The sequence below is a fragment of the Streptomyces sp. NPDC046122 genome (genome assembly GCF_056429965.1).
Genome location: NZ_JBWKLQ010000004.1, coordinates 493,161 through 549,981 on the forward strand (window position 1 = coordinate 493,161; position 56,821 = coordinate 549,981).

53 protein-coding genes, 1 tRNA gene and 1 pseudogene (2 of these 55 only partly in view) are annotated in these 56,821 nt (G+C 71.5%); 30 read left to right on the forward strand and 25 right to left on the reverse strand.

Translation table 11 applies throughout. From position 1 onward, the window contains the following. Positions 1-86: the 3' end of an ATP-binding protein gene (locus AC07FK_RS15405; RefSeq protein WP_479105364.1), read on the forward strand. It extends 910 nt beyond the left edge of the window; 86 of the gene's 996 nt are visible here — the last part of the coding sequence; its start codon lies beyond the left edge, outside the window; the stop codon is at positions 84-86. On the opposite strand, the gene AC07FK_RS15410 is transcribed toward AC07FK_RS15405, so the two are convergent. Further along, a complete protein-coding gene (locus AC07FK_RS15410; protein ID WP_479105365.1) occupies positions 64-1,356 on the reverse strand; it encodes a polysaccharide deacetylase family protein in 1,293 nt (430 codons plus the stop codon). The two genes, AC07FK_RS15405 and AC07FK_RS15410, sit on opposite strands and share 23 nt — an antisense overlap. A gap of 290 nt (positions 1,357-1,646) precedes the next feature. Here AC07FK_RS15410 and AC07FK_RS15415 point away from each other — a divergent pair, with 290 nt between their 5' ends. From AC07FK_RS15415 to AC07FK_RS15440, 6 genes are all read left to right on the forward strand, one after another. Continuing rightward, complete coding sequence (locus AC07FK_RS15415; RefSeq protein ID WP_479105366.1) at positions 1,647-4,166, forward strand: bifunctional SulP family inorganic anion transporter/carbonic anhydrase; 2,520 nt, start codon at positions 1,647-1,649, stop codon at positions 4,164-4,166. Positions 4,167-4,443: 277 nt separating this feature from the next. Next, positions 4,444-6,399, forward strand: a complete 1,956-nt coding sequence (acs, locus tag AC07FK_RS15420; protein WP_479105367.1) for an acetate--CoA ligase — start codon at positions 4,444-4,446, stop codon at positions 6,397-6,399. 231 nt (positions 6,400-6,630) lie between these two features. After that, positions 6,631-8,073, forward strand: a complete 1,443-nt coding sequence (gene nhaA / locus AC07FK_RS15425; protein ID WP_479105368.1) for a Na+/H+ antiporter NhaA — start codon at positions 6,631-6,633, stop codon at positions 8,071-8,073. Positions 8,074-8,178: 105 nt separating this feature from the next. Further along, positions 8,179-8,643 (forward strand): phage holin family protein, encoded by a 465-nt coding sequence (locus AC07FK_RS15430; protein ID WP_479105369.1) that lies wholly within the window; start codon positions 8,179-8,181, stop codon positions 8,641-8,643. After that, a complete protein-coding gene (locus tag AC07FK_RS15435; RefSeq protein WP_479105370.1) occupies positions 8,640-9,632 on the forward strand; it encodes an alpha/beta fold hydrolase in 993 nt (330 codons plus the stop codon). The genes AC07FK_RS15430 and AC07FK_RS15435 overlap by 4 nt, the downstream gene beginning before the upstream one ends. Positions 9,633-9,771: 139 nt before the next feature. Further along, positions 9,772-9,960, forward strand: coding sequence for a hypothetical protein (locus tag AC07FK_RS15440; protein WP_078606705.1), 189 nt, complete (start codon positions 9,772-9,774; stop codon positions 9,958-9,960). 17 nt (positions 9,961-9,977) lie between these two features. Here AC07FK_RS15440 and AC07FK_RS15445 read toward each other — a convergent pair whose 3' ends face one another. The 4 genes from AC07FK_RS15445 to nth all read right to left on the reverse strand — a co-directional run bounded on the left by AC07FK_RS15445 (position 9,978) and on the right by nth (position 14,452). Beyond that, positions 9,978-11,354: a 6-phospho-beta-glucosidase gene (locus AC07FK_RS15445; RefSeq protein ID WP_479105371.1), complete on the reverse strand. Its 1,377-nt coding sequence runs from the start codon at positions 11,352-11,354 to the stop codon at positions 9,978-9,980. A 28-nt stretch (positions 11,355-11,382) separates the two neighbouring features. Next, positions 11,383-12,582 (reverse strand): MarP family serine protease, encoded by a 1,200-nt coding sequence (locus tag AC07FK_RS15450; RefSeq protein WP_479105372.1) that lies wholly within the window; start codon positions 12,580-12,582, stop codon positions 11,383-11,385. 12 nt (positions 12,583-12,594) lie between these two features. Beyond that, complete coding sequence (locus tag AC07FK_RS15455) at positions 12,595-13,326, reverse strand: NUDIX hydrolase (RefSeq protein ID WP_479105373.1); 732 nt, start codon at positions 13,324-13,326, stop codon at positions 12,595-12,597. Between the two features lie 160 nt (positions 13,327-13,486). Then, positions 13,487-14,452 carry an endonuclease III gene (gene nth / locus AC07FK_RS15460; protein WP_479105374.1) on the reverse strand — a complete coding sequence of 322 codons (966 nt, stop codon included), beginning with the start codon at positions 14,450-14,452 and terminating at the stop codon, positions 13,487-13,489. 254 nt (positions 14,453-14,706) lie between these two features. Here nth and AC07FK_RS15465 point away from each other — a divergent pair, with 254 nt between their 5' ends. Continuing rightward, the gene (locus AC07FK_RS15465) at positions 14,707-15,381 is read left to right on the forward strand and encodes a Crp/Fnr family transcriptional regulator (RefSeq protein WP_014046869.1); all 675 of its coding nucleotides are present in this window, start codon (positions 14,707-14,709) and stop codon (positions 15,379-15,381) included. A gap of 155 nt (positions 15,382-15,536) precedes the next feature. Here AC07FK_RS15465 and AC07FK_RS15470 read toward each other — a convergent pair whose 3' ends face one another. The 4 genes from AC07FK_RS15470 to AC07FK_RS15485 all read right to left on the reverse strand — a co-directional run bounded on the left by AC07FK_RS15470 (position 15,537) and on the right by AC07FK_RS15485 (position 17,961). Then, positions 15,537-16,367 carry an MBL fold metallo-hydrolase gene (locus tag AC07FK_RS15470; protein ID WP_479105375.1) on the reverse strand — a complete coding sequence of 277 codons (831 nt, stop codon included), beginning with the start codon at positions 16,365-16,367 and terminating at the stop codon, positions 15,537-15,539. Continuing rightward, entirely contained in the window at positions 16,364-17,230 is an 867-nt protein-coding gene (locus AC07FK_RS15475) for an NUDIX hydrolase (protein WP_479105376.1), read from the reverse strand. Before AC07FK_RS15475 ends, AC07FK_RS15470 begins: the two co-directional genes overlap by 4 nt. Positions 17,231-17,332: 102 nt before the next feature. Continuing rightward, a complete protein-coding gene (locus AC07FK_RS15480) occupies positions 17,333-17,803 on the reverse strand; it encodes a RidA family protein (RefSeq protein WP_479105377.1) in 471 nt (156 codons plus the stop codon). Continuing rightward, a complete protein-coding gene (locus AC07FK_RS15485; protein ID WP_019355547.1) occupies positions 17,800-17,961 on the reverse strand; it encodes a Sp36 family protein in 162 nt (53 codons plus the stop codon). Before AC07FK_RS15485 ends, AC07FK_RS15480 begins: the two co-directional genes overlap by 4 nt. 70 nt (positions 17,962-18,031) lie before the next feature. On the opposite strand from AC07FK_RS15485, the gene bagA reads away from it, so the two are divergent. Together bagA and bagB are read left to right on the forward strand one after the other, a co-directional pair. Continuing rightward, positions 18,032-19,021: an ATPase BagA gene (gene bagA / locus AC07FK_RS15490; protein WP_479105378.1), complete on the forward strand. Its 990-nt coding sequence runs from the start codon at positions 18,032-18,034 to the stop codon at positions 19,019-19,021. Then, a complete protein-coding gene (gene bagB, locus AC07FK_RS15495; RefSeq protein ID WP_479105379.1) occupies positions 19,018-20,376 on the forward strand; it encodes an ATPase BagB in 1,359 nt (452 codons plus the stop codon). The genes bagA and bagB overlap by 4 nt, the downstream gene beginning before the upstream one ends. Here the strand turns inward: bagB and AC07FK_RS15500 are convergent. Further along, positions 20,373-20,714: a WhiB family transcriptional regulator gene (locus tag AC07FK_RS15500; RefSeq protein WP_479105380.1), complete on the reverse strand. Its 342-nt coding sequence runs from the start codon at positions 20,712-20,714 to the stop codon at positions 20,373-20,375. The two genes, bagB and AC07FK_RS15500, sit on opposite strands and share 4 nt — an antisense overlap. A gap of 617 nt (positions 20,715-21,331) precedes the next feature. Here AC07FK_RS15500 and AC07FK_RS15505 point away from each other — a divergent pair. Then, positions 21,332-23,593 carry a transglycosylase domain-containing protein gene (locus AC07FK_RS15505; RefSeq protein ID WP_479105381.1) on the forward strand — a complete coding sequence of 754 codons (2,262 nt, stop codon included), beginning with the start codon at positions 21,332-21,334 and terminating at the stop codon, positions 23,591-23,593. Between the two features lie 95 nt (positions 23,594-23,688). Here AC07FK_RS15505 and AC07FK_RS15510 read toward each other — a convergent pair whose 3' ends face one another. Further along, complete coding sequence (locus AC07FK_RS15510; protein ID WP_479105382.1) at positions 23,689-24,153, reverse strand: GatB/YqeY domain-containing protein; 465 nt, start codon at positions 24,151-24,153, stop codon at positions 23,689-23,691. Positions 24,154-24,229: 76 nt separating this feature from the next. Between AC07FK_RS15510 and AC07FK_RS15515 the strand changes: the two genes are divergently transcribed. The 3 genes from AC07FK_RS15515 (at position 24,230) to AC07FK_RS15525 (ending at position 25,867) form a co-directional block, all read left to right on the forward strand. Next, positions 24,230-25,177, forward strand: a complete 948-nt coding sequence (locus tag AC07FK_RS15515) for a metallophosphoesterase (RefSeq protein WP_479105383.1) — start codon at positions 24,230-24,232, stop codon at positions 25,175-25,177. A gap of 228 nt (positions 25,178-25,405) precedes the next feature. Next, complete coding sequence (locus AC07FK_RS15520) at positions 25,406-25,765, forward strand: Pr6Pr family membrane protein (RefSeq protein WP_479105384.1); 360 nt, start codon at positions 25,406-25,408, stop codon at positions 25,763-25,765. Between the two features lie 28 nt (positions 25,766-25,793). Then, positions 25,794-25,867: transfer RNA gene (locus tag AC07FK_RS15525), tRNA-Pro, on the forward strand. Positions 25,868-25,944: 77 nt separating this feature from the next. On the opposite strand, the pseudogene AC07FK_RS15530 reads toward AC07FK_RS15525, so the two are convergent. Next, positions 25,945-26,246: pseudogene (locus AC07FK_RS15530) on the reverse strand (tyrosine-type recombinase/integrase); the annotation flags it as partial. Positions 26,247-26,341: 95 nt separating this feature from the next. Between AC07FK_RS15530 and AC07FK_RS15535 the strand changes: the two are divergent. Continuing rightward, positions 26,342-27,043 carry an HAD family hydrolase gene (locus AC07FK_RS15535; RefSeq protein WP_479105385.1) on the forward strand — a complete coding sequence of 234 codons (702 nt, stop codon included), beginning with the start codon at positions 26,342-26,344 and terminating at the stop codon, positions 27,041-27,043. A gap of 323 nt (positions 27,044-27,366) precedes the next feature. Here the strand turns inward: AC07FK_RS15535 and AC07FK_RS15540 are convergent, their stop codons facing one another. Continuing rightward, a complete protein-coding gene (locus tag AC07FK_RS15540; RefSeq protein ID WP_479105386.1) occupies positions 27,367-27,909 on the reverse strand; it encodes a DUF4262 domain-containing protein in 543 nt (180 codons plus the stop codon). 506 nt (positions 27,910-28,415) lie between these two features. On the opposite strand from AC07FK_RS15540, the gene AC07FK_RS15545 reads away from it, so the two are divergent. From AC07FK_RS15545 to AC07FK_RS15575, 7 genes are all read left to right on the forward strand, one after another. Continuing rightward, the gene (locus AC07FK_RS15545) at positions 28,416-29,015 is read left to right on the forward strand and encodes an RNA polymerase sigma factor (RefSeq protein ID WP_479105387.1); all 600 of its coding nucleotides are present in this window, start codon (positions 28,416-28,418) and stop codon (positions 29,013-29,015) included. Then, positions 29,012-29,989 carry a CU044_5270 family protein gene (locus tag AC07FK_RS15550; protein WP_479105388.1) on the forward strand — a complete coding sequence of 326 codons (978 nt, stop codon included), beginning with the start codon at positions 29,012-29,014 and terminating at the stop codon, positions 29,987-29,989. The genes AC07FK_RS15545 and AC07FK_RS15550 overlap by 4 nt, the downstream gene beginning before the upstream one ends. 605 nt (positions 29,990-30,594) lie before the next feature. After that, positions 30,595-30,879, forward strand: coding sequence for a hypothetical protein (locus AC07FK_RS15555; RefSeq protein WP_479105389.1), 285 nt, complete (start codon positions 30,595-30,597; stop codon positions 30,877-30,879). 215 nt (positions 30,880-31,094) lie between these two features. Beyond that, positions 31,095-31,742, forward strand: a complete 648-nt coding sequence (locus AC07FK_RS15560) for an RNA polymerase sigma factor (protein WP_479105390.1) — start codon at positions 31,095-31,097, stop codon at positions 31,740-31,742. Then, a complete protein-coding gene (locus AC07FK_RS15565) occupies positions 31,739-32,785 on the forward strand; it encodes a CU044_5270 family protein (protein ID WP_479105391.1) in 1,047 nt (348 codons plus the stop codon). Before AC07FK_RS15560 ends, AC07FK_RS15565 begins: the two co-directional genes overlap by 4 nt. A gap of 105 nt (positions 32,786-32,890) precedes the next feature. Then, positions 32,891-34,696, forward strand: a complete 1,806-nt coding sequence (locus AC07FK_RS15570; protein ID WP_479105392.1) for a S9 family peptidase — start codon at positions 32,891-32,893, stop codon at positions 34,694-34,696. Positions 34,697-34,753: 57 nt separating this feature from the next. Then, positions 34,754-35,617, forward strand: a complete 864-nt coding sequence (locus AC07FK_RS15575; RefSeq protein ID WP_479105393.1) for an SURF1 family protein — start codon at positions 34,754-34,756, stop codon at positions 35,615-35,617. A 67-nt stretch (positions 35,618-35,684) separates the two neighbouring features. Here the strand turns inward: AC07FK_RS15575 and AC07FK_RS15580 are convergent, their stop codons facing one another. From AC07FK_RS15580 to AC07FK_RS15595, 4 genes are all read right to left on the reverse strand, one after another. After that, positions 35,685-37,079: a hypothetical protein gene (locus AC07FK_RS15580; RefSeq protein ID WP_479105394.1), complete on the reverse strand. Its 1,395-nt coding sequence runs from the start codon at positions 37,077-37,079 to the stop codon at positions 35,685-35,687. Beyond that, on the reverse strand, positions 37,076-37,738 hold the full coding sequence (locus tag AC07FK_RS15585; protein WP_479105395.1) for a SigE family RNA polymerase sigma factor: 663 nt from the start codon (positions 37,736-37,738) through the stop codon (positions 37,076-37,078). Before AC07FK_RS15585 ends, AC07FK_RS15580 begins: the two co-directional genes overlap by 4 nt. Positions 37,739-38,006: 268 nt before the next feature. Then, entirely contained in the window at positions 38,007-39,065 is a 1,059-nt protein-coding gene (locus AC07FK_RS15590) for an aspartate-semialdehyde dehydrogenase (protein ID WP_479105396.1), read from the reverse strand. A gap of 7 nt (positions 39,066-39,072) precedes the next feature. Continuing rightward, a complete protein-coding gene (locus AC07FK_RS15595; RefSeq protein ID WP_138896386.1) occupies positions 39,073-40,344 on the reverse strand; it encodes an aspartate kinase in 1,272 nt (423 codons plus the stop codon). 271 nt (positions 40,345-40,615) lie between these two features. On the opposite strand from AC07FK_RS15595, the gene AC07FK_RS15600 reads away from it, so the two are divergent. Beyond that, complete coding sequence (locus AC07FK_RS15600; RefSeq protein WP_479105397.1) at positions 40,616-42,085, forward strand: oxidoreductase; 1,470 nt, start codon at positions 40,616-40,618, stop codon at positions 42,083-42,085. Here AC07FK_RS15600 and AC07FK_RS15605 read toward each other — a convergent pair. The 3 genes from AC07FK_RS15605 to AC07FK_RS15615 form a co-directional block, all read right to left on the reverse strand. Then, positions 42,082-42,747 carry a DUF5063 domain-containing protein gene (locus AC07FK_RS15605; RefSeq protein ID WP_479105398.1) on the reverse strand — a complete coding sequence of 222 codons (666 nt, stop codon included), beginning with the start codon at positions 42,745-42,747 and terminating at the stop codon, positions 42,082-42,084. The two genes, AC07FK_RS15600 and AC07FK_RS15605, sit on opposite strands and share 4 nt — an antisense overlap. Further along, on the reverse strand, positions 42,740-43,339 hold the full coding sequence (gene recR, locus AC07FK_RS15610; protein ID WP_069927754.1) for a recombination mediator RecR: 600 nt from the start codon (positions 43,337-43,339) through the stop codon (positions 42,740-42,742). Before recR ends, AC07FK_RS15605 begins: the two co-directional genes overlap by 8 nt. Before the next feature lie 63 nt (positions 43,340-43,402). Then, positions 43,403-43,738, reverse strand: a complete 336-nt coding sequence (locus tag AC07FK_RS15615) for a YbaB/EbfC family nucleoid-associated protein (protein WP_138896391.1) — start codon at positions 43,736-43,738, stop codon at positions 43,403-43,405. Between the two features lie 284 nt (positions 43,739-44,022). On the opposite strand from AC07FK_RS15615, the gene AC07FK_RS15620 reads away from it, so the two are divergent. After that, positions 44,023-44,778, forward strand: a complete 756-nt coding sequence (locus AC07FK_RS15620; RefSeq protein ID WP_479105399.1) for an SLATT domain-containing protein — start codon at positions 44,023-44,025, stop codon at positions 44,776-44,778. A gap of 45 nt (positions 44,779-44,823) precedes the next feature. On the opposite strand, the gene AC07FK_RS15625 is transcribed toward AC07FK_RS15620, so the two are convergent. From AC07FK_RS15625 to AC07FK_RS15640, 4 genes are all read right to left on the reverse strand, one after another. Continuing rightward, positions 44,824-45,474: a hypothetical protein gene (locus AC07FK_RS15625; RefSeq protein WP_479105400.1), complete on the reverse strand. Its 651-nt coding sequence runs from the start codon at positions 45,472-45,474 to the stop codon at positions 44,824-44,826. Positions 45,475-45,568: 94 nt separating this feature from the next. Then, on the reverse strand, positions 45,569-48,004 hold the full coding sequence (locus tag AC07FK_RS15630) for a glycosyltransferase (protein WP_479105401.1): 2,436 nt from the start codon (positions 48,002-48,004) through the stop codon (positions 45,569-45,571). Then, a complete protein-coding gene (locus tag AC07FK_RS15635; RefSeq protein ID WP_479105402.1) occupies positions 48,001-48,699 on the reverse strand; it encodes a GntR family transcriptional regulator in 699 nt (232 codons plus the stop codon). The genes AC07FK_RS15630 and AC07FK_RS15635 overlap by 4 nt, the downstream gene beginning before the upstream one ends. Before the next feature lie 110 nt (positions 48,700-48,809). After that, a complete protein-coding gene (locus AC07FK_RS15640) occupies positions 48,810-50,168 on the reverse strand; it encodes an aminotransferase class III-fold pyridoxal phosphate-dependent enzyme (RefSeq protein WP_479105403.1) in 1,359 nt (452 codons plus the stop codon). Positions 50,169-50,316: 148 nt separating this feature from the next. Here AC07FK_RS15640 and AC07FK_RS15645 point away from each other — a divergent pair, with 148 nt between their 5' ends. The 3 genes from AC07FK_RS15645 (at position 50,317) to AC07FK_RS15655 (ending at position 53,207) form a co-directional block, all read left to right on the forward strand. After that, positions 50,317-50,916 (forward strand): DJ-1/PfpI family protein, encoded by a 600-nt coding sequence (locus tag AC07FK_RS15645; protein WP_479105404.1) that lies wholly within the window; start codon positions 50,317-50,319, stop codon positions 50,914-50,916. Beyond that, complete coding sequence (locus AC07FK_RS15650) at positions 50,913-51,362, forward strand: MarR family winged helix-turn-helix transcriptional regulator (protein WP_479105405.1); 450 nt, start codon at positions 50,913-50,915, stop codon at positions 51,360-51,362. The genes AC07FK_RS15645 and AC07FK_RS15650 overlap by 4 nt, the downstream gene beginning before the upstream one ends. Positions 51,363-51,437: 75 nt before the next feature. Further along, complete coding sequence (locus tag AC07FK_RS15655) at positions 51,438-53,207, forward strand: serine/threonine-protein kinase (RefSeq protein ID WP_479105406.1); 1,770 nt, start codon at positions 51,438-51,440, stop codon at positions 53,205-53,207. A 65-nt stretch (positions 53,208-53,272) separates the two neighbouring features. Here the strand turns inward: AC07FK_RS15655 and AC07FK_RS15660 are convergent, their stop codons facing one another. Beyond that, a complete protein-coding gene (locus tag AC07FK_RS15660; RefSeq protein WP_479105407.1) occupies positions 53,273-54,556 on the reverse strand; it encodes an adenylosuccinate synthase in 1,284 nt (427 codons plus the stop codon). A gap of 165 nt (positions 54,557-54,721) precedes the next feature. On the opposite strand from AC07FK_RS15660, the gene AC07FK_RS15665 reads away from it, so the two are divergent. From AC07FK_RS15665 to AC07FK_RS15675, 3 genes are all read left to right on the forward strand, one after another. After that, positions 54,722-55,540, forward strand: a complete 819-nt coding sequence (locus AC07FK_RS15665) for a diacylglycerol kinase catalytic domain-containing protein (protein ID WP_479105408.1) — start codon at positions 54,722-54,724, stop codon at positions 55,538-55,540. A gap of 179 nt (positions 55,541-55,719) precedes the next feature. Continuing rightward, positions 55,720-56,127 carry a hypothetical protein gene (locus AC07FK_RS15670; RefSeq protein ID WP_479105409.1) on the forward strand — a complete coding sequence of 136 codons (408 nt, stop codon included), beginning with the start codon at positions 55,720-55,722 and terminating at the stop codon, positions 56,125-56,127. A gap of 91 nt (positions 56,128-56,218) precedes the next feature. Further along, positions 56,219-56,821, forward strand: the 5' portion of a protein-coding gene (locus tag AC07FK_RS15675; RefSeq protein WP_479105410.1) for a hypothetical protein. The gene runs 525 nt beyond the window's last position; only the first 603 of its 1,128 coding nucleotides appear in the window; its start codon is at positions 56,219-56,221; its stop codon lies off the right edge, out of view.

A 56,821-nucleotide genomic window follows, 5' to 3' on the forward strand; every position in this document is an offset into this window, starting at 1 on the left:
CGGGCGCCGACCTGGCTGCCCAGGTCGACCCCGCCTTCGTCCTCGGGGAGCACTTCGCGGAGGTCAGTGCCGTTCAGCCCGCTTGACCTGGGAGGCCGTCCCGACGCTCGGGGCGGCCGACGGCCGCTCGGCGAGGAACGACGCCCAGCCGTCCTTCGGCGCCTCGCCGACCTCCAGGGTGCGCATCCTGTCCAGCACCTCCGGGTCCTGGGCGTCCAGCCAGTCGGCCACCTGCCTGAAGGAGACGCAGCGCACGTCCCGCTTCACACAGACCGTCTTGATCGTCTCCTCGATGGCGCGCATGTACGTGCCGCCGTTCCAGGACTCGAAGTGGTTGCCGATGATCAGCGGGGCGCGGTTGCCGTTGTACGAGCGGTCGAAGGCCTGGAGCAGGCCGTCGCGCATCTGGTTGCCCCAGTACCGGTGCCGGGACGGGTCGCCCTTGACCGTTCCCGACTGATTGACCATGAAGTTGTAGTCCATGGAGAGCGTCTCGAAGGCCCGTCCGGGCACCGGTACCAGCTGGAGCGGCATGTCCCACAGGCCCGCGGTCTTCTTGGGCCACACCTGCTTGCCCACGCCGCTGGAGTCGTAGCGGAAGCCGAGTTCCTTGGCCGCCGCCATCATGTTCTTCTGCCCTTCGAGGCAGGGGGTGCGGGCGCCGACGAGTTCCTTGTCGTAGTCGAAGGGCAGCGGCTTGGCGTTCTTCAGGCCCGAGTTGGTCTTCCAGCGCTTCACGAACGCCTTGGCCTGCGCGATCTCGCTCTTCCACTCCTCCGGGGACCAGGTGCCGACGCCACCGTCCTTGCCGCAGAAGTGGCCGTTGAAGTGCGTCCCGATCTCGTTGCCGTCCAGCCACGCCGCGCGTAGCTGGTCGACGGTGTCGCTGATTCCCGCGACATCGTTGAAGCCGATGTCGGAGCGTCCGGTGGAGTGCTGCGGCGGGTCGTAGAGGTGCCGCTTGTCCTCCGGGAGCAGGTACACGCCGCTCAGGAAGTACGTCATCGTCGCGTTGTACTTCTTGCCGACCTCGCGGAAGTGCGAGAAGAGGCGCTGGCTGTCCTCGCCGGCCCCGTCCCACGAGAACACGACGAACTGCGGGGGCTCCTGACCGGGCTTCAGCCGCTGAGGCCGCGACACGTGCGGCTGCTTCCCGGTGTACGCCGTCGAGCCGTCGCCGATCAGGCGCACCGCACTCTTGGGCGCCGCCGCCTTGGGCGCGCCCTTCTTCGCTCCGTGCGCGCCTTCCTGGGCGCCGGGGGCATCCGAGCCGCCCGGCCCCGAGCAGGCGGCGAGTGCGCCGGCCAGGGCCACGGCGGCGAAGCCGAAGGCAATCCTTTTTGTGGCGGCCATCATTCCGCCCACCCTCTTCCGTCAGACTTATCTGCTTATCCGCTGAAATGACTGCACAGCGGGGCAAACTTCGCATGACCCGACCGAGGGATTGATATGACAAGCCGCTCAAAATCCTGGTTCACCGAAACGAATGAAAGGTTGCGCCATTTAGCCCTATTCGCCTCATTAGTTCTTTACTCTGCATTACCATTCATTTACTGAGAGTTGAGAAATCCCGCCGCTGCACGCCGTGACCCACGGCCGCGTCCCCACGTTCCGCGACCGCGCTGCCCCGGAGGAGACGGGAAACCATGACTGCTTGCATCCCGACCAGCACCGACCACTCTGCGCCCCCCGCGGGGGCGTCCCGCTTTCAGCGCCCGCACAGCCCGCCCGGCGGCCCCCGCCGCCGCTTCCCCGTGGCGCGGGTGGACGTGTCCGCCTCGATCTGCGTCTTTCTGATCGCGCTGCCGCTTTCCCTGGGCATCGCCCTGGCGACCGGCGCGCCCCTGCAGGCGGGTCTGGTCGCCGCCGCCGTCGGCGGCCTGGTCGCAGGCCGCTTCGGCGGGGCGCCCCTGCAGGTCAGCGGGCCCGCCGCGGGGCTTACGGTCGTGACGGCCGAGCTGATTCAGCAATACGGCTGGCGCACCACCTGCGCCATCACCGTCCTCGCCGGCCTGACCCAAATCGCCTTGTCCCTGGTGCGCGTGGCCCGTTCGGCGCTCGCGGTCAGCCCGGCGATCGTGCACGGCATGCTCGCCGGCATCGGCGTCACCATCGCCCTGGCCCAGCTGCACATCGTGCTCGGCGGCAACCCAGAGAGTTCCGCCGTAGACAACGTCCGCGACCTGCCGCACCAGCTGGCCAACCTGCACGGGCCGGCCATCCTCGTCAGCGCCCTCACGCTCGCCGTACTGCTCGCCTGGCCGCACATTCCGGGTCGTACGGGCCGGATCGCCCGGACGGTCCCGGCCGCGCTCGTCGCCGTGGCCGCCGCTGCCGTGCTCTCCTGGCTGGCCGGGATGAAGGTGCCGCACGTCGACCTGCCCTCCTGGAGCAGTCACGCGCTGCCGGGGCTGCCCGAGGGCCCGGTTCTCGGCATCGCCGCGGCCGTGCTCACCATCACCCTGGTCACCAGCGTCCAGTCACTGCTGTCGGCCGTGGCCGTGGACAAACTGGTGGCCGCCCGCAAGAACCCGACCGCAGAGGTGAAGCGCTCGAACCTCGACCGCGAACTGGCCGGTCAGGGTGCCGCCAACATCGTGTCCGGCGCGCTCGGCGGACTGCCGGTCGCCGGGGTCGCCGTACGCAGCGTCGCCAATGTGTCGGCGGGCGCGGTCAGCCGGCACTCCACGATGCTGCACGGTCTGTGGATCGTGCTGGCCGCGCTGTTCCTCGTACCGGTCCTCGACCTGATTCCCCTGCCCGCGCTCGCCGCCCTGGTCATGCTCGTCGGCTTCCAGATGGTGAGCATCACGCGCATCCGCAGTGCCTCCCGCCACCGGGAGATGCTGGTCTACATGGTGACGGTCGCCGGGGTCGTCCTCCTCGGCGTGCTGGAAGGCGTGGCGATGGGGGTCGCGGTGGCGGTCGCGGTGGCACTCCACCGGCTGGCGAAGACGCACATCACGGCCGAGACCACTGCGGACGGCGTCCACCGCATCGCCGTGCGAGGCCAGTTGACCTTCCTGGCGGTGCCGCGGCTGAGCCGGGCGCTGAACCAGGTGCCCCGGGGGTCACAGGCGCACGTGGAGCTGGACGGGTCGTTCATGGACCACGCCGCGTACGAGACTCTCCAGGACTGGAAGGACGCGCACGTCGCGCACGGCGGCCGGGTGGAGATCACCGGACGTTCGGGCAACCGCTTCGCCGGTCCCGGAGCTGACGCCGACGGCGCCTGCGACGGCGGTTCCCGCGGCGGGCACTCCGCGCACAGCTGCTGCAGGCCGTGGACCCCGTGGCGCAACCACCACTGCGACGACCACGCGGGCTCCCGCTCGTCGGCCTCGCCGGGCCGGAAGGGCGGCAGCGGGGGGCAACTCGCCACCGGGCTGAGCGCGTTCCAGCGCAATACGGCACCACTGGTGCGCGAGGAGCTCGCCCGGCTCGCACGTGAGGGGCAGACGCCGTCGCAGCTGTTCATCACCTGCGCCGACTCCCGCCTCGTGACCAGCATGATCACGTCCAGTGGCCCCGGCGACCTGTTCACCGTGCGCAATGTGGGCAACCTGGTGCCGCCGCCCGGAGCGGAGAGCGCGGACGACTCGGTCGGCGCGGCCATCGAGTACGCCGTGGACGTACTGAAGGTGCAGTCCATCACCGTCTGCGGGCACTCGGGCTGCGGTGCGATGCAGGCCCTGCTCAACACGCCGCCCGGCGCCCCGCCGGGCGCGGACCGGACGCCGTTGCGCCGCTGGCTGCGCCACGCCGCGCCCAGCCTGGAGCGGATGCGGAGCAGGAAACACTCCTGGGCGAGGATCTCGGGGAGGCTGCCGGCGGACGCGGTCGAGCAGCTCTGCCTGACCAACGTGGTCCAGCAGTTGGAACACCTCCATACGCACGAGGCGGTGCGGCGGCGGCTCGCCGAGGGCACGCTCGAACTGCACGGCATGTACTTCCACGTCGGCGAGGCCCAGGCGTACCTGCTCCAGGACGGTGTACGGATCGGCGAGACGGACGCGGTCTTCGACCGGGTCGGTCCGGTCGAGGACCCGGAGAGCTCGGCACGCGCGAAGAGCTCCGCGTCGGATGCGCGGGTGGATGGGACGCGGGCGGATGCGACGCGGGCGGGTGCGCAGGCGGAAGGCCCCCTCGAAAGGGCGCGCGCCTGAACGGACAGGAGGACCGGGGGCCGTACCGCGGCCCCCGGTCCGACGCGCCTGTCCCGCATGCCTGAACCGACCGGGCTCCGCGTACGTGAGACCGTATGGCCCCTCCTCGCACCGCCCTGCGGGGAGGGGCCGTACGCCGCCGCCGAAGAACGGACCGGATGCCGCGCGCCGCAGCTCACAGGTCTAAACCAATGTCCGGAAGACTCTTGTCACCCGGGCACGGGACTGATGAGCTAGGGCACGGGACACATCGGACGCCCTGGGAATGGGAGATGTCGTGAGCAACGAAAGCCTGGCCAACCTCATGAAGGAGGAGCGCCGCTTCTCGCCGCCTGCCGAGCTGGCCGCGAACGCCAACGTCACGGCGGAGGCGTACGAACAGGCCGAGGCGGACCGGCTGGGCTTCTGGGCCGAGCAGGCCCGGCGGCTCACCTGGGCCACCGAGCCGACCGAGACGCTCGACTGGTCGAACCCGCCGTTCGCGAAGTGGTTCGCCGACGGCAGGCTCAACGTGGCGTACAACTGCGTCGACCGCCACGTCGAGGCCGGCAACGGCGACCGCGTCGCCATCCACTTCGAGGGCGAGCCCGGCGACACCCGCGCGATCACCTACGCCGAGCTCAAGGACGAGGTCTCGCGCGCGGCCAACGCCCTTGTGGAGCTCGGCGTGCGCAAGGGCGACCGGGTCGCCGTGTACCTGCCGATGATTCCCGAGGCCGCCGTCGCGATGCTGGCCTGCGCCCGGATCGGAGCCGCGCACTCGGTGGTCTTCGGCGGCTTCTCGGCCGACGCGGTCGCCTCCCGCATCCAGGACGCAGACGCCAAGATCGTCATCACCTCGGACGGCGGCTACCGGCGCGGCAAGCCCTCCGCGCTCAAGCCCGCCATCGACGAGGCCGTCGCCAAGTGCCCGCAGGTGGAGCACGTTCTGGTGGTACGCCGCACCGGCCAGGACACCGCGTGGAACGACGCCAAGGACGTGTGGTGGCACGAAATCGTCGCCCGTCAGTCCTCCGAGCACACCCCCGAGGCCTTCGACGCCGAGCACCCGCTGTTCATCCTCTACACGTCCGGTACGACGGGTAAGCCGAAGGGCATCCTCCACACCTCCGGCGGATACCTCACCCAGGCCGCGTACACGCACCACGCCGTCTTCGACCTCAAGCCGGAGACCGACGTCTACTGGTGTACGGCCGACATCGGCTGGGTGACCGGCCATTCGTACATCGTGTACGGACCGCTGGCCAACGGCGCGACGCAGGTCATGTACGAGGGCACGCCCGACACCCCGCACCAGGGGCGCTTCTGGGAGATCGTGCAGAAGTACGGCGTCACGATCCTCTACACCGCGCCGACCGCGATCCGCACGTTCATGAAGTGGGGCGACGACATCCCCGCCAAGTTCGACCTGAGCAGCCTTCGCGTCCTCGGCTCGGTCGGCGAGCCGATCAACCCGGAGGCGTGGATCTGGTACCGGGAGAACATCGGCGCGGGCAAGACCCCGGTCGTCGACACCTGGTGGCAGACCGAGACCGGAGCGATGATGATCTCGCCGCTGCCCGGCGTCACCGCCGCCAAGCCCGGATCCGCCCAGCGCGCGCTGCCCGGCATCAGCGCGACCGTCGTGGACGACGAGGCGAACGAGGTGCCCGACGGGGGCGGCGGCTACCTCGTCCTCACCGAGCCGTGGCCGTCGATGCTCCGTACGATCTGGGGCGACGACCAGCGCTTCATCGACACCTACTGGTCCCGCTTTCCCGGCAAGTACTTCGCGGGCGACGGCGCCAAGAAGGACGACGACGGCGACATCTGGCTGCTCGGCCGGGTCGACGACGTGATGCTGGTGTCCGGCCACAACATCTCGACCACCGAGGTCGAGTCGGCGCTCGTGTCGCACCCGTCCGTCGCCGAGGCGGCGGTCGTCGGCGCGGCAGACGAGACGACCGGTCAGGCCATCGTCGCGTTCGTGATCCTGCGCGGTACGGCGTCCGAGACGGACACGCTCGTCGCAGAGCTCCGCGACCACGTCGGTGCGACCCTCGGCCCCATCGCCAAGCCCAAGCGGATCCTCCCGGTGGCCGAGCTTCCCAAGACCCGCTCCGGCAAGATCATGCGGCGGCTGCTGCGTGACGTGGCCGAGAACCGGCAGCTGGGCGACGTGACCACCCTCACCGACTCCTCGGTGATGGACCTCATCCAGACGAAGCTGCCGAGCGCGTCCAGCGAGGACTGACGGCTTCCGCCCCTTGAATGAGCGTCCCGAACGGGCACCCGGCACCCCGCCAGGTGCCCGTTCGGCGTTTTCCGTGCGTTCTGCTCGTAAGGTGCAGACCACCGGATTACGTCCTTGCGCACACCGGTAGAGTGGTCGACCGCGTCAGGAACGCGTCAAAACTCCAGAGGTGCGCCGGGAAGTCTGGTCGGCAATGTGCTCCATGCTGCCCACCGACCGGAGGTCCTCCCCGTGGCCGCGCCCCGCCCGACCGACCCGCAGAACCCGCAGAACCCGCCGCCACCGTCTCCGCCGGGCGTCCGCAAGTTCCTCGGACGCCTCTCGCTCCCCGAGCGCACCTTCGTCGCGGACGCGCTGCGCACCGAGACGGTCGGCGGCGTACTGCTCCTCGTGGCTGCCGTCGCCGCGCTGCTGTGGGCCAACACCGGCCTGAGCGGCAGCTACCAGACCGTACGCGACTTCCACCTCGGGCCCGGATCGCTCGGCCTCGACCTCTCCGTCCAGCACTGGGCCGCCGACGGTCTCCTCGCCGTCTTCTTCTTCGTCGCGGGCATCGAGCTCAAGCGCGAACTGGTCGCCGGCGAACTGCGCGACCCCAAGGCCGCCGCGCTCCCCGTCGTCGCCGCCCTCAGCGGCATGGTGGCGCCGGCCCTCGTGTACGTCGTGGTCAACGCGGCCGGGGGCGGCAGCATGGACGGCTGGGCCGTCCCCACCGCCACCGACATCGCCTTCGCGCTGGCCGTACTCGCCGTACTCGGCACCTCGCTGCCGTCGGCCCTTCGCGCGTTCCTGCTCACCCTCGCCGTCGTGGACGACCTGTTCGCGATCCTGATCATCGCCGTCTTCTTCACCGGCGACCTCGACTTCGCCGCGCTCGGCGGAGCGGTCGCGGGTCTGGCCGTCTTCTGGCTGCTGCTGCGCAAGCGGGTGCGCGGCTGGTACCTGTACGTGCCGCTCGCCCTGGTGATCTGGGGCCTGATGTACAACAGCGGCGTTCACGCCACGATCGCCGGCGTCGCGATGGGCCTGATGCTGCGCTGCACGCGTGAGGACGGCGAGGCGCACTCCCCCGGCGAGCACATCGAGCACCTCGTACGGCCGGTGTCCGCGGGCATCGCCGTACCGCTGTTCGCACTCTTCTCCGCCGGGGTCTCCGTCTCGGGCGAGGCGGTCGGCGACGTGTTCACCCGGCCCGAGACGCTCGGCGTCGTGCTCGGCCTGGTGGTCGGCAAGGCCGTCGGCATCTTCGGCGGCACCTGGCTGGCGGCCCGCTTCACCAGGGCCGAGCTCAACGAGGACCTCGCCTGGCCGGACGTCTTCGCGGTCGCCTCGCTGGCCGGCATCGGCTTCACCGTCTCCCTGCTCATCGGGGAACTCGCCTTCACCGGGGACGCCGAGCTCACGGGCCGGATCAAAGCCGCCGTACTCATCGGGTCGCTGATCGCCGCCGTGCTTTCCGGGATTCTGCTGAAGCTCCGGGTACGCACGTACCGCGCGCTGGTCGAGGAGGAGGAACGCGACGAGGACCAGGACGGCATTCCGGACATCTACGAGCACGGCCAGCGCGAGTACCACCTGCGGATGGCCGCGATCCACGACGCGAAGGCCGCCGAGCACCGCAGGCTCGCGGAACTCGCGGGGGCGTCCAGCGGTCAGGACGACAGTCCGGCATGATTCGACATCAGATACAGACGCAGATGACACGGAGCACGCCGACCGCGCGGACCACGCAGACGGCGTAGGACGCGAAGCGTAGACACGTAGGAGAGGGAGAGAGCGATGAGCGACCCCGCCCGCACCGCGACGGCCGACAGCGTCGACCGCAGCCTCGGCCAGTTGGTGGCCTCGGCGACGGCCGAGATGTCCGCACTCATGCACGACGAGATCGCCCTGGCCAAGGCCGAGCTGCGGCAGGACGCCAAGCGCGTCGGCATGGGCGGCACGGCGATCGGCGTCGCGGGGGTGTTCGCGCTCTTCTCCCTGCCGGTGCTGAGCTTCGCCGCGGCGTACGGCATCCACAACCTGGGGCTCGGGCTCGCCTGGTCCTTCCTGATCGTCGGCGGAGCGTTCCTGCTGCTGGCGGGTCTGCTGGCGCTGCTGGCCGTGACGAAGTTCAAGAAGGTCAAGCCTCCGGAGAAGAGCATCGCCTCGGCCAAGCAGACCGCGGCCGTGCTCCAGGGCGTCAAGCCCCACCCGCGCCAGGTCGGTGACAAGGCGGTGGCTGTGGCACGCTCGTCCACATGACCGCCCCAGATTCCGGCCCCGTCGCACCGGCCCCCGCTTCCGCGCCCGCACCAGCCGCCCCTTCCGTCCCCGCGGCTGCTCCCGCCTCCGTCGTACGCCCCGACGGCCCGTGGACGCACCGCGACGTCGCGGCGAACGGTGCGCGCTTCCACATCGCGGAGGTCGGGGACGGGCCCCTGGTCCTGCTGCTGCACGGGTTCCCGCAGTTCTGGTGGACGTGGCGGCATCAGATGACCGCGCTCGCGGACGCCGGGTTTCGGGCCGTCGCGATGGACCTGCGGGGCGTCGGCGGCAGCGACCGTACGCCGCGGGGGTACGACCCGGCGAACCTCGCGCTCGACATCACCGGCGTGGTGCGTTCGCTCGGCGAGCCGGACGCGGCGCTCGTCGGGCACGGCCTGGGCGGATACCTGGCGTGGACGGCGGCCGTGATGCGGCCCAAGCTGGTGCGCCGCCTCGCGGTCTCCTCCATGCCGCATCCGCGCCGCTGGCGCTCGGCCATGCTCTCCGACCTGTCGCAGACGCGGGCCGGCTCGTACGTCTGGGGATTCCAGCGGCCGTGGCTGCCGGAGCGTCAGCTCACCGCCGACGACGCGGCGTTGGTCGGCCGGCTGATCCGGGACTGGTCGGGTCCGCGGCTGCCGGACGACGAGGACGTCGACGTGTACCGGCGGGCGATGTCCATCCCGTCGACGGCGCACTGCTCGATCGAGCCGTACCGGTGGATGGTGCGGTCGATGGCGCGGCCGGACGGCATCCAGTTCAACCGGCGCATGAAGCGGCCCGTACGGGTGCCGACGCTGCACCTGCACGGTTCGCTGGACCCGGTGATGCGCACGCGCAGCGCGGCGGGCTCCGGCGAATACGTCGAAGCTCCGTACCGCTGGCGGCTGTTCGACGGCCTGGGGCACTTCCCTCACGAGGAGGACCCGGCGGCCTTCTCGACCGAGCTGGTCAACTGGCTGAAGGACCCCGAGCCCGACCGCTGACCGGGCGGCCGCCGATCACCGGCGGCCCACAGGCCCCACCGGAACGCTTGTCCTACGAACAGCCAATTGCCTCGCGCATAGGCCAATTGGCTGCCCCCAAGGCGATTACGGACCATGGGGCCCGGGCAAACGTCGGGGTATGGGCTGGACGCACGACTACGGTGACGCAGCACGCAACCGCCGCTCCGCCACGGCGCTGAGCACCCACGAAGGGGGCGGTCCTCGGGATCAGGGCCACGGTCCGCCTTCCCGCGCGATCGGGATTCCGCGCATCCTCCGCCGCAGGGCCCGCTGGGTCTCGGCGCGGCTGCGTCACCCTCGCGACTGACATCCGATCGATTCGTACTATTCCGCTTGGAACCTGAGGTACCCGAGTCCGGGGTGCGCGCTGCGGTAGCCGTCGAGGAGCCTGCGCGCCACCCCGACCGAGTCGACGAGCGGGTGCAGGGCGAACGCCTTGACCGCCGCCCGCGCCGACCCGCTCTCCCCCGCTTCCAGTACGCACCGCTCCACCGCCTTGACCGCGGCCACCAGGCCCGCCTCGTGGCCGGTGAGCGGTGACACGGCGACGGGGCGGGCGCCGTCGGCGTCGACCAGGCACGGGACTTCGACGACGGCTGCCTCGTCGAGCAGCGGCAACGTGCCGCCACCGAGGCCGTTGCGGACGTTCAGGATGAGCGTGGCGTGTTCGTCGCGGGCGATCGCCCGCATCAGGGCGAGCGCGACGTACTCGTAGCCACCGGACTCCAGGTCGTCGGCGGCGCGCTCGCCGGCGCCCGCCGCTTCCCGGTTCTCCGCCATGTACGTGGCCTCACGCTCGGCGCGGGTACGTTCCCACACGGCCAGTGCGCCCGACGTACGGTCCGTCATGCCGTCGTAGAAACGCGCCTGCTGGTCGCGGAGGAAGGCGCCGCGGGTCTGCTTCGCCTCGCGGTAGGCGGTGACCGTCTCACGGTTGAAGTAGTAGTAGTGCAGGTACTCGTTGGGGACGGAGCCGAGCGAGCGCAGCCAGGACGCGCCGAAGAGCCGGCCCTCCTCGAAGGAGGTCAGCGCGCGCTCGTCGTCGAACAGCGCCGGGAGCAGGTTCGCGCGGCCGGGCGCGTCGTCGGCGTACACGCCGCGCAGCCAGCCGAGGTGGTTGAGGCCGACGTAGTCGAGCCGTGCCCGGGCCGGGTCGGGGACGCCGAGCACGCGGGCGACGCGGCGGCCGAGGCCGACCGGCGAGTCGCAGATGCCGATGACGCGGTCGCCGAGGTGGCGGGCCATGGCCTCGGTGACCAGTCCCGCGGGGTTGGTGAAGTTGATGACCCACGCGTCTGGGGCGAGGCGCGCCACGCGCCGGGCGATGCCGGCGGCGACCGGCACCGTGCGCAAGCCGTACGCGACACCGCCCGCGCCGACGGTCTCCTGGCCCAGGACACCCTCGCCGAGGGCGACGCGCTCGTCGGCGGCCCTGCCCTCCAGGCCGCCGACCCGGATCGCGGAGAAGACGAAGTCGGCTCCGCGCAGCGCGTCGTCGAGGTCGGTGGTCACGGTCACGGACGGCGCGTCCGGGACCCCGCTCGCCTGGTCGGCCAGCACCCGGGCGATCGCCGTGAGCCGCGTGGGGTCGAGGTCGTGGAGCGTGACGTGCGTGACGCGGCCCTCGGCGCGGTCGCGCAGGAGCGCGCCGTACACGAGGGGGACGCGGAAGCCGCCGCCGCCGAGGATCGTCAGACGCATGGGTGGGGAACCGGCCTCTCGGCGCGCCTCAGAGGGCGCACCCCTCGCTGTCGACCTGCTGGTTGGCGGCGCGGCCGAGGCGGATGTCCTCGCTCACCTCGTCCGCCGTCAGGGCGTATCCGGTGTCGGCGTCGTCGAGGGACTTCGCGAAGACGACGCCGTAGACCTTCCCTTCGGGCGTCAGCAGCGGGCCGCCCGAGTTGCCCTGGCGGACGGTCGCGTAGAGCGAGTAGACGTCGCGCTGGACCGTGCCGCGGTGGTAGATGTCCGGGCCGTTGGCGTTGATCCGGCCGCGCACGCGGGCGGAGCGCACGTCGTACGCGCCGTTCTCCGGGAAGCCCGCGACGATCGCGCTGTCGCCGGTGCGCGCGTCGGCGTCCGTGAACTCCAGCGCGGGGGCGTCGAGGTCGGGGACGTCCAGTACGGCGATGTCGCGCTCCCAGTCGTAGAGCACGACCGTGGCGTCGTACCGGCGGCCCTCACCGCCTATCTGCACGGTCGGCTCGTCCACACCGCCGACGACGTGGGCGTTGGTCATGACGCGGCGGTCGTCGAAGACGAAGCCGGTGCCTTCCAGGACCTTGCCGCAGCTCTGCGCCGTGCCGACGACCTTGACGATGGACTTCTTGGCGCGGGCGGCCACGGGGCTGCCGGCGAGCGCCGGGTCGGGGGCCTTGACCTCGGTGATCGGCTCGTTGGAGAAGGGACTGAAGACCTGCGGGAAGCCGTTCTGGGTGAGGACGGAGCTGAAGTCCGTGAACCACATGCTCGCCTGGTCGGGCATCACACGCGAGACGCCCAGCAGCACCTTGGAATTGCGGACCTCCTTGCCCAGCGTGGGCAGCGAGGTGCCCGCGAGCGCGGAGCCGATCAGCCAGGCGACCAGCAGCATCGCGACGACGTTGACCAGCGCGCCGCCCGAGGCGTCCAGAACGCGGGCGGGCGACCACGTGATGTATCTGCGGAGTTTGTTCCCGAGGTGGGTCGTGAAGGCCTGGCCCACCGAGGCGCACACGATCACGACGATGACCGCGACGACGGCGGCCGTCGAGCTGACTTCGGACCCGTCGGTCAGCTGGTCCCACAGGAACGGCAGCAGATAGACCGCGACGAGGCCGCCGCCCAGGAAGCCGATCACCGACAGAATGCCGACGACGAATCCCTGTCGATACCCGACGATCGCGAACCACACCGCCGCGACCAGCAACAAGATGTCCAGGACGTTCACATGGCCACCCTGTCACGCGCGCCAGTCGAGCGGGACCTGCCGGGAGCGGTCCCAGGGACGCTCCCATCCCGCGAAGTGAAGGATCTTGTCGATCACGCCTGCCGTGAAACCCCAGACCAGAGCGGGTCCGACCAGGAACGCGGGGCCCCTGTGGCCGCGCGGGTGCACGCTCGTCACCCGATGGGCGGGATCCGTGAGATCCGCCACGGGAACGGTGAAGACGCTCGCCGTCTCGGCGGCGTCGACCACGCCGACGGGGCTCGGCTCGCGCCACCAGCCGAGGACCGGCGTCACGACGAAGTTGCTGACGGGGATGTAGAGACGGGGCAGTACGCCGAAGATCTGGACACCGGAGGGGTCGAGTCCGGTCTCTTCCTCGGCCTCGCGGAGCGCCGCCCGCAGCGGGCCGGTGGCCTCCGGATCGCCGTCGGCGGGATCCAGCGCGCCGCCGGGGAAGCTCAGCTGGCCGGCGTGCGAGCGCAGGCTTCCGGCCCGCTCCATGAGCAGCAGCTCGGGGCCCTTCTCGCCCTCGCCGAAGAGGATCAGGACGGCCGACTGGCGGCCGGCGCCGTTCTCCGGCGGCAGGAAGCGGCTGAGCTGCTCGGGGCGTACGGTCCGGGCGGCGTCGGCCACCGGGCCGAGCCACTCGGGCAGGCCCCTGCTCGTCACGGCCACCTCGGCCGGACCGGCCGCCTCGGCGGTCCGGGCCGCCCCGGCGTCGTATGTCTCGCTCCCACGCGTCATAGGCACCCCCGTCGTCACAACGCCCGAACCGGGCCCGTTCGTTCCGCGCGACCGCGTGCACCCGTCACCCGGCCTGCCGCCCGGTCCGTCGTCCTGCCCGACGATCGGCCCGTCAATCCGTCCGTTGCCTCGTCCGTCAATCCGCTCGTCGATCCGTCCGTCACTCGGCGGCTCCCAACGGCGGCGCGGGCTTGCCTGGATATCCGGGCGGAGGCTTCAGCCGCTGGCCCGGGTAGCCGCCCATCTCGTACTTGAGCAGCTTCCGCGCCTTCTCCGGGTCTGTCTCGCCCTCGCCGTAGGACGGGCACAAATGGGCGATCGGGCAGGCGCCACAAGCCGGCTTGCGGGAGTGGCAGACGCGGCGGCCGTGGAAGATGATCCGGTGCGAGAGCATCGTCCACTCGGTCTTGGGGAAGATCGCGGCGATGTCCGCCTCGACCTTCTCCGGGTCCTCGTGCGCCGTCCACTTCCAGCGCCGCACGAGCCGGCCGAAGTGGGTGTCCACCGTCAGGCCGGCGACGCCGAAAGCGTTGCCGAGGACCACGTTGGCGGTCTTGCGGCCGACGCCGGGCAGCGTGACGAGATCCTTCAGACGGCCGGGTACCTCGCCGCCGAAGTCGTCTCGCAGAGCGGCGGACAGACCGAGCAGCGACCGGGCCTTGGCACGGAAGAACCCCGTCGGCCGGATCAGCTGCTCCAGCTCCTCCGGGTCCGCCGCCGCCATGTCCTCGGGCGTCGGGAACTTCGCGAAGAGGGCGGGGGTGGTCTGGTTGACCCGCAGGTCGGTGGTCTGGGCGGAGAGGACCGTGGCGACCAGCAGCTGGAAGGGGTTCTCGAAGTCGAGTTCCGGATGGGCGTACGGGTAGACCTCGGCCAGCTCGCGGTTCGTCCGGCGGGCACGGCGGACCATGGCCAGGCGCGACTCCGGCTTGGCGGGCTTGGCGGCCGACGCGGCACGCCCGCTCGTCGCCGCCGTCTTCGCCGTCCCGACCCGCCTGCCGGCCTTCGACGGCTTCCCGGACCTCGCCGGCTTCTCCGCCTGCACAGCCTCCGCCCCCTTCCCGGACTCGGGCGCTTTTACTTCTTTTGCGGCATTCTCGGCCAGCGGCGGGACCTGTTCGCCCACAGCGGAATTACGGCCTTCCGTCACCTGTCCGGCCCCCTCGGGCTCCACTCTCACCGGCTACTTGGACACCCGGCCAGCCTAAAGCCCTCCGCTGACATCCGCCCCGGTCACAGGCAATCGCCAACCCAATCGGCCCCCTGCCGCACGGTCGGGCACGCCGGTACGTCAAACTTGTGATTGATCGCACTGTTTTACCGTCCGGCATCATGGTGACCACGGTTACCGTGATGAGCAGGTCGACAAGGAGAGAACTCGTGGACGACGTTCTGCGGCGCGCCCCGCTCTTCGCGGCGCTCGATGACGAGCAGGCCGCGGAGCTCCGCGCCTCGATGAGTGAGGTGACGCTCGCTCGCGGCGACGCCCTTTTCCACGAGGGCGACCCAGGCGACCGCCTCTACGTGGTGACCGAGGGCAAGGTGAAGCTGCACCGCACCTCCCCCGACGGCCGCGAGAACATGCTGGCCGTCCTCGGTCCCGGCGAGCTGATCGGTGAGCTGTCGCTCTTCGACCCGGGCCCGCGCACCGCCACCGCGACCGCCCTGACCGAGGTGAAGCTGCTCGGCCTCGGCCACGGCGACCTCCAGCCGTGGCTGAACGCCCGCCCGGAGGTGGCCACCGCCCTGCTGCGCGCCGTCGCCCGCCGGCTGCGCAAGACCAACGACCAGATGTCCGACCTGGTCTTCTCCGACGTGCCGGGCCGTGTCGCCCGCGCGCTCCTCGACCTGTCGCGCCGCTTCGGCGTGCAGTCGGAGGAGGGCATCCACGTCGTGCACGACCTGACGCAGGAAGAGCTGGCCCAGCTCGTCGGCGCGTCCCGCGAGACGGTCAACAAGGCCCTCGCGGACTTCGCGGGCCGCGGCTGGCTGCGCCTGGAGGCGCGGGCCGTGATCCTGCTGGACGTGGAGCGCCTCGCGAAGCGCTCGCGCTAGTACGAGCCCGCGAGCCCGTACGACGCCGAAAGGGCCGCCCCTGGTGGGGGTGGGCCCTTTCGTCGTCCACTGGCCTTTCGGGCGTCCGCTGGCCTTTCGGCGTCCACTGGCCGCCGGCTCTCCGGGCGTCCACGGTCTTTCGGCGTCCACGGCCGCTAGATCAGCCCGTGCTCCCGCAGGTACTCCAGCTGCGCCCGCACCGAGAGCTCGGCCGCGGGCCACAGGGAGCGGTCCACGTCCGCGTACACGTGCTCGACGACCTCCGGGGCGCTCGCGAAGCCGTTCTCGACGGCCGTCTCGACCTGCGCGAGGCGGTTGGCCCGGTGGGCCAGGTAGTACTCGACCGCGCCCTGTGCGTCGTCCAGCACGGGCCCGTGCCCCGGCAGCACGACGTGCACGCCGTCGTCGACCGTCAGCGACCGCAGCCGCCGCAGCGAGTCGAGGTAGTCGCCGAGCCGCCCGTCCGGGTGCGCCACGACCGTCGTGCCGCGCCCCAGGACGGTGTCGCCCGTCAGGACGGCCCGGTCCGCCGGCAGGTGGAAGCAGAGCGAGTCGGCGGTGTGCCCCGGCGTCGGCACGACGCGCATCTCCAGGCCCCCGGTGGTGATCACGTCCCCGGCCGCGAGCCCCTCGTCCCCGAGCCGCAGCGCCGGGTCGAGGGCCCGTACGGACGTGCGTGTCAGCTCGGCGAAGCGGGCCGCGCCCTCCGCGTGGTCGGGGTGGCCGTGCGTCAGGAGGGTCAGCGCGACGCGCTTGCCCGCCCTCTCCGCCGTGTCGATCACCGCCCGCAGGTGCCCGTCGTCGAGCGGCCCGGGGTCGACGACGACCGCCATACCGGAGTCCGGCTCGGAGACGATCCAGGTGTTCGTGCCGTCGAGCGTCATCGCGGAGGGGTTCGGGGCCAGCACGTTCACGGCCCGGTCGGTGGCCCGCCCGGAGAGCACTCCGCCACGGGGCTGTCCGGGCAGGGCGGCTGCGTCGGTCATGCGGCACCTCCCGTTCCGACGCGCTTGGTGAATTCATCGTGCCCCGGCCAGCTCAGGACCACCTCGTCGCCCTCCAGGCGCGCCTGCGCGAGCACCGGCGTCATGTCCTGCTCCGCCGCGCCCGAGAGCGCCTCGGCGGCCGTGGCGTACGGCTGGAGCGTACGCAGCGTGGAGATCGTCGGCGGCATCATCAGCAGCTCGCCCCTGTCGTAGCCCGCGGCGGCGTCGGCCGGGCGGATCCACACCGTGCGGTCCGCCTCCGTGGAGGCGTTGCGGGTCCGCTGGCCGGCCGGCAGCGCGGCGACGAAGAACCACGTGTCGTACCGCTTCGGCTCGAACTCGGGGGTGATCCAGCGGGCCCACGCGCCCAGCAGGTCGGAGCGCAGCACCAGGGAGCGCCGCTGGAGGAAGTCCGCGAAGGACAGCTCGCGCGCCACCAGGGCCTGCCGGTCCGCCTCCCAGTCGTCGCCGGTGGTGTCGCCCACGACGGTGCCAGCCGTCGGCCCGGCGAGCAGCACACCGGCCTCCTCGTACGTCTCGCGCACCGCCGCGCAGACGATGGCCTGCGCCGACGCCGGGTCCGCGCCGAGGCGGCGGGCCCAGTCGTCGAGGGACGGGCCCGCCCAGCCCACCTGGTGGTCGTCGTCGCGCGGGTCGACGCCGCCGCCCGGATACGCGTACGCGCCTCCGGCGAATGCCATGGAGGCGCGTCTGCGCAGCATGTGCACGGCGGGGCCGTCGGCCGCGTCGCGCAGGAGCATGACGGTGGCGGCCCGCCGGGGGGAAGCCACCGCGAGTTCGCCGCGGGAGAGAGCGCGGATCCGGTCCGGCCACTCGGGCGGGTACCACTGACCATTGGACATGGCCGGAGGCTATCCGTTCCCGGTCGGATGTTCGAGGGAACCGGGGGCCGGGCGGCCGGCACCGGCCGGGGGGCCGGAAGGGCCGGGGCGGCGCCCCCGCCCTCAGGCGGAGGTCAGCTCGACCTGGATCTCGACCTCGACCGGCGCGTCGAGCGGCAGCACCGTGACGCCCACCGCGCTGCGCGCGTGCACGCCCTTGTCACCGAGTACGGCGCCCAGCAGCTCGCTCGCGCCGTTGATCACGGCCGGCTGGCCCGTGAAGTCCGCGGCGGAGGCGACGAAACCGACGACCTTCACGACACGCGCGACACGGTCCAGGTCACCGGCGACCGACTTGACGGCCGCCAGGGCGTTCAGCGCGCACGTACGGGCCAGGTTCTTCGCCTCTTCCGGCGTGACCTCCGCACCGACCTTGCCGGTGCACGGAAGCTTGCCCTCCACCATCGGGAGCTGGCCCGAGGTGTAGACGTACACGCCCGACTGCACGGCCGGCTGGTACGCGGCGAGCGGAGGAACGACCTCCGGAAGCGTCAGGCCGAGCTCGGCGAGCTTCGCCTCGACCACACCGGTCATGCCTGCTTCTCCCGCTTCAGGTAGGCCACCAACTGCTCGGGGTTGTTCGGCCCGGGCACGACCTGGACGAGCTCCCAGCCGTCCTCGCCCCAGGTGTCCAGAATCTGCTTGGTCGCGTGCACGAGAAGGGGCACGGTCGAGTATTCCCACTTGGTCATACGGCGACTGTAGTGCCTGCCACAGACACCTCCTGCGTAGCCCGGGCGTCGACTGGTTAGGCTCAAAGACGTGAGCAGGCTCCAGGTCGTCAGTGGCAAGGGCGGTACCGGAAAGACCACGGTGGCCGCGGCACTCGCGCTCGCCCTCGCGACGGAGGGCAAACGCGCCCTCCTCGTGGAGGTCGAGGGCAGGCAGGGCATCGCGCAGATCTTCGAGACGGAAGCGCTTCCGTACGAAGAGCGCAAGATCGCTGTCGCACCGGGCGGCGGGGAGGTGTACGCCCTCGCGATAGACGCCGAACGCGCCCTTCTCGACTACCTCCAGATGTTCTACAAGCTCGGAGGGGCCGGCCGGGCGCTGAAGAAGCTCGGCGCGATCGACTTCGCGACCACCATCGCCCCGGGTCTCAGAGACGTCCTGCTGACCGGCAAGGCGTGCGAGGCGGTGCGCCGCCGGGACAAGCAGAACCGTTACGCGTACGACTACGTGGTGATGGACGCGCCGCCCACCGGCCGCATCACGCGCTTCCTGAACGTGAACGACGAGGTGGCGGGGCTGGCCAGGTTCGGCCCGATACACAACCAGGCCCAGGCCGTCATGCGCGTGCTCAAATCACCCGAGACGGCGGTCCACTTGGTGACGCTGCTGGAGGAGATGCCCGTCCAGGAGACCGCCGACGGCATCGACGAGCTGCGCGCCGCCGAGCTGCCCGTCGGCAACGTCATCGTGAACATGGTCCGTCCGCACCTGCTCGACGAGGACGCCCTGCGCACCGCCGCCGGCGAGCGGCGCACCGCCGTCGCCAGGGCCCTCTCGCAGGCCGGCCTGGGCGGCGCGCGCCGCGGCGGCCTCGCCGAGCGCCTCGTGGATCCGCTCCTCGAACAGGCCGCGGAGCACGCGCAGCGCGTCGAGCTGGAGCGCGAGCAGCGCGCCGTGCTCGCCCGGCTGGACCTCGCGACGTACGAACTGCCGCTGCTCGGCGAGGGCATGGACCTCGCCGGGCTCTACCGGCTGGCGAAGGAACTGCGGACCCGTCTCGTTCCTGGGGGAACCACATGACCGTGAGTGGCACGGACAGCAGCACGCAGGCGTTGGACGCGACACCCACCCTCGACATCGACCCGCTCATCGACGACCCGGCGACCCGCATCATCGTGTGCTGCGGCGCGGGCGGTGTCGGCAAGACGACCACCGCGGCGGCGCTGGGCGTCCGCGCGGCCGAGCGCGGCCGCAAGGTCGTCGTCCTCACCATCGACCCGGCCCGCCGGCTGGCGCAGTCCATGGGCATCGACGAACTCGACAACACCCCGCGCCGCGTGAAGGGCATAGACGAGACGGCCGGCGGCGAGCTGTCCGCGATGATGCTCGACATGAAGCGGACCTTCGACGAGATCGTCGAGGCGCACGCGGACGCCGAGCGGGCCCGCGCGATTTTGGACAACCCCTTCTACCAGTCCCTGTCGGCCGGCTTCGCGGGCACGCAGGAGTACATGGCGATGGAGAAGCTGGGCCAGCTGCGGGCCGCCGACGAGTGGGACCTGATCGTCGTCGACACACCGCCGAGCCGGTCCGCGCTGGACTTCCTCGACGCGCCGAAGCGGCTCGGTTCGTTCCTGGACGGCAAGTTCATCCGGGTCCTGATGGCGCCCGCGAAGGTCGGCGGCCGGGCCGGGATGAAGTTCCTGAACGTCGGCATGTCGATGATGACGGGCACGCTGAGCAAGCTGATGGGGGGCCAGCTGCTGCGCGACGTCCAGACGTTCGTGGCGGCGATGGACACCATGTTCGGCGGCTTCCGGACCCGCGCGGACGCGACGTACCGGCTGCTCCAGGCACCCGGTACGGCGTTCCTGGTGGTCGCCGCACCGGAGCGGGACGCCCTGCGCGAGGCCGCGTACTTCGTCGAGCGGCTGGCGGCGGAGGAGATGCCGTTCGCCGGGCTCGTGCTCAACCGGGTCCACGGCAGCGGCGCCCCTCAGCTCTCGGCCGAGCGGGCACTTGCTGCCGCAGAAAATCTTGACGACGACGGCATTGTGGATCAGGCGGCCGGGAATGCTGGAGTTCGTGACTCCTCGGCCACCTCTCCCGCAGCCGAATCCACACCGGACGAGACCCCGGACGAGATCTCCGAGAGCCGAGGCGGCTCGGAGACCGCGAGCGACACCCACACCGTCGAGCAGTTGACCGCGGGTCTGCTGCGCCTGCACGCCGAACGCATGCACGTACTCGCGCGTGAACAGCGAACGCGCGACCGCTTCACCGCGCTCCACCCCGAGGTGGCGGTGGCCGAAGTAGCCGCCCTGCCGGGCGATGTGCACGACCTCGCAGGGCTTCGGGCCATCGCTGACCGGCTCGCCGCCCGTGAGGCCGTCGAGCCTGACACGTGCGCCCGGTCGGACCAGCCCGTGGGCTAGCCGACAGCGGCGTACTCGACGAAGGCCCCGCTCTCGTCGTCCTCGGGCAGCATGCCCGTGCTCCGCTCGTACTCGGTACGGGCGGTCTCGAGGAGCCGGCGCCACGAGGTCACGGTGGGGCGCCTGCGCAACAGCGCGCGCCTCTCCCGCTCCGTCATGCCGCCCCACACGCCGAACTCGACGCGGTTGTCCAGCGCGTCGGCCAGGCACTCGGTCCGCACCGGACATCCGGTGCACACCGCCTTGGCCCTGTTCTGCGCTGCTCCTTGTACGAACAGTTCATCCGGATCGGTAGTGCGGCAGGCTGCCTGCGCACTCCAGTCGGTTACCCAGCCCATACCGGCGCCGTCCTCTCCCGAATCGAGGCTCCCCCACGGCGGCAGCGGCATATTCACCGCTGCCAGTTGAGGACGTTACGGAAGGTGGACACAGCGCAACACCCCCTTCGGGCCCAATCTTGAATGGCCCGAACGGACTATGCGTAAGCGACAGATCACCCGACGGAGTGATGCGGGGGCATACGCGACCAACCCGGCGATGCGGGGCAGTCCGGCACGTGCACAACGGAAACCCAGTGACGCATGAGGCGTATTCGGACATGCCTCTGCCAGATGTGCGGAACGGGGGATGTGACGCCGGCGGTGTCAGGGGGCTTGATGCGCAACCGCACTGCTGTGACAGTTGAGAGCAGCTTAGGCCAAGGCATATGGGTGTGTCCGGCGAATGAGAACGTCGCCGCCCCACGTCGCCGTGCCGTCGGGTTCAGGGGCCCGGGGCCGGCTCGTTCGTGGAGCCGCGGCGCCGCTCGCGGGCGTCCGGTCCGGGGCGGGTGGTCACGGCGGGGACCGGGCCGGACTCCATGCGGCCGCACCCGGATGTCACGGTCTGGTACGCGAACGCTCCGAGGAGACCCCGCTCCTGCGGAACGCCGCTGGCAACGGATTAGGCTGCCCCTATGCCAAAGAAGCGCTCGGGCGGGGGTCTCACCAGGACCCAGCAGGCCGCCAAATTCCTCGGTGTCTCCGCGCTCTCCGGAGCGGTACTGGCGGGCATCGCGCTGCCGGCGGCAGGAGCGCTGGGGCTCGCGGCCAAGGGAACGGTCGAGGGATTCGACGAGATCCCCGCGAACCTCAAGACGCCGCCGCTGAGTCAGCGCACCACCATCCTCGACGCGCGGAGCGAGCCGATCGCCACGGTCTACTCGCGCGACCGCACCGTGGTGGATCTGAAGGACATCTCCCCGTACATGCAGAAGGCGATCGTCGCGATCGAGGACGCGCGCTTCTACGACCACGGGGCGATCGACCTCAAGGGCATCCTGCGCGCGGCCAACCGCAACGCCCAGTCGGGCGGCGTGTCGCAGGGCGCGTCGACCCTCACGCAGCAGTACGTCAAGAACGTCTTCGTCGAGGAGGCCGGCGACGACCCCACGAAGGTCGCCCAGGCCACCCAGCAGACGCTCGGCCGCAAGGTGCGCGAGCTCAAGTACGCCATCCAGGTCGAGGAAGAGCTGGGCAAGAAGAAGATCCTCGAGAACTACCTCAACATCACCTTCTTCGGGCAGCAGGCGTACGGCGTCGAGTCCGCGTCCAAGCGCTACTTCAGCAAGTCCGCCAAGGACCTGAAGCTGGAGGAGGCCGCGCTGCTGGCCGGCATCGTGCAGTCGCCGAGCCGGTACGACCCGGTCAACGACGCCGAAGAGGCGACCAAGCGGCGCAACATCGTGCTCCAGCGCATGGCCGACGTCCGCGACGTGTCGCAGGCGGAGGCCGACCGCGCGAAGGCCACACCGATCAAGCTGAACGTCAGCCGGCCGAAGAACGGCTGCATCACGGCCGTCACCGGCGCCGGCTTCTTCTGCGACTACGTGCGCGAGGTCTTCCTGTCCGACCCGGTCTTCGGGAAGACGAAGGAGGACCGGGCGAAGGTCTGGAACCAGGGCGGCCTGAAGATCCGTACGACGCTCGACCCGCAGGCGCAGGGGTCGGTGCAGGCGTCGATCAAAGACCACGTCTACCAGTCCGACAAGGTCGCCACGGCGGTCACCCTCGTCGAGCCGGGTACGGGCAAGGTCCTCGCGATGGGCCAGTCCAGGCCGTACGGCTTCAAGAGCGACGAGACGACGATCAACTTCTCCGCCAACAAGAACATGGGCGGATCGGCGTACGGCTTCCCGACCGGCTCGACCTTCAAGCCGTTCGTGGCCGCCGCGGCCATAGAGCAGGGCATTCCGGCGACGAAGACCTACTCGGCGCCGTACGACATGCCGTACCCCAGCCCCGTGCAGACCTGCGACAAGCCGTGGGTCAACACCGGGGACACGGTCGAGAACGAGAACGAGCAGGAGGTCGGGCCGTACGCCATGAAGGAGGCCATGGCGAAGTCGGTCAACACCTACTTCGTGCAGATGATCTCCGACATCGGCATCTGCCCGGTGACCCGGATGGCCGGCAAGCTCGGCGTCATCCAGGCCGACGGCCAGAAGCTGAAGGAAGTGCCCGCGATCTCGCTGGGCACGGAGGGCATGTCGCCGCTGACGATGGCGAACGCGTACGCGACGTTCGCCAACCGCGGCACGTACTGCACGCCGGTCTTCATCGAGTCGGTCACGACCGCGCAGGGCAAGAGCCTGCCGGTGCCCAAGTCGACCTGCTCGCGGGCGATGTCGGACAAGACCGCCGACACGATCAACACCCTGCTCAAGGGCGTGGTCGACTCGGGTACGGGCCAGCAGGCGGGGCTCACCAGCCGGGACAACGCGGGTAAGACGGGTACGACGGACGGGCGGCACAACGCCTGGTTCGTCGGCTACACGCCGAACATGGCGGGCGCGGTGTGGGTCGGCGCGGCCGGCGCCAAGCAGATCCCGATGGTGAACATCACCATCGGTGGCGTCTACCACGACAAGGTCTTCGGCGGTCAGGTCCCGGGACCGATCTGGAAGGACGCGATGAGCGGCGCGCTGGAGGGCAAGCCGGCGCCGGGCTTCAACACCGTCCACATCCCGGAGCCCGACAAGGACAAGGACAAGGACAAGGGCGACCGCGACCGCGACCGGGGCGACGAGGACGGCGACGAGGGCGGCGGCAACGACGACGGCAAGCCGGGCGACGGCGGCGGCGACGGCGGCAGTCCCTTCCCGGACATCTCCTTCCCGCCGGACTTCATCGGCGGCGGCCACGGCAACGGCGGCGGCCGCGGGGGGAACGGGCCGTAGGGCGCGTGGCCCTGGCGCCACGGACGACAGCGAAGGGGCGCCCGGTGGGAAATCCACCGGGCGCCCCTTCGTCGTACGTTCCGCCGTGCCGGTGCTCAGCCCGCCAGGAGCCGCTTCACCGCGGCGGCGACGCGGCCGCCCTCGGCGCGGCCCGCGACCTTCGGGTTCACGATCTTCATGACGGCGCCCATCGCGCGCGGCCCCTCGGCGCCCGCGGCCTTCGCCTCTTCGACGGCCTGCCCGACGATGGCGTTCAGCTCGTCGTCGCTCAGCTGCTGCGGCAGGTACGCGTCGAGGATCGCGCCCTCCGCCTTCTCCCGCTCGGCCGACTCGGTCCGGCCCCCCTGGGTGAAGGCCTCGGCCGCCTCGCGGCGCTTCTTCGCCTCCTTGGCGATCACCTTCTGCACCTCGTCGTCGGAGAGCTCGCGCGCCGTCTTGCCGCCGACCTCCTCCTTGGTGATCGCGGTGAGGGTCAGCCGGAGCGTGGACGAGGTGAGCTCGTCACGCGCCCTGATGGCGGTGGTGAGGTCTTCCTGGAGCCTGGACTTGAGCGTGGTCATGGGGCAAGTGTGGCAGGTACGCACCCACTGACGCCTGCCGATTACGTGCGCGGGCGCTGTCTGCGACGATGGGCGCATGCGCGCACGTTACGGGGTACCCCTGAAAGTCACCGCGGGAATCGCGGCCGTCGGCGCGGCCGGCGTCGCCTACGCCGCCGGCTTCGAAGCCCGGTCGTTCCGGCTCCGGCGGGTGACCGTGCCCGTGCTGCCACCGGGGGCGCGCCCGCTGCGCGTACTCCAGGTCTCGGACATCCACATGGTGTCCGGGCAGCGCAAGAAGCAGCGCTGGCTGCAGTCGCTGGCCGGCCTGCGCCCCGACTTCGTCGTGAACACGGGTGACAACCTCTCCGACACGGACGGGGTGCCGGAGGTGCTGGACGCGCTCGGCCCGCTGATGGAGTTCCCCGGCGTCTACGTCTTCGGCTCGAACGACTACTACGGCCCGAAGCTCCGCAACCCCGCCCGTTATCTCCTGGAGAAGGCGCAGGGCAGGTACGGGCTGAACGGCAACCCGCCGGCCGTGGGCGCGGTGCACAACCCGTGGGAGCGGCTGCGCGACGGCTTCGACGCGGCGGGCTGGGTCAACCTCACCAACACCCGGGGCCGGCTCAAGCTGGGCGGCCTGAGCGGCATGGAGATCGCGTTCACCGGCGTCGACGACCCGCACATCAAGCGGGACCGGTACGCCGAGGTCGCGGGTGGCCCGGACCCCTCGGCCGACTTCTCGATCGGCGTGGTCCACGCCCCGTACCTGCGCTCGCTCGACGCCTTCACGAGCGACGGCTACCCGCTGATCCTGGCGGGCCACACGCACGGCGGCCAGCTCTGCGTCCCGTTCTACGGGGCGCTCGTCACGAACTGCGACATCGACAAGGACCGGGCCAAGGGCCTGTCGACGCACACGGCCGACGGCCGGCGCGCGTTCCTGCACGTCTCGGCGGGCTGCGGCACCAACCGCTACACCCCGGTCCGTTTCGCCTGCCCGCCGGAGGCGACGCTGCTGACGCTGGTCGAACGCCGCTGAGGTGGAGGCGGCGCCGCTGTGACGGGGCACCGCTGAGGTGAGTACGCCGCCGTCGCCGGGTGGCGCGGTGGCGCTGACCCGGCGACGGCCCTTTGGCCGCCGGTCGCGGCCCTCGACGCGCAGCGTGCGTCCGCCGTCCGCCGTCCGCCGCCGCTGACGCGGCGCGGCGGCCTCGCGGCGCGGCGGCCTCGCGGCGCGAAACGCGGGCGCCGCCCCTACCGTGGGGTGATGATCGCGTCAGTACCCACGGGTGTCCCCGCGTCCGCCGTCGTCCCGCCGCGCCGCCGTCCGTACACCGCCGCCTTCCGTGCGCTCGTCTGCGCGGCGGCGGTCACCGGCCTGCTGATCGCCCTGGCCCGCGGAGCGCTGCTCTCCCCGGGCTCGGAGGTGCGCTACCCGTACCCCTTCCTGGACGTCGAGGCGCACGGCTACGCGGGGGTGGTCGGCAACGCGGTCTTCTTCGGTCTGGCCTTCTACGCCCTGGGCCTGGCGATCGTCGGGCTGGACCGCGTCCGCCCCAGCCTGCGCCCCGACCTGGGGCGCCGCGCAAACCGGATTTCGCCTCCGGCCGCGAGTCCGCTAAAGTAATCGATGTCGCCGCGACGCGCGCGACAATCGGGGTGTAGCGCAGCTTGGCAGCGCGCTTCGTTCGGGACGAAGAGGTCGTGGGTTCAAATCCCGCCACCCCGACAGCTAAGTAGCAGGTCAGAGGGCCCTTACCGGGTAGGTAAGGGCCCTCTGGCGTTACTGCGTGTCCATCTGCGTGACTAGCGATCCGGATCGCGCTTGAAGATGCCGTCCCTGACCACTGCGCCGGGCTGGATCACTGGCCGGATCTGCTTCCGGTACACCTCCTCGGTCGCGACCGCGCCTGAGTGGCCGACAGGGCGGAAGATCTCCTCCAGCGGGGCGCCGTGATCGAAGAGCAGGGACACGAAGCTGTGCCGGAGCTCCCGAGGCGTCCAGTCATCGGCATTGATCCCCTCGGCCTCCTTGAGCGCCTGGCGGAAGGCGCGGCGGACGCGAGCGGCTTGCCCACGTTCGACGAGAAGACCAGCCCGTTTTCCTCTCAGCTGTGATCAGCGGCGCTCACCCAGCAGGTCCAGTAGGGGCGCATATGGTCCGACACTGTCTGGGAGACCGCCGGAAGGGAATTCGATCTCGATGGGCACTGACAACCTGACTCAGACGCTGGCCGGCACCATCGCCGTGCTGTTCGACTTCGACGGCCCCCTGTGTGACGTGTTCGCGGGACGCCCGGCGCCCGGGGTCGCAAGGGAACTGGCTCTGCTGGCGGCGAGCACCGACCCGGCGCTGAGCGCGAAGCTGTCCGAGACCGACGATCCGTTCGAAGTGCTGCGGCTGACGCACGCGACCAACCCGGAGCTGGGGTTGCGGGTGGAAGAGGCGCTCACCGCGGCTGAGGTTGAGGCGGTGGCGGTAGCGGGAGGGCCGACGCCGGGGGCGGTCGCTGCACTGGAAGCGGTACGCGCGGCGGGCCGGAAAATTGCCGTGGTGAGCAACAACTCGGCCGAGTCCGTCCGGGTGTTCCTCGGCCGGCATGGTCTCGCCGAGCACGTACTGGAGGTGGTGGGGCGTGCGGAGCGTCAGCCGGAGCTCATGAAGCCGAACCCCCATTTCTTGCTCAAGGCCGCCGAGCTGCTCGACGTGGACGTCACCTTGTGCGCGTTGATCGGGGACTCGCTGACGGACATCCAGGCTGCCCACAAGGTCGGTGCCGCAGCGATCGGGTACGCCAACAAGCCGCCCAAGCGCCAGGCGTTCACCGAGGCCGGGGCCGAAGCGGTCACCGAGGACATGCATGCCATCGCTGACGCGATCCAGTCGCCGCAGTCGAACGACTGAGTCCCGGTTCCGCCAGAGCTGTTACAGGTTTCCCTACCTCATCAAGCGCGCCAGTGTGGCTAAGGGCTGGATGGGGTGGGCCCGGCCTGATCGGTCGGCTACCGGCCAAGACTGATGCCTCCGGCGGGGGCGCTCCGACTCCGGGATGGAGGGGGCGCCGCGCGCGGGTGCCGGTACGTCGTGGTGAGCGTGGGGAGGCTCCCATCCCGTCTACCGTCGTCCTAGGCAAGCCGAGCAGACACGGGCCCTGGCGTCCAGGTCGTTCCTACAGGCAGGGGGCAGGTGCGCCATGGCTGCTTCCGCCCAAAGCTGTTCCGCTGGCCTCAGCCGACGTTGGTCCACGGGCCGCTGGTCTCGTCTTTTGGAATCCAGAGCAGCGGCTGGCTCTTGCGGCAGTGCTCGCCTGCACCCTCTTCCCAGGGGAACCGCCCGTCCTTGTCCGGCCAGAACAGCTGCGTAATCGGCAGTGGCGGGGTCTGGTAGAAGTCGATGCCGGCGCCGAAGAAGTCGTAGTACCAGCTGGGATGCACGGACCGAACGGCCACGTCATAGCCGTTGAGGACGTCTCCCCTGCGCTGGTCGGGCTCAAGCGGGTTTCCGTCCCGGATCGCTGCCCCCGCGGCGTTCGCCACGTGCATCGCGGTCTGTGAGGGCAGGCCGAACACGCTTACCTCGGGACTGCGCAGCGTGTGCCAGAGACCTATGGAGTAAGCCCAGTCGCCAGGGGCATCACCGCCGGCCACGCCCATGACGTGCCAGCCGTGGTCCGCGACACTCTTCGCGATGTGACGGTCGCGTTCCTCCGACACGGGCCCGCCCCATTCTGTCGGGGCGCAGAGAAGGCAGAAGCAAGGGGAGTCGTCCATCCGAGGAGGGTAAGCCTGGCCGCACATGGGGCCGTGTGCGGGCTCCCGAGTCCGTGGGGGCTGGTTCCGGCGAGCCTGTCGAGGCCCAGGGATTCCGCTGACATCAGCAGCTGACACCAACACCGGCGGTCCAGGGCGATCACCGGCGAACCTGCACGTCAGGTGGTTCGCGGTGTCTTTGCTACCACGGCGCAGGTGAGAGACACGCCGGTCCAAGGCAGAGTCCCCACCCAAGTTGCTTCGGGAGCAAGCGGTCTTGAAGCAAAGCCGGGCACCCTCCCACGATTCCAATGACGAACGCGGCGCATCACGGTGGGCCGTCCCGGGTTGTGCGGCGCCCCATGGCATACGCGCGGTACGCCGGGTAAGCACGGGAGATGCTGCGCGGCTGATCCCGTAGGGTCGCGTCCGCTCCCTGAGAAAATCCTGTGCGGCCGTGAACTCTTCGCGGGGCAGCGGGGAACAACGGGTGACACGCTCGACCCCCACCCGCTGACGGAGGACCCGTGACCGGACCACCGGCGCTCGACCCCGGCGACGAGCGCGACGGCCATGTCATCGCGCGGTCCCTGGAACATCCCGAGCTGTTCGCCCGGCTCTACGACCGGTACGCACCCGACATCCACCGGTACGCGGCCCGGCGCCTCGGCGACCACGCGGCGGACGACGTCACGGCCGACACGTTCCTGACCGCGTTCCGGGTGCGTGCACGCTACGACGCCTCGCGGGCCAGTGCCCGGCCCTGGCTGTACGGGATCGCCGCGCACCTCATCGGCAAGCAGCGCCGGAAGGAAGTACGGGGTCTGCGGGCGCTGGCCAGGACCGGCCAGGACCCCGTTGCGGCCGGCTGGGTCGAGGACACCGCGGACCTGGTCGCCGACCGCGCCCCGCTAGCGGACGCGCTCGCCGCGCTGTCCGCCGCCGACCGGCATGTGCTGCTGCTCGTGGCCTGGGCGGACCTGACCTACCAGGAGGTCGCCGAGGCGCTCGGCATACCCGTCGGGACCGTGCGGTCCCGGCTCAACCGGGCCCGCCGCAAGGTGCGGGCCGCGCTGGGTGCCGACCCGGCGTTTCTGGGCGAAGTGGCGGAGGTGGTCCGGCCGTGAACGTGGACGAGATGAAGGACGTACGCGAGTTCCGGGCCGGGGCGCCGAATCCCGACCGGGCACGGCTCGCCGAGGGGCGGGACCGGCTGAGCAGAGCCGCAGGGCATGGCCGGGGACGCAAGCTGCGGGCCGACTGGCGGCTCGCAGCGGTAGGGGCCGCCGCCGCTCTCACCGCGGTGGCCGTGCTGGCCTCCGGCCTCGGAGGGGGCGGCCACAGTGGTGCGGAACGCACGGTGCCGACTACGACGCGAACGGTGCCGGGTTCGGTGAAGGAGGTGCTGGAGCGGGCCGCGTCCACGGTGGAGCGGGCTGATCCGCCGCCCACGCCGCACGCGGGCCAGTGGGTCTACGAGAAGAAGCTCTCGGCCAGTCCCGCACTCTGGCCCAACAGCGCCGCCCAGCCAGAGCCGGAGCCGCAGCCCCAGGAGCACTGGAAGCGGTACGCGGACCCGCGCTTCGAGAACGGCAAGGAGGGCGACGACCGCTCCATGCGCGAACGGCTCCGCTTCCTCGACGAGCTGCCGGACGATCCGGCCGCCGTGCTGAAGAAGGTCCGCGCCTACTACCCGTCCGGGAAGGGCGACCCCGCGCCCGAGGGGGAGCAGGCCGTGGGTGCGCTGAGTGTGCTGTTCAATTCCCAGCCCATCCCGCCGCAGGCGCTCGCCAAGCTGTACCGCGCGCTGGCCGCGGTTCCCGGCGTCGCGGTCACCGACCATCTCGTACGCGACCTCGCGGGCCGGGAGGCCCTCGCGGTCGGACACCACGGGAAGGGGCAGAAGCTCCGCCGCGAGATCCTGATCGACCCGCACACGTACCAGTACCTCGGTGACCGATTGATCGTCGTCAAGGACTACAAGGAGACGTTCCCGGGCGCGGACGACACCCCTGACCGGCCCTGGAAGGCGGGCGACCTCATGTTCCAGAACGCGCTCCTGGCCACGGGAATCGTCGACCACAGGGGCGACCGCCCCTGACATCCGACGAGGGCGCCGAAGCTGTTCGCATGTACGACGAGACTGCGCGCGTGCTCGACGGCATCAAAGCTCCAAGGAGCAGGGCAGAGGGCAGGTACTGCATTCAGTACCTGCCCTCTGACGTTGTTCGTGCCCCACTGCGTGACTACCGCCCCGGGCCGCGCTGGAGATGCCGTCCGAGCCCATGCTCGCCGGCTGGAAGTCGAGAACGTACCCTCGCGTGGGCTCTGAATCGGAGCCGATGAGGGCCTCGGCCAGGCACCGTACGCGCTTCTCCCGCCCTGCGTACGACCGCATCGTCCCCGCAGCTGGCACGCTGACCTGTCGCGTACCGTGATCGCCACGACGACGCTGAGCAGAGCCTGTCAAGACGGCCGTTCGGCGCTGAGACAGCAGCAGGCCGGACCGGGACGGGCACCTGCGCCGATGGATCGAAGAAGCGAGGTGCCTTGGTGACGGTCTTCCGGTGCCGAAGCTGCCACCGTGCGGTAACGCCGACGGTCACTGGGCGGTCCCTGCCGGACCCTGACGTGGTTGAAGAGTGGTACCGGCCGGAGGCGTCGCCCCCGGACGCGAGAGGGCATTCCACTGAGCCCATCGTGCGGATGCCTCCGGGAACGTTCGCGGTCGATCCGAATCCGTCCGGCCCGCCGTACGTACTGGATCAGTCGTCCGGCTTTTTGCTCGAGTCCGGGCCGAGCGGCACCATCGTGCTCAACCCCGGCGACCGCGTCGGTCTGGAGGAGCATCCCGACATCGCGATGCGCCGTGGACACTGCTGCGGGATGGACGGTGAATGGGGGCCCAACCTGGTGTGCGAGTGCGGCGCGATCATCGCCACGGGATACGACACGACCAGGCCCCCCGTATCCCGCCGCCCCGACAGCTGAAACACCCGGTCAGGGCCGGTTTCCTTTACGGGAACCGGCCCTGGTCTCGTGGTGCGGGTCGAGCGACGCGGGCTGTGCGGGCCGGGAGCGGCGCGGGCTGGCCCGCAGGGGGCGGGTGGACGCTCTGCGGCGCTGTGGGGCGTGAACCCGATCGGGGTCGGGTGGCAAGTACGGGGTGAATGCTGTTCCCGCCCCTCTGACCACACGGACCGCCCATGACTGATTCGCTGTGCCGCCCCTCCCAGGGGGCCGGCACGTCCGGCGCCGGTTCCGCTCAGGCGGATGCCGCGCTGATCGCGGCGTCGCTCGGTGAGCCGGAGTGCTTCGCGGCGCTCTTCGACCGCCATGCTCCCGCCATCCACCAGTACGTCGCCCGGCGACTCGGTCGCGACGCGGCCGACGACATCACCGCCGAAACCTTCCTGACGGCCTTTCGGATACGGGCCCGCTACGACAGCGGGCGCGCCGGCGTGCGGCCCTGGCTGCACGGCATCGCGGCCAAGCTGATCAGCCGGCACCGCCGTGAGGAGGTCAAGGCGCTGAAGATCCTCGCCCGGACGGGCCGCGATCCGGTGGCCGAGGCCTGGACCGACTCCGCCGACGACCGCGTCACCGCGCAGGCCGCCTCGCGGTCCCTGGCCAAGGCTTTGGCCAGGCTTTCCGAGGGGGACCGGAACGCGTTTCTGCTGTTCGCCTGGGCCGACTTCACGTACCAGGAGATCGCCGAGGCCCTCGGCATCCCCGTGGGCACGGTCCGGTCCCGGCTCAACCGGGCCCGGCGGAAGCTTCGCGCCTCCGCCGGTGCGAACAGCCCCTTCACCGACCCGTTCGACTCCCATGTTTCCGAAGGTGACCTCGCATGAACGAGCTGTCCGAAGCACGTGCCCTGCGCTCCGACGTCCCGCTGCCCGACGGCGACCGGCTGGCGCCGCAACGCGCCAGGCTCACCGCGGCGTTCCGGCAGGAGGCCGGCGGCCGCCGCCCCGCCGCGGTGCGTACTCCGCTCCCCCGGCGCAGGATCGTCCTGGTGTCCGCCGCGGCGGCCGCGGCCCTCGCCGTGACCGGCGGGGTCGTGGCCTCGCTGCCCGGCACCCCGGCCGCCGCCCCCGCCGGCCCCCACCTGCTGTCCGCGCAGGCCTCGGCCGACACGCTCGAACTGGCCGCCGCCACGGTGGAGAGGCTCGGCGCCACCGAGCCCGGCCCGAAGCAGTGGGTCTACGAGAAGAGCACGTCCCTCGGCCAGGGCGAGCCCCGGACGTCGGAGGAGTGGACCCGCTGGGACGGCACGGGCTCGGCGGTCCTGCCCGGCATCCCTCCGGCCGGTGACATCTCCGGCTTCGACCCGGACAGGCTCCAGGTCTGGTACGGGCCCAACCAGGAGGAGAAGTGGAAGAAGGAGGGGTACGACGACCGCTCCCAGCGCCAGTTCTACCGCTTCCTCGCCGCACTGCCGAGCGACCCCGACCGCATGCTGCGGCGCATCCGCGAGGAGCGGGCCATCGGCGCGATCAAGGGCGAGACCCCGGCGGAGCGGGACTGGCGGGAGATCGACGTCCTCTACCGCTCCACCTTGATCCCGCCGAACGCGCAGGCGGGGCTGTTCCGGGCGCTCGCGAAGATCCCGGGCGCACGGGTGGAGAAGGGCGTCAAGGACCCCGTGGGGCGTCCGGCCATCAGTGTGTCCGTGCACTACGCCGAGCGGACCGCCTCGGGCCTTCTGGGCAAGCAGGAGATCTTCTTCGACCCGAAGACGTACGCGTACCTGGGCGAGGTCGCGCGCGCCGCACCGGCCGGACCGCTCAAGGGCACGCGTGCGACGCCGGTACCGAGCGAGGATCCCAACCCGGCGATGATCACTGTCCGCGACGCGTGGGGTGTCGTGGACAAGCCGGGCGCACGCCCCTGAGGGAAACCCCGTCCGGGGCGGGTGCGCGCGGTGTGCGCCCACCTGCCCCGGCAAGGGTGGGGAGGGGGCGGGGCGTTGTCACAGGGGGCGGAGCAGAATGGGGGGATGACTGACAGCAGTGGTGCCGCGACGGACATGGCCATGCCCGACTGGGAGAAGCGCTTCCGGGCGCCGCGCGTCTCGTTGCCCGACTGGGCCGAGGACGCGCCGGACCGGGCGCTGTTCGTCTCCAACGCCACCGGGACGTACGAGCTGTACGCCTGGGACCGCGCGAGCGGGGTGCAGCGGCAGGCGACCGACCGGCCGAACGGCACCACCGACGGGGTGCTGACGCCCGACGGCGAGTCGATCTGGTGGTTCAGCGACACGGACGGCGACGAGTTCGGCGTCTGGATGCGGCAGCCGTTCGGGGGCGGGCAGGACGAGCCCGCCGCGCCGGGGCTGGAGCCGTCGTACCCGGGCGGGCTCGCGCTCGGGCGGGACGGGACGGCGGTCGTGGGGCGCTCGACCGACGAGGACGGCTCCACGGTGCACGTCGTACGGCCGGGTTCCGAGCCCGTGGAGATCTACCGGCACCGGGAGTCCGCCCACGTCGGGGACCTGTCGCACGACGGGACGCTCGTCGCGATCGAGCACACCGAGCACGGCGACGCCATGCACTCGGCGCTGCGCGTGGTGCGGCTGGACGGCACGGCGGTGGCCGATCTGGACGACACCCGGGGCGGCGCGGTCGAGCTGGGGATCGAAGTGCTCGGGTTCGCGCCCGTGGCGGGGGACGCGCGGCTGCTCGTCCGCCACCAGCGGCGCGGGCGCTGGGAGCCGATGGTGTGGGACGTGGCGTCCGGCGAGGAGACGGAGCTCGGGATCGAGCTGCCGGGCGACGTGGCGGCCGAGTGGTACCCGGACGGTTCCGCGCTGCTCGTCGCGCACAGTTTCGAGGCCCGCAGCGAGCTGTGGCGGTACGACTTCGCCACGCGGCAGCTGGCGGCCGTTCCGACGCCGGCCGGGACGGTGTCGGGGGCGACGGCCCGGCCCGACGGGTCGGTGGAGTACCTCTGGTCCTCGGCCGCCGAGCCGCCGGTGGTGCGGTCCTCGGCGTCCGGGCGCGTCGTGCTCGATCCGCCGGGGATGCGGGCGCCGGCCTCGGTGCCGGTCGAGGACGTCTGGGTGGAGGGCCCCGGCGGGCGCGTGCACGCGCTCGTGCAGCGGCCGGCCACGGGCGAGGGCCCGTTCCCGACGGTCTTCGAGATCCACGGCGGGCCGGCCTGGCACGACAGCGACGCGTTCGCGGCCGGCCCGGCGGCATGGGTCGACCACGGTTACGCGGTCGTGCGCGTCAACTACCGCGGCTCGACGGGGTACGGGCGCGAGTGGACCGACGCGCTCAAGCACCGGGTCGGGCTGATCGAGCTGGAGGACATCGCCGCCGTGCGGGAATGGGCCGTCTCCAGCGGGCTCGCCGATCCGGCGAAGCTCGTGCTGGCGGGCGGATCGTGGGGCGGGTACCTGACGCTGCTCGGGCTCGGTACGCAGCCGGACGCGTGGGCGGTGGGACTGGCGGCGGTGCCGGTCGCCGACTACGTGACGGCGTACCACGACGAGATGGAGGCGCTGAAGGCGCTGGACCGCACGCTGCTCGGCGGTACGCCGGAAGAGGTGCCGGACCGCTTCGCGGCCTCGTCGCCCCTGACGTACGTCGACGCGGTGCGGGCCCCGGTCTACATCTCGGCGGGCGTCAACGACCCGCGCTGTCCCATCCGGCAGGTCGAGAACTACGTGGACCGGCTGGAGGCGCGGGGGGCGGCGTACGAGGTGTACCGGTACGACGCGGGGCACGGGTCGCTGGTGGTGGAGGAGCGGATCAAGCAGGTGCGGCTGGAGATCGACTTCGCGGGGCGGCACCTGGGGTAGCGCGCCGCGCGGACCCCGGGCTGGGGGTACGGGCCGGCGGGCCCGTACCTTGGGGGGGTGTACCGGTTCCTGCTGACGCCCCGCTGGTGGGGGATCCACCTCTTCGTCGTGCTGGCCATCCCCTTCTGCGTGTTCATGGGGTCCTGGCAGCTCGGGCGGTTCGAAGACCGTGTCGAGACGCACCAGGCCGCCGAGGAGAAGCCGGATCCCGGCCGGCAGGCCGCCGTACCCCTCGACGAGCTGCTGCCCGTCGACAAGGAGACCTCCGGGCGTCCGGCCACCGCGACCGGGCGCTACGCCGAGCAGTTCGTCGTGCCCGGGCGTGAGATCGACGGCGAGCGCGGTTCGTACGTGCTGACCCTGCTGCGTACGGACGGCGGCAAGGCACTGCCCGTCGTCCGCGGCTGGCTGCCCGCCGGGGGCGACGCACCGGCCGCGCCCTCGGGCGAGGTCACGGTCACCGGCGCGCTCCAGGCGTCCGAGAACCCGGGCACCGACGGTGTGCACGCGGGCGGCGGACTCCCCAAGGGGCAGCTCGGCATGATCAGCGCGGCCTCGCTCGTCAATCTGGTGCCGTACGACGTGTACGACGCCTGGATCACGCTCGCCGAGGGTGATTCCGGCATGCGGCCCGTCCCCGCGGTCGCCCCGCAAGGCAGCGGCCTCGATCTCAAGGCCTTCCAGAACCTGGGCTACACCGGTGAGTGGTTCGTCTTCGCCGGCTTCGTGCTGTTCATGTGGTTCCGGCTGATGCGCCGCGAGGCGGAGGCCGCGCGGGACCTCGCCCTCGGCATCGCTCCCGAGGCGCCCGACGGCGCGGCGGAGGCGGACGCCGGAGCCGGTGGTGCTGACACTGACGCCGACGCCCGTGCTGCTGCCGGTGCCGGTGCGGGTTCCGCTGCCGGCGGTGTGCGCGACTGACGGGTACGGCGACGGGGCGGGAGCGGCCGGAGACCGGCGCTCCCGCCCCGTCGCGTGTCCGGCATCGTTATCCCGCGAGCACGCCCGTGCGGTAGACCGTTCCCGCGCAGGCGTTGGGAACCACGGCCACCGCGGTCGGCGCGCCCGCCGCGGTCGTGTGGCTCACCGTGACGCTGCCGTCCGCCGTGCCACCGTCCTCCGTGCCGAGCTGCGGCTGCGTGTCGGTCTGCTCCGTGCCGCCGTCGCCGCCACCGGCTCCGGCGGTCCCGCTGGAGTCACCGCTTCCGGTACCGCCGTTGGTCGTCACCGGGCCCGGGTCCTCCGGGGACGGCGACGGGTCGGGCGGCGTACCGGTCGTCGGGCAGGTCTCCGTCGGCACCCAGGCGAACCTCACCTCGTACGCCTGGCCCGGCTCCAGCACCAGGCCGGTCGTCTCCAGGGACGGGTCGGGCAGACCGTACGCCGCGTCTCCCGAGGTGTGGTCGACGACGTTGATGCGGGCCGGGTCGGCCGCGCCCGACGCCTGGACGCTCACCAGGCCGCCGCCGGCCATCGTGCACGACGTACCGGAGACGTTGGCGATACGGAACACCCCGTACACCTTGCCCTCGGCGTCGGCGGGGTTCGCGGCGGCGACCTCCGTGCCGAGCTGGCCGGCGCCGCACGCCGGCAGGGACGCGGCCGCGCTGCCCGGAGCCTGACCGCCCGCGCCGGACCCGGAGCCGGATCCCGATCCGCTGTCCGAAGAGCCCTTTCCGGGGTTCTTCTTCGCGTCCTTCTTCTTTTCCTTGTCCGTCTTCGAGGCGGACTTGTCGGAAGGCCGCTCCGCCTCCTTCTTGCCGCCCTCGTTGCCCTTCTGCCAGCCGGTGCCGCCGTGCGTGTCCTGGCCGTGGCCCGCTATCGAGGGCCGGGCGTCGGACGCGCTGCCGGTGTTGGCCACATGGACGAAGGCGGGTACGGCCATGCCCACGAAGAGCGCGGCGGCCGCCATGCCGACGACGGCCTGGCGCCGCCTGGCGCGCCGGGCGGGGACCGCCTTGCGCAAGTGGTCCAGGGCGTTCTGCGAGGGCTCCAGCTCCTCGACCGCGCCGCGCAGCATCCGGCGCAGGGCCAGCTCGTCGGTGCCGAAGTCGGGGAACTCCCCGTTCCCGTCGGTATCGGCATCGGCCTCGGCCTCGGCGTCCGCGTCGGGGACCGGCTCGGCCGACTCCGGCTCCGCGGTGGCCAGTTCGTCGGAGTCCGGCTCCCCGGCACTCGCCTCGCCGGATGCCGGCTCCGTGTCCCGCTCGGTGCTCTGCTCGATGTCCGACTCCGCGCTCTGCTCGTGGTCCGCCACGCAGGTCGGCTCCGCTTCCGGCTCGATGCCGTCTTCGCGCTCGTTCGGCCCGTCGTTCACAATCGCTTTTCCAGTCAGGTCGTTCAACGGCCCGTCCGGCCCGTGCCGCTCTTGCTTGCTGCTCATGCCGAGGCCTCCATGGCGACGCGGAGCGCCGCGATGCCGCGTGAGCCGTACGCCTTCACCGAGCCCAGGGATATGCCCAGCGTCTCGGCGCACTGGGCCTCGGTCATGTCCGCGAAGTACCGCAAAACCAGCACCTCGCGCTGACGCCGCTGGAGCCCGCGCATCGCTTTGATCAGCGCGTCGCGCTCCAGCTGGTCGTACGCCCCCTCCTCCGCGCTCGCCATGTCGGGCATCGGCTTCGAGAGCAGTTTCAGCCCGAGGATGCGGCGCCGGAGCGCCGAGCGGGAGAGGTTGACGACCGTCTGGCGCAGGTAGGCCAGGGTCTTCTGCGGGTCGCGGACGCGGTTGCGCGCGGAGTGCACGCGTATGAACGCTTCCTGCACGACGTCCTCACAGGAGGCCGTGTCGTCGAGCAGCAGCGCCGCCAGACCGAGCAGGGAGCGGTAATGGGCCCGGTAGGTCTCGGTCAGGTGGTCAACTGTGGTGCCCGCGGTCATGGCGTCGTCAGCGCCCTCGCGCGGGGACGGTATGCGCGACGCCGAGCGCGCTGTCGGCATGGGGGCGATCACCGGCATGCCGCCGGGCGTGCGGGGACGCCGGAGCGGGCGCAATGCCGCGCCTCGGACCGGGACCGCTGTGATGTCGAGAACCTCTGCCACGCCTGTTGGACACTCATCCCCCCGACAGGGTTGTACGCGCGAGGCAGCCGTTTTGACGGTGCGACAAACGCCCCCATGCGTACCCACCCTCCTGAAATGCCCCATGAGTCGCGACACTGTGCCGGGGCGACCGCAAAGACGCTCCCCTCCTGACTGCCGGTTGCAGCAAGGGGGGAGCGAATAATCGAACAGAACAACGCCCCGGTTCAAGCAGTACAGACTTCTACGTACTCACAGAGCGTTCACAGATTCTACGCAGTGTTCCGGTTCACGCCGCCCCGATTTCGGCGGCCACCAGCTCCGCGATCTGCGTGGTGTTCAGCGCGGCGCCCTTGCGGAGGTTGTCGCCGCACACGAAGAGTTCGAGGGCCGTCGGGTCGTCCAGCGACCGCCGCACCCGCCCCACCCAGGTCGGGTCCGTGCCCACCACGTCGGCCGGCGTCGGGAACTCCCCCGCCGCCGGATCGTCGAACAGCACCACACCCGGCGCGGTCGCCAGGATCTCGTGCGCCCGCTCGACCGACACCTCGTTCTCGAACCGCGCGTGCACGGCCAGCGAGTGCGTCGTGAGCACCGGCACCCGTACGCAGGTGACCGACACGGGCAGCCGCGGCCTGTCCAGGATCTTGCGCGACTCGGCGCGCACCGTCAGCTCCTCGGACGACCAGCCGTCGTCGGCGAGCGAGCCGGCCCATGGCACCACGTTCAGCGCGATCGGCGCGGCGAAGGGCCCGGTGTCCTCGCCCACGGCCCGCCGTACGTCGCCCGGGTGCGTGCCCAGCTCCGTACCGGCGACCATCGAGAGCTGGGTGCGCAGGGTGTCGACGCCGGCCCGGCCCGCGCCGCTCACCGCCTGGTACGAGGAGACGACGAGCCCGGCGAGGCCGAACTCGGCGTGCAGCGCGCCCACCGCGACGATCATCGAAAGGGTGGTGCAGTTGGGGCTCGCCACGATGGAGCGCGGGCGGACCCGTACGGCATGCGGATTGACCTCGGGCACGACCAGCGGCACGTCCGGGTCCGTCCGGAAGGCCGCGGAGTTGTCCACCACCACCGCGCCCCGGCCGGCGGCGATCGGCGCCCAGTGGGCGGCCACCTCGTCGGGTACGTCGAACATGGCGACGTCGACGCCCGCGAGGGTCTCCTCCGACAGCGCCAGGACCTCGGTCTCCGCCCCGCGCACGACCAGCTTGCGGCCGGCCGAGCGCGGGGACGCGAGGAGTCTGATCTCGCCCCAGACATCGGCGTGCTGGGACAGGATCTGGAGCATGACGCCGCCGACGGCTCCGGTCGCTCCGACGACCGCGAGCGTCGGCTTGCCCGTCACTGGTGCGTCACCTTCCGGTGCCGCCGTAGACGACCGCCTCGTCGGAGTCGCTGTCGAGGCCGAACGCCGAGTGCACGGCGCGCACGGCCTCGTTGACGTCGTCGGCGCGGGTGACGACCGAGATGCGGATCTCCGAGGTCGAGATCAGCTCGATGTTCACGCCCGCGTCGGCGAGCGCCTCGAAGAAGCCCGCCGTGACGCCCGGGTTCGTCTTCATGCCGGCGCCGACCAGCGAGATCTTGCCGATCTGGTCGTCGTAGCGGAGGGAGTCGTAACCGACGGCGGTCTTCGTCTTCTCCAGGGCGTCGATGGCCTTGCGGCCCTCGGTCTTGGGAAGGGTGAAGGAGATGTCGGTCAGACCGGTCGACGCGGCCGAGACGTTCTGCACGACCATGTCGATGTTGATCTCGGCGTCGGCGACGGCCCGGAAGATCGCCGCGGCCTCGCCCGGCTTGTCCGGCACACCGACGACGGTGACCTTGGCTTCGGAGACGTCGTGGGCGACTCCGGAGATGATGGCGTGCTCCACCTGCTGGTCCCCTTGCGGCTCGTTGCTGACCCAGGTGCCGCGCAGTCCGGAGAAGGACGAGCGGACGTGGATCGGGATGTTGTATCGGCGTGCGTACTCGACGCACCGGTGCAGCAGCACCTTGGAGCCGGAGGCTGCGAGCTCCAGCATGTCCTCGAAGGAGATCCAGTCGATCTTCCGGGCCTTCTTCACGACCCGGGGGTCGGCGGTGAAGACGCCGTCCACATCGGTGTAGATCTCACAGACCTCGGCGTCCAGCGCTGCCGCGAGGGCGACCGCGGTCGTGTCCGACCCGCCCCGGCCGAGGGTGGTGATGTCCTTCTTGTCCTGGGACACACCCTGGAACCCGGCGACGATGGCGATGTTGCCCTCGTCGAGGGCGGTGCGGATACGGCCCGGCGTGACATCGATGATGCGCGCTTTGTTGTGGACCGAGTCGGTGATGACACCTGCCTGGCTGCCCGTGAACGACTGGGCCTCGTGGCCCAGGTTTTTGATCGCCATGGCCAGCAGCGCCATGGAGATCCGCTCACCCGCGGTCAGCAGCATGTCGAATTCACGTCCGGCAGGGATCGGGGATACCTGCTCGGCGAGGTCGATCAACTCGTCCGTCGTGTCGCCCATCGCCGACACCACGACAACGACCTGGTGGCCGTTCTTCTTGGCATCGACGATTCGCTTGGCGACCCGCTTGATGCCCTCGGCATCGGCAACGGAGGAGCCTCCGTACTTCTGCACGACAAGGCCCACGTGCGCTCCTCGTTAGTCATTACTGCGGTCGGCTCAGTTTACCGAGCGGACGGGGCCTGCCCACGTGATACCGCATCGTGAGATGTCCCGCTCATGATCCGGTCACGTCGGCAGGTCCTGCCCGCTCGACGGGGACCCCTGCCCGGCGGCGGGCAGGGTACGCGAAAGGTGTCCCGGCTCACACGGCAGCGCCGCGGGCGGCCCGGCCCTCGCCGCGGGCCGGCGAGGCCGTACGGCCTCGCGGGCAATGCCCCGCCCGTACGCTGCACCCGTGCTGTCATACGAGGAACTGACCCCGCCGGAGCGCCAGTTGTGGGACGCCTTCCCCGAAGGGCGCGAGGTCGACCTGCGGGGCGGCGAGGAACGTACGGTCCGGGCGGCCGTCGTCGTCGCACTGCTGCTCGGGCAGAACGCCGAGCCGTCCGGAGCGGTGCCCGCCCTCCGGCTCACCGGCGCGCGGATCACCGGACGGATCGTGCTCGACGGGGCGGAGATCCGGCACCTGTTCCGGCTCCGGGAGTGCGTGCTGGAGGAGGACGTCAGCCTGGAGGCGGCCTCCACCCTGGCCGTGGGCATCGTGGACAGCCGGCTGCCCGGCTTCCGGGCGCCCAGCGCGCGCATCGGAGGCCGCCTGACCCTGCGCGGCTCCGTCGTGGAGGGGAGCGCCGACCGGTTCGCCATCCAGCTCATCCACGCGCACGTCAGCGGTGAGCTGCTGCTGACCGGGGCGAGGCTCTCGGCGCCCGGCGGCATCGCGCTGTCCGGCGGCGGCATGGTGCTGGACGGGGCGCTGTACTGCGAGAACGGCTTCCACGCGCAGGGGGCCGTGCAGCTGCCGGGGGCCCAGCTGAACGGCGGCCTGTTCATGCGGGGCGCCCGGCTGGAGGCGCCCGGGGGCGTGGCGCTGAGCGGGGACAACATGACGGTCTCCACGGTGCGGCTCTCGCGCGGGTTCACCGCCGACGGCAAGGTGCGGCTGCGCGGCGCGCAGGTCGCGGACCTGCTGTCGTTCGAGGGCGCGGACCTGTCGGCGGCGGGCACGTCGCTGGTCTGCATCGGCATGCGGACGGCCGACCTCGACCTGCGTTTCGCCGCCCCGCCGGGCGGCCGGGTGGACCTGCGCAACGCCCATGCCGCGGGTGTCGTCGACGACCGGCGCACCTGGCCGCCGGTCCTGCGGCTCGACGGCTTCGTCTACGACTCCGTACGGTTCGACGACGAGGACGCGATGCCCGGTGGGATCGCGCCGGCGCAGCGCCTGCTCTGGTTCCTGCGGGACCGCGACTACGCGCCCCAGCCGTACGAGCAGCTGGCGTCGTACTACCGGCGCATAGGCCACGACGACCACGCCCGCCGCGTGCTCCTGCACAAGCAGCGACACCGCCGCCGGACGGCGACGAGCACCGCGGGGCGCGTGTGGGGCGGCCTGATGGACGTCACCGTCGGCTACGGCTACCGCCCGTGGCTGGCCGGGGTGTGGCTCGCCGCGCTGACCACGCTGGGCACGGTGGTCTTCGGCAGGCTGACGCCGACCCCCATGAAGCCCGGCGAGGGGCCGCCGTTCGACGCCTTCGTGTACTCGCTCGACCTGCTGATCCCCGTCGGCGGCCTGGGGCAGCGCGGTGCCTGGCACTGGGCGGGCGGGGACGCCCAGTGGCTGGCGTACGCCTTCGTCGCGATCGGCTGGGTGCTGACCACCGCCGTGCTGGCCGGGGTGACGCGGGCCCTGTCGAAGAACTAGACGGTGTTCAGGCCCAGCGGCCCGGCGATCTCCTCGGCCATGACCCGGCCGGCCTCCGCCTCCAGGTCCTCCTCGCCCAGGTCCTCGTCGGTGTCCAGGCCGTTCAGCTCCTGGAGCGGCTGGTCGAGGCGGACGTGCGCCACCAGGGACTGGAGGGCGCGCAGGCAGGCGGAGGCGGTGGATCCCCAGTTGGAGAAGTACGAGAACTGCCACCACCACAGCGCTTCGGTGGTGCGGCCCGCCCGGTAGTGGGCCAGGCCGTGGCGCAGGTCCGTGACGACGTCGGCCAGGTCGTCCGAGATGCGGCAGGCGACGGGCGCCTTGCGCGGCTCGTACGGGTCGAAGACCTCGGAGTACACGTCGATCGGGTCGAGCATCACGGCGAAACGCTGCCGCAGGTCGTCCGGGTCCGGCTCCGGGCCGAGGTCCGGCTCGTACCGCTCGTCGGGGACGATGTCCTCGTGCGCGCCGAGCCTGCCGCCCGCGAGGAGCAGCTGGGAGACCTCCAGCAGCAGGAACGGGACAGCGCTGTCCGGCTCGTCGCCCTTGGCCACTTCCGTGACCGCGACGATGAAGCTCTCGATCTGGTCGGCGATCTGGACGGCGAAGTCGTCCGGGTCCTGCGCGACCGCGTGCAGCAGCTTTGCGTTGACGTCAGACATCGAGCAATCGTCTCCCCTCGAAGGCACGGCCCAGCGTGACCTCGTCGGCGTACTCAAGATCTCCCCCGACGGGGAGTCCACTGGCCAGGCGTGTCACCCGCAGACCCATGGGCTTGATCATCCGGGCGAGGTAGGTGGCCGTGGCCTCGCCCTCCAGGTTGGGATCGGTGGCCAGGATCAGCTCGGTGACGGCACCGTCCGCGAGGCGAGCCAGCAGCTCGCGGATCCGCAGGTCGTCGGGGCCGACGCCCTCGATGGGGCTGATGGCCCCGCCGAGCACGTGGTAGCGGCCGCGGAACTCGCGCGTCCGCTCGACCGCGACGACATCCTTGGGCTCTTCGACGACGCAGATGACCGCCGGATCGCGGCGCGGGTCACGGCAGATCCCGCACCGCTCCTCCTGGGCGACGTTGCCGCACACCGCGCAGAAGCGGACCTTGTCCTTTACCTCGAGGAGGGCATGGGCGAGGCGGCGCACATCGGTCGGCTCGGCCTGGAGGATGTGGAAGGCGATCCGCTGCGCGCTCTTGGGACCGACGCCGGGCAGCCTGCCCAACTCGTCGATGAGGTCCTGGACCACGCCTTCGTACAACGGATTGCCTTCCTTGCCCTGCCGGTCTTGCCTGGTACGTACGGTAGTTGCTGCGGGCCCGCCTTAGAAGGGCAGTCCCGGCATGCCGCCGAGCCCCTGCGCCAGCGGGCCGAGCTTCTCCTGCTGGAGCTGCTGCGCGTTCTCGTTCGCGGCCTGGACGGCGGCGACGATCAGGTCCGCGAGGGTCTCGGTGTCCTCCGGGTCGACCGCCTTGGGGTCGATCACCAGTCCGCGGAGCTCCCCGGAGCCGTTGACGGTCGCCTTGACCAGGCCACCGCCGGCCTGGCCGTCGACATCGGTCCTGGCGAGTTCCTCCTGCGCCTTGGCGAGGTCCTGCTGCATCTTCTGGGCCTGCTGGAGCAGCTGCTGCATGTTGGGCTGGCCACCACCGGGAATCACGGTCACTCCTGGCACTTCGACGACGATTGTTTCGGTACAGCGAGCCTACGTGTTCGCCGGGCACCGTGCCCATGCCGTACGGAGCGACTCTTTCGGGTGAGACCCGGCGGCTCCTATACCTGACCACGTCGCGCTTCCGGCCGGTAATGCCGGTATATCGGCCCCACGGCCCACCATTCGGCGGTAGGAAGGGCATGCGTATGCACTGCGTCACAACACGTCGCACCACGTCACACCACTACCCGCAATGTCACGGACAGAGCGCAAGCGCAGAGGAGTGCCCGGTGAGCCAGCCGGAGATGCAGCCCGAGGGGCCCGCCTGGACGGAGGGCGGGGGTGCCACGGAGGAGTCGCACGACGAGGACGATCTGACCGGGAGGCCGTTTCCGCTCGGCGACTGGGGCGAGCCGGCGGAGCGTCTCGACGAGCTGTACCGCTGGGTCGAGGCGGGCGCGCTCCACACCACCGACTGGTATCTCGCCGACCGGGCCCGCAAGCGCCGCGCGGCCCGTGTCCTGCGCGCGGGCACGGCCGCCGGCGTGATCGCCGGGGCGGCGCTGCCGCTCGTCGACCTCGCGGGGGCGGCGGACGGGGCCGCCGGGTGGGGCTACCTGCCGCTGCTGCTGGGAGCCGCGTGCATGGCCTGCGACCGGTACTTCGGGCTCACCTCGGGGTGGATGCGCGACATGGCCGCGGCGCAGGCCGTGCAGCGCCGGCTGCAGGCGCTGCAGTTCGACTGGGCGACGGAGAGCGTACGGGAGATGCTCGGCCCCACGGAGGGGACGGCCGGCGAGGCCGCCGAGCGCTGTCTGGGCATCCTGCGGCGGTTCTCGGAGGACATCTCGGAACTGGTCCGGTCGGAGACGGCGGACTGGATGATCGAGTTCCGGGCGGGGCCCGCGCCGCTGGTGATGCAGTCGGCGGGCGGGCCGGGCGGCCCTCGCCTGCGGGACCCGGGCGCGCCGGGAGGGCGGTACCCGCTGCCTCCGGGCGCGCGGCCGAACATGCCTCGGCAGCGGCCGCCGGAGTCGCCCCGCTGAGAGCGGGGCGGGCGCGGGGACCGCCGCGTCGGCGGGATCGGCCGGTCAGCTGAAGATGATCATGGAGCCCTGGCCGAGGCTCCGGGTCGCCGCCGCGTGCAGGCCGAGCCAGACGTGGCGTTCGCGGGCGAAGGGGTTCTCGTCGTACGGAAGAGCGTCGGCCGGCTCCTCCAGGGTGGTCGGGCGCTCGGGCGGGCGGGGCGCCGACGGCGGGTTCGCCGGGTCGATGCCGATCGAGGGGGCGACGAACTCCAGCTCCCGCAGGAGGCCCTGCGTGGAGCCCAGGGGGCCGCCGCCGGCGAGGAGTTCCTCGTTGGACAGGGGTTCCGCGTAGTCCACCGGGACGTACGCGCCGGCGTGGTCGTAGTGCCAGACCAGGTGGGACTGGCGGGCCGTCGACTCGAACATCTCCAGGAGCTGCTCGTAGTCGCCGCCGAGGGCGTCCACCGGCGTCACCTCCAGGCCGCAGAGCTGGAGGAGGTACGCGCGCCGCAGGAAGTGCAGCGCGTCGTAGTCGAAGCCGGCCACCGGGGCGACGTCGCCCGAGAGGCCCGGCATGTAGGCGAACACGGGCACGGTCGGCAGGCCCGCCTCGGTGAGGGCCTTGTCGTACGACGCGATCTCTTCGGCGAAGGGATTGTCGGGGCTGTGGCACAGCACATCGACGAGGGGGACCAGCCACAGGTCACAGGCCACGTACGGCTCGCTCTCCACTGGATTCGTGCGACAGTCCAGGAAGCGTAGTGCTACCAAGTCGCCGCGCACAGTTGGCGTACGGGACCCCGTCCTGTCACCGGTCGTCGCCCACGTCCCAGATCCAGGCGCCGCCGACGCGCTTCCCTGGTTGCCCGAGCAGCCGCGACACGGCGTTGCGCAGCGCCTCGTCGTTGTCCTGCGGCGCGAGCACGAGCACTCCGGCCCGCCAGAACTCCAGGTCGGCGCGGGCCTGCGCCCGCCAGTCGGGGCCGATCGCGGGGATCGCGGCGCCGTAGCGGATGTCGCGCAGGAGGTTCGACGTGTGGCGGGGGGACGCGCCGTAGATGCCGATGCGCTCCGGGCCCCAGGGGCCGTTGAAGTAGCCGCCGGGGACCGTGAAGTCGGGGGCCGTGGCGGACTGCCAGTGCAGGGCCTCAGCGTTGCCGGCGTCCGGGAGCGGCACGGGGACCACCGATTCGCCCTCGGCGACGTACCGCTTCCACGTCCCCTCGGCGATGAACGCCGGGACGTCGGGCCGGTCCCGCACCGGCATCGGCGTCGGGACGATCGGCAGCAGCGCGAGGGCGATCGCGGTGAGCCCGAGCGTGCGCGAGAAACGGTCGGGGGCGGTGCGCACGCGGTCCGCCGCCAGCGCCACCAGGACCCCGAGGACCGGGGCGCAGATCATCGCCACCCGCGACTCGATGACCGACTCGAAGAGCGGCTGGTGGGCGAGGGCCCGCCAGGGTCCCGGCAGCACCACCTCGGTGTACGGGATGCGGAACCTCGGCCCGAGCGACAGCAGCGCGGCCGCGAGCCCGGTGAAGGTGAGCGCCCTGACCAGGGGCAGCCGCCACAGGGCCAGCGCGACGGCGAAGGCGAGTCCGGCGAGCGGGTAGCCGAAGAAGGCGTTCTGCTCGGTGCGGTTCATGGCAAGCAAATCGGCCCGCGCCTCGTCGCCGAGCAGCGCGCGCCCGGAGAACTCCAGGAAGGCCAGCGGGCTGTTGCCGGCGTTGTCGCCGTGCAGCACGCTGTGATAGCTCTGCGGCCCGAAGAACTGCCAGTACAGCGGGAAGGCGACCAGCGGCACGCACACGGCGGCGGCCACCCCGAGGCCCTTGAGCAGCGGACGGCGGGCGGCGCGGGCCGCCTCGCGGTGCGCGAGCGCGTAGAAACCCGCGAAGAGCAGCATGCCCATGGCGGCGAGGAGGAGCGGCTCCTCGCCGAGGAAGATCTGGTACGTCGCGAACAGCCCGAGCAGGACCCCGTCCCGTACGACCCGCTCGCCCTTCCCTTCGCAGAGCCGCAGGGCCCGGTCCAGGATCACCGGGATCATGAAGAGCACGGCGAAGTTGGGGTGGGCGTTCGCGTGCGAGATCATCGGCGGCGCGAAGGCGCACAGCGCGGCCCCGGTGGCCGCCGCCCAGCGGCCGGCCACCAGGCGCTTCGCGATCAGCCAGTACCAGGCGACGGCGGTGGCGGCCAGGCCGCCGGTGAGCACGAGCGCCCAGGTCGTGGTCGGCCCGAAGGCCAGCGTCACGGGGATGAACGGCACGGACAGGCCGAGCATGACGGTGTTCGCCATGAGGTTCACGCCGTCGGGATGGTTCTGGGCGGTCGTGAAGAGCGGGTTCCGCAGGTGGGTGACGTTGTCGGCGGTCACCGCGAAGAACCACTCCCACTGGTTCTGGTCCTGGCCCGAGTCGGCGAGGTAGCGGTGGTCGAGGTCCGCCCACAGGCCCTTGTAGAGCAGTACGGAGGCGAGCAGGAAGAGGGCCGTGACCGCCAGGTCTACGCGCCGTACGCGCCGGGCCCTGAGCCGGGCGAGTTCCACGAGCACCTTGAGGTAGTCGACCGGCCTGACCTTGGAGCCCGCCTGGTGGGCCCAGCGGACCGGGACCTCGGCCACCTGCCAGCCCGCCCGCCGGAAGAACTGCAGGATCTCCACGTCGGTCCCCCACCCGTCGAGCCGGGCGTCCGCGAAGGCGGCCCGCGCCTTGTCGCCGTCGAAGAGCTTGAAGCCGCACTGGGTGTCCCGTATGCCGGGCACGGCGACGGCCCGTATGAGCCGGTTGCCGAGCCGTCCGAGCCACTCGCGCACGCGCCGCTGGTGCACGTCGATGGACGACTCGGGGTGCGCGCGCGAGCCGATGGCGGCGGCGAGCCCGTCCTCGTCCTGGGAGAGTTCCTTGTCGAGGCGGTCGAGCTCCTCGATGGGGGTGGCCAGGTCCGCGTCCGTGACGAGCACCCGGGCGCCGCGCGAGGCGAGCACGCCGCGCCGCAGGGCGTGCCCCTTGCCGCGGTTGCCGGTCTCGTCGGCCTCCACCAGCAGGATGCGCGGCTCCCCGACGGCGGCGGCCCGTACCGCGTCGGCCGTGCCGTCCGTGGAGCCGTCGTCGACGACGATCAGCTCCCAGCGGTTCCAGCGGCCGGGGTTGGCGTTCAGGTGGGCGCGGATCGCGTCCAGGGTGGGGCCCAGGCGCCGTTCCTCGTTGTAGGCGGGGACGACGACCGTCAGATCGGCTCTCACTGCTGCGGACGCTCCAGCCGCTCGCCGCTCGCCAGGTCCTCGGCCCACGCCAGCATCTGCGCGTGGTACGCCGCGACGACCGCCCGGACCTCCTCGGCGTCGCCGCGCGTCACCGCGTCCACGACCTGGGCGTGGTCCTGCCACATGCGGTCCCTGAGCGCGGGATCGCCCCGCAGGTACGGGACGGAGAAGACCCAGCAGCGCAGCCGCAGCCGGTGCAGGAAGCCGGCGATGTGCGCGTTGTCGACGAGGGCGCCGAGCTCGCGCCAGAAGCGCAGGTCGTAGCCGATGAAGATGTCGAGGTCCCCCGCGCGGGCGGCGCGCGCCGCCTCTTCGGCCCGGCGCCTGATGGCCAGCAGCACATCGGCGCGCGCGCCGCTCCAGCCGCTTTCCACGAGCTTGCGGAAGACGCCGTCGCTGATGAGCGAGCGCGCCTCGACCATGGCGCGGAAGTCCGCCACGGAGATCTCGCAGACGCGGAAGCCGCGGTGCTGGTCGGAGTCGAGCAGGCTCTGCGCCGTCAGATCGACGAGCGCCTCCCTGACGGGCGTCGCGGAGACGCCGTACTGGTCGGCGATCTGTTTGACGGTGAACTCCTGGCCCGGGCGCAGACGCCCTGCGAGCACTTCGTCACGCAGCGCGTCGGCGATCTGCTGCCGCAGGGTGTTGCGGGTCACAGGTCCGCTCGCGGGCATGGCGTCTTTCCCCTTCGGATGGCTCCGGACACCATAGGCGGTGCGGCCGGGAGCCTGCCGGGGAGTGCCGTGCGCCGGGCGGGAACGCGGTCCCCGCCCGGCGCGAGCGGTCAGGCGGCCGTGGTGTGCTCGTCGGCGGCCGACAGGGCGATGTCCAGGGCCGCGAGGCCCTCCTTAGCCTCGGCCTCCGTGACGTTGCACGGCGGCACGACGTGCGTGCGGTTCATGTTGATGAAGGGCCACAGGCCGTTCTTCTTGCAGGCCGCTCCGAACGCGGCCATCGGGGCGTTGGCCTCCCCCGAGGCGTTGTACGGGACGAGCGGCTCGCGGGTCTCGCGGTCCTTGACCAGGTCGAGGGCCCAGAACATGCCGGTGCCGCGGATCTCGCCGATGCTCGGGTGGCGCTCGGCCAGTTCGCGCAGACCGGGGGCGATCACCGTCTCGCCGATGTGCGCCGCGTTCTCGACGACTCGCTCCTCCTCCATCACCCGGATGGTGGCGACGGCGGCGGCGCAGGCCAGCGGGTGGCCGGAGTACGTGAGACCGCCCGGGTAGGGGCGCTTGTCGAAGGTCTCGGCGATCGCGCCGGAGATCGCGACGCCGCCGAGCGGCACGTACCCGGAATTGACGCCCTTCGCGAAGGTCATCAGGTCCGGTACGACGTCGAAGTGCTCGGCGGCGAACCACTTGCCCGTACGGCCGAAGCCCGCCATGACCTCGTCGAGGACGAAGACGATGCCGTACCGGTCGCAGATCTCGCGGACGCCCGCGAGGTAGCCGGGCGGCGGCGTCATGATGCCGGCCGTGCCCGGGATCGTCTCCAGGACGATCGCCGCGACGGCGGCCGGCCCCTCGAAGGCGATGGTGTCCTCGAGGTGCTGGAGCGCGCGGGCGCACTCCTCGGCCTCGGTCGTCGAGTAGAACGCGGACCGGTAGAGGAACGGCGCCCAGAAGTGGACGGTGCCCGACGTGCCGTTGTCGCTGGCCCAGCGGCGCGGGTCGCCCGTGAGGTTGATCGCGGTGGTGGTGCCGCCGTGGTACGAGCGGTACGCGGCCAGGACCTTGTGCCGGCCCGTGTGCAGACGGGCCATGCGGACGGCGTTCTCGATGGCCTCGGCGCCGCCGTTGGTGAAGAAGATCTTGTCGAGGTCGCCGGGGGTGCGCTCGGCGATGAGGCGTGCGGCCTCGGAGCGCGGCTCGACGGCGAAGGCGGGGGCGAAGGTGGAGAGCTTGCCGGCCTGCTCCTGGATCGCCGCGACGACCTTCGGGTGCTGGTAGCCGATGTTGGTGAAGACGAGGCCGCTGGTGAAGTCGAGGTATCGGTTGCCCTCGTAGTCCCAGAAGTACGAACCCTCGGCGCCGGCGACGGCGAGCGGATCGATCAGGCCCTGGGCTGACCAGGAGTGGAACACGTGCGCGCGGTCCGCGGCCTTGACGGCCGCGCCCGGGAGGTCGACATGAGGGGTCATGGCCACCAGCGTAGATACGCCCTGCTGGGGGCCGACATGGCCACCTTGTATGTCCTGCGCCACTTTGGTGGGCAGGGTGTCGAGCCGAACTTATTGACAGGATGCTGCCATGATGACAGCCTCTTGTCATCGACCCGAGGAGACCGTCATGACGAGCAAGACCGTGCACCTCGCCGTTTACGACACCTTCGCCGACTGGGAGACGGGCCACACCACGGCGTTCCTGACCCGGAACGGCTGCACCGTGCGGACCGTCGCCGCCTCCCTGGCCCCCGTGACGACGATGGGCGGCGTACGCGTCCAGCCCGACCTCGCCCTCGACGACGTACGCCCCGAGGACAGCGCGCTGCTGATCCTCACCGGCGCGAGCCTCTGGGACACCTCCGACGACCTGGCCCCGTTCGCCCGCAAGGCCGGGGCGTTCCTCGACGCGGGGGTGCCGGTGGCGGCCATCTGCGGGGCCACGGCCGGTCTGGCGCGCGAGGGCGTGCTCGACGACCGGGCCCACACGAGCGCCGTCTCCTTCTACCTGGCGGCGACCGGCTACAAGGGCGGCGACCACTACCGCGAGGCGGACGCCGTGACCGACGAGGAGGGCCTGCTGATCACCGCGGGGCCGACCGAGCCGGTCGCGTTCGCCCGTGAGGTCTTCGCGCGGCTCGGCGTGTACGAGGGCGAGAAACTCGACGCCTGGTACCGGCTGTTCCACGACTCGGACGCGTCCGCCTTCGAGGTGCTGGAGTCATGAGCGGCGACCGGGAGCAGGAGCTGCTGAGCCGCAGCGCCCTCGGCGTCTTCCGCCTCAACGGCCAGTTCCTCGCGCTCTCCGAGGAACTGGCCCGCCCGGCCGGGCTGACCGCCGCCCGGTGGCAGGTCATCGGCGCGGTGCTGCGCGAACCGCTGCCCGTCGCCGGCATCGCCCGCACCATGGGGATCACCCGCCAGAGCGTGCAGCGCATCGCCGACCTGCTGGTGGCCAAGGGGCTCGCGGAGTACGCACCCAACCCCGCCCATCGCAGGGCCAAGCTGCTGCGCCCCACCGAGGCGGGCCGGGAGGCCGTACGGAAGATCGAGCCGGGGCACGCCGCACTCGCGGCGCGGCTCGCGGCCGCGCTGGGGGAGGACGGGTTCGCCGAGACGGTGCGCGTCCTGGAGCGGCTCTCCGACGCTCTGGAGACGATGACGGAACCGTAGGCCGCTTCGGGTCCGTCCTTGTCGTACCGGCGCACTATTCTCGGGGTGACGTTCCGGGGGAGGGGTGGCGCTGCCATGGAGAGACTTGGACCGGCCGACCCGCAACGGATCGGCGCGTACCGGCTGTTGGGGCGCCTCGGCGCGGGCGGCATGGGGCAGGTCTATCTGGCGCGCTCGGACCGCGGCCGTACGGTCGCGGTCAAGCTGGTGCGCCAGGAGCTGGCCGAGCAGGAGGAGTTCCGCGCCCGCTTCCGCCAGGAGGTGGCCGCCGCGCGACGGGTCGGCGGCCAGTGGACCGCGCCGGTTCTCGACGCCGACACCGAAGCGGCGGTCCCCTGGGTGGCCACCGGGTACGTGGCCGGCCCGGACCTCCACACGGTCGTCTCCGGAGACGGCCCGCTCCCGGAGCGCTCCGTCCACATCCTGGGGACCGGCCTGGCCCAGGCCCTGCGCGACATCCACGCGGCCGGGCTGATCCACCGCGACCTGAAACCGTCCAACGTCCTGGTCACCATCGACGGCCCCCGCGTCATCGACTTCGGCATCGCGCGCGCCCTCGACACCCTGACGGACGCGGCGGCTCTGACCCGCACCGGCGCGCTGGTGGGCTCCCCCGGCTTCATGGCCCCGGAGCAGGTGCGCGGCGAGCGGATCACGCCCGCCTGCGACGTCTTCTGCCTGGGCTCCGTCCTGGCGTACGCGGCGACGGGCCGCCTCCCCTTCGGCACGGCCGACAGCGGGGTCCACGCCCTGATGTACCGCATAGCGACCGAGCCGCCGACCCTGGAGGGCATCCCGGAGGGCCTCCAGGACCTGATCGGCGCGTGCCTCCGCAAGGACCCGGCCGCGCGCCCCTCCCTCGACGAGGTGCTGGAGCAGACCCGCGGCGGAGACAGCGGCGACCCCTGGCTGCCGGCTGCCCTGGTGGCCCGGCTGGGCCGCCACGCGATCGAGCTGCTGGACACCGAGGACCCGGCGGAGCCGGACCACGGCGCGGGCAGCGCACCGGCGGGTCCCCGGCCGGCCGGGACGCCCCGGGGGGACGCCGGAGCGCCGGCCGCACCGGGCCCCGCCGTGCACGCCACGCCGACGGTCGTCGCGCACCCCCACCCCCACCCCCAGCCGCCGCTCCCACCACCGGCTCCGCACGCCCACCCCGCCCCGTACGCCCAGCACACACGACCCGCCCACCACACCCCGCCGGGCGGCCACACCCCGCCCGGCGGCTACGGCTACCCCGCGCCGCAGTACGCCTACCCGGCGCCGGCCGACCCGCCGCCGCGCAGCGCGGGCTCGACCGCCGCGCTGGTCGCGGTCGCGCTGGTCGTGGCGCTGGCCGCCGGCGGCTCGGTGTACGCGTACCTGAACGCGAGCGACGGGAAGAACCACACGACGTCCCGTACGACGGACACCCCGACCGTCCGCGGCGACTCCACAACCTCCGCCCAGGACGACCCCAAACCCCCCGCCACCCCCGACGGCGGCCAAATCCCCACCGCCTACCTGGGCACCTGGACCGGCGGCCTGGACAGCGGGGCCGGCCACAGCACCCGCCGCCTGACCATCCGGCAGGGAAAGGTCGGCGACACCGTCCTCTCCCTCACCGCGGACGGCCCGGCGGAGGGCGGCGGCACGTACCACTGCGTCTTCCGGGCGGAGCTGGCCGCCGCCCCGCCGGGCACCGGGGAGCCCCTGCGCGTCGGCCCCTCCACGGTCACCACCGGCGAGCCGATGAGCTCCTGCTCACCGGGCGCGGCCACCGAGATCACGCTGCTGTCCGACGGCCGCCTGCGCCGGACGAACCTCGGCAACGGCGAGTCCCTCACCTACGACCGGTCGCGCTGACGGCGCCGGGCAGCACGGAGGGCCGTGGCGCGGTGCCACGGCCCTCCGTCATCGGGCAGGAACCGCTAGATGAACGAGTTGATCTCGATCGTCTCGGTGCGGCCGGGACCGACGCCGATCGCGGAGATCGGCGCGCCCGACATCTCCTCCAGCGCCTTCACGTACGCCTTCGCGTTCTTCGGGAGGTCGTCGAAGGTCTTCGCCTTGGTGATGTCCTCGGACCAGCCGGGGAGGTTCTCGTAGATCGGCTTCGCGTGGTGGAAGTCGGTCTGGCTGTACGGGAGCTCCTCGACGCGCTTGCCGTCGATCTCGTACGCCACGCACACCGGGATCTCCTCCCAGCCGGTCAGTACGTCCAGCTTCGTGAGGAAGAAGTCCGTCAGACCGTTGACCCGCGTCGCGTACCGCGCGATCGGCGCGTCGAACCAGCCGCAGCGGCGGTCGCGGCCGGTGGTGACACCGCGCTCGCCGCCGATGCGGCGCAGCGCCTCGCCGTCCTCGTCGAACAGCTCCGTCGGGAACGGACCCGCGCCGACGCGCGTCGTGTACGCCTTGAGGATGCCGATGACCCGGCTGATCTTCGTCGGGCCGACGCCGGTACCCGTGCAGGCGCCGCCGGCGGTCGGGTTCGACGACGTGACGAAGGGGTACGTGCCGTGGTCGACGTCGAGCAGCGTGCCCTGGCCGCCCTCGAACAGGACGACCTTGTCCTCGTCGAGCGCGTTGTTCAGGATCAGCGTCGTGTCGGCGACGTACTGCTTGATGTTCTCGCCGTGCGTCAGCAGCTCTTCGACGATCTGCCCGGCCTCGATCGCGCGGCGGTTGTACAGCTTCGTGAGCAGCTGGTTCTTGATCTCCAGAGCCGCCTCGACCTTTTGGGTCAGGATCGACTCGTCGTAGAGGTCCTGCACGCGGATGCCGGTGCGGTTGATCTTGTCCGCGTACGTCGGGCCGATACCGCGGCCCGTGGTGCCGATCTTGCGCTTGCCGAGGAAGCGTTCCGTCACCTTGTCGACCGTGACGTTGTACGTCGTGATGACGTGGGCGTTGCCGCTGATCAGGAGCTTGGACGTGTCGACGCCTCGCTCGTTCAGACCGCTCAGCTCGGAGAGCAGGACCGACGGGTCGATGACGACGCCGTTACCGATGACCGGCGTGCACCCAGGCGAGAGGATTCCGGAAGGGAGGAGATGCAGCGCATACTTCTGGTCGCCGACGACAACCGTGTGGCCGGCGTTGTTGCCGCCCTGATAGCGCACTACATAATCCACGGATCCACCGAGCAGGTCGGTGGCCTTTCCCTTGCCTTCGTCACCCCACTGAGCACCGAGCAGCACAAGTGCGGGCACAGGCGTACACCCCTTCCGGGCGGGGCATGTCCAACGTCAGGGGGCGTACGCAGGGCGTACACCTGATACTGAGCCGTCGGACCGGTTGCCCCGGAATAGACGAAGCCCCTGGCGCAATAGCGCAAGGGGCTCTTGCACAAAGATGCTACCCGAGGAAGGACCGAGGTGTCGGCTCCAGAGCCCGCCGCGAACACCGCGCACCCGCTGCTGGTGGTCATCGACCCGGTCGCCCGGCGTACGGACGGCGAGTCCGTGCGTATCGCCAAGGACGTCCTGTGCGCCGGCGCCAACGTCAGAATCTGCCTTCCCGAGGGGCCGGAGGAGTTCGCGCGGGCCCTGTCCCGCCGGGGCAGCCGACGCCCCGTGGTCGTCGGCGACGACCGGGCGCTGCTGCGCGCGGTGGCCCTGCTGCACCGGGAAAGGGAGCTGGGCGCCGGGGCCCTGGCGCTGATCCCGGTGGGCGCGTCCCTGGACATCGCGCAGGCGCTGGGGGTGCCGACGGGGGCGGTGCCGGCGGCCCGCGCGGTCCTGGAGGGAGCGGTGCGGCGGCTGGACCTCCTGGTCGACGACAGCGACGGCGTGGTGCTGGGCGACCTGCGGATCCCGGCGGCGCCCTCGAAGGCCGCCGCCGCCGCGTCCGTCTGGGGCACCTGCCGCTCGCTGGTACGCACGCTGGTGCGGCCCGCGCCGCAGGCGGCGCCGCCGCAGCCGGTCCGTACGTACCGGCTGCGCGTCGAGGCGGACGGGGTGCTGCTGAACGACCTGGACCGGCCGGTGGAGGACGTGTCGGTGTGCTCGCGCGCCGGGCGCGCCGAGGTGGTGATCCGGCACCGGGGCGGTGAGCACGTACGGGTGGACGCCCTCGCGGTGACGGTGTCCGGACCGGACTTCCGCTACCGGGCGGACGCGCTGGTGGCCGGACCGGTGCGCACCCGGACGTGGACGGTGCGGCCGGGCGCCTGGTCGCTGACCCTGCCGGCCTGAGTCCCGGCCCGCACGCGGGGGGCGCACCGGCCCGCCCACCGGTTCGCGTACGGTGCGTTCGCCGGTGACGCCCGGGTCCCTGTGACACTTCTGTGACGACGCCGCATCGGGAGCGTGGCCGGAAAGTCGGTAGCGTCGTCCCGGCACACGAGACGGCGATCCACGCACCGGGAGGGCACGTGGCCGAGGGCCCGGAGTCGACCAGGCGAGTCGACGAGTCCGAATTCCTCGAAATGAGCGGACAGGACCCCGCGCAGGCGAGAGTGCTGCGCAAGTCCCTGGAGGAGCTCGCCTCGGGCCGGGGCGGTGACGCCCTCAGGGAAATGGCCCAGGAGGTCCTCTCGGGACGCGCGGGCCTGCGGGACGCGCTGAACGTGTCCGCGTACTCCGACCAGCTCGTCGCGCAGGCGGCTCCCATGGCCGAGAAGTGGGCGGCGCTCTCGTCCGCCGAACGCGAGGCCCTCGCCGCCGAGGGCGAGCGGAGCATGGCCGAGGAGCAGAGCCGGATCGACGAGGAGCGCCGTACGCCGCCGGGCGACAGCGGCTCGAAGTCCCGTCACGACGGCCGGGGCTGGTCGCTGTACTGAGCGGGCCCCGGGACGCGCGACGGCGTTCCGGGCGCCCCTCCGCTTCTCCGGGCCTGTTGCCGGGCACCCAACATTCAGAGCAGGAGCAGACGTGGGCTTTCGGGTGGAGCCGGGCGCGATCGACGGCTTTTCCAAGCTGGTGGGACGTGCCGCCGACGGCAGTACGCAGGCTGTCGCCTTCACGGCCAACGCGCAGATCGACACCATGGCGGGCGGACAGCTCTGGGACCTGGTCGCGGGCGATCACAACGCGTACGTGAGCAGCGCCAAGAGCGCGCTGCAGAAGGTGCAGAGGGTCCTCGACTCCTCGCGGCAGGAGCTGGCCAAGTCCGCCGCGTACTACCGCGGGACGGACCACGACCAGGCGGCGAAGCTGGACGCCACCATGCCCGGGTCCAAGGGCGCCGGCCTGCCGCAGAGCGGTGACGCCCAGGACTTCTCCGACGCGGCCAACGCCGCCGATCTGCTGAAGAAGCCCGGCGACAGCGACAATCCGCTGGCCAAGTACGCCCAGGGGCACGCCGACGAGTACATGATGAGCCCGGTCCAGAAGGCCCTCGGCTCCGCCCTCGACCTGGGCAGCCCGTCGGCCATGGCCGTGGAGGCGTCCAAGCTGCTCTTCGGCTTCGACCCCTTCGGCGAGGTCAACAACTGGATCTTCGGCGACTGGAACAAGTACAACGACTGCGCGGAC

Coding starts and splice junctions, on each gene's coding strand:
- AC07FK_RS15470 (WP_479105375.1), bottom strand. CDS start 16,367: ATGACCGACGCAGCCGCCCTGCCCGGACAGCCCCGTGGCGGAGTGCTC.
- AC07FK_RS15535 (WP_479105385.1), top strand. CDS start 26,342: ATGGGCACTGACAACCTGACTCAGACGCTGGCCGGCACCATCGCCGTG.
- AC07FK_RS15555 (WP_479105389.1), top strand. CDS start 30,595: ATGCCTCCGGGAACGTTCGCGGTCGATCCGAATCCGTCCGGCCCGCCG.
- AC07FK_RS15565 (WP_479105391.1), top strand. CDS start 31,739: ATGAACGAGCTGTCCGAAGCACGTGCCCTGCGCTCCGACGTCCCGCTG.
- AC07FK_RS15505 (WP_479105381.1), top strand. CDS start 21,332: ATGCCAAAGAAGCGCTCGGGCGGGGGTCTCACCAGGACCCAGCAGGCC.
- AC07FK_RS15440 (WP_078606705.1), top strand. CDS start 9,772: ATGGGCTGGACGCACGACTACGGTGACGCAGCACGCAACCGCCGCTCC.
- AC07FK_RS15520 (WP_479105384.1), top strand. CDS start 25,406: ATGATCGCGTCAGTACCCACGGGTGTCCCCGCGTCCGCCGTCGTCCCG.
- AC07FK_RS15480 (WP_479105377.1), bottom strand. CDS start 17,803: ATGACCGGTGTGGTCGAGGCGAAGCTCGCCGAGCTCGGCCTGACGCTT.
- AC07FK_RS15650 (WP_479105405.1), top strand. CDS start 50,913: ATGAGCGGCGACCGGGAGCAGGAGCTGCTGAGCCGCAGCGCCCTCGGC.
- AC07FK_RS15635 (WP_479105402.1), bottom strand. CDS start 48,699: ATGCCCGCGAGCGGACCTGTGACCCGCAACACCCTGCGGCAGCAGATC.
- AC07FK_RS15475 (WP_479105376.1), bottom strand. CDS start 17,230: ATGTCCAATGGTCAGTGGTACCCGCCCGAGTGGCCGGACCGGATCCGC.
- AC07FK_RS15455 (WP_479105373.1), bottom strand. CDS start 13,326: ATGACGCGTGGGAGCGAGACATACGACGCCGGGGCGGCCCGGACCGCC.
- AC07FK_RS15560 (WP_479105390.1), top strand. CDS start 31,095: ATGACTGATTCGCTGTGCCGCCCCTCCCAGGGGGCCGGCACGTCCGGC.
- AC07FK_RS15410 (WP_479105365.1), bottom strand. CDS start 1,356: ATGATGGCCGCCACAAAAAGGATTGCCTTCGGCTTCGCCGCCGTGGCC.
- AC07FK_RS15645 (WP_479105404.1), top strand. CDS start 50,317: ATGACGAGCAAGACCGTGCACCTCGCCGTTTACGACACCTTCGCCGAC.
- AC07FK_RS15640 (WP_479105403.1), bottom strand. CDS start 50,168: ATGACCCCTCATGTCGACCTCCCGGGCGCGGCCGTCAAGGCCGCGGAC.
- AC07FK_RS15500 (WP_479105380.1), bottom strand. CDS start 20,714: ATGGGCTGGGTAACCGACTGGAGTGCGCAGGCAGCCTGCCGCACTACC.
- AC07FK_RS15510 (WP_479105382.1), bottom strand. CDS start 24,153: ATGACCACGCTCAAGTCCAGGCTCCAGGAAGACCTCACCACCGCCATC.
- AC07FK_RS15540 (WP_479105386.1), bottom strand. CDS start 27,909: ATGGACGACTCCCCTTGCTTCTGCCTTCTCTGCGCCCCGACAGAATGG.
- AC07FK_RS15485 (WP_019355547.1), bottom strand. CDS start 17,961: ATGACCAAGTGGGAATACTCGACCGTGCCCCTTCTCGTGCACGCGACC.
- bagB (WP_479105379.1), top strand. CDS start 19,018: ATGACCGTGAGTGGCACGGACAGCAGCACGCAGGCGTTGGACGCGACA.
- AC07FK_RS15430 (WP_479105369.1), top strand. CDS start 8,179: ATGAGCGACCCCGCCCGCACCGCGACGGCCGACAGCGTCGACCGCAGC.
- AC07FK_RS15515 (WP_479105383.1), top strand. CDS start 24,230: ATGCGCGCACGTTACGGGGTACCCCTGAAAGTCACCGCGGGAATCGCG.
- AC07FK_RS15580 (WP_479105394.1), bottom strand. CDS start 37,079: ATGAGCAGCAAGCAAGAGCGGCACGGGCCGGACGGGCCGTTGAACGAC.
- AC07FK_RS15435 (WP_479105370.1), top strand. CDS start 8,640: ATGACCGCCCCAGATTCCGGCCCCGTCGCACCGGCCCCCGCTTCCGCG.
- AC07FK_RS15570 (WP_479105392.1), top strand. CDS start 32,891: ATGACTGACAGCAGTGGTGCCGCGACGGACATGGCCATGCCCGACTGG.
- AC07FK_RS15415 (WP_479105366.1), top strand. CDS start 1,647: ATGACTGCTTGCATCCCGACCAGCACCGACCACTCTGCGCCCCCCGCG.
- AC07FK_RS15605 (WP_479105398.1), bottom strand. CDS start 42,747: ATGTCTGACGTCAACGCAAAGCTGCTGCACGCGGTCGCGCAGGACCCG.
- AC07FK_RS15445 (WP_479105371.1), bottom strand. CDS start 11,354: ATGCGTCTGACGATCCTCGGCGGCGGCGGCTTCCGCGTCCCCCTCGTG.
- AC07FK_RS15655 (WP_479105406.1), top strand. CDS start 51,438: ATGGAGAGACTTGGACCGGCCGACCCGCAACGGATCGGCGCGTACCGG.